The organism is Paenibacillus sp. SAFN-117, from assembly GCF_051966115.1.
Classification (GTDB): Bacteria; Bacillota; Bacilli; order Paenibacillales; family NBRC-103111; genus Paenibacillus_L; species Paenibacillus_L residui.
In genome coordinates this window covers 57,672-115,342 of the sequence record NZ_JBQCLK010000018.1, presented here as the reverse complement: position 1 = coordinate 115,342, position 57,671 = coordinate 57,672, and the positions used below count along the sequence as shown (strand labels likewise).

The window sequence follows — 57,671 nt, the reverse complement described above, 5'->3', positions numbered from 1 at the left end:
TTTGCTTTTCTAGAGCGAAAGACGGTAACTACCTTGAAAATCCGTCTATTTTACCGTCTGCAGGCATCGTTGCAAGCGGAGCGGCACGTCTAACTGTATTTTGTACAGGTAGATTCAAGCGAATGGGCGAAAATGATCAAACTAACTGGATAAACTACAGTTAAAATGGGCAACTTTGGGCGAAACGGCTGTTTTGGCGCAAACTAGCTGTAGGTTTTCCAGTTAGTTTCCATATTTCTTCCGAATATAGAAATCTAACTGTATGAAATCCATCTAGTCTTCAAATTTCACACTATTGAAGCAATTCAACTCTATTCTACCTTGATAATCCATCCATTTTCATCATCTGATGGTGCCGCGGTCAGCGGCATGGGGGTCTAGCTGCAAAATGCAGCTAGTTTGTGCAAAAAGGCGATTTCAGCAAAAAACCTCGATTCTAAATGTAGTTTTTCCATTTATTTCAATAGCCTTCCACCATTCGCTCGAATTTACCTACATAAAATACAGTTAAATGTTTACCAAACGAAGGGATGGCGACCGACCGGCCATGAATATATGTGGGTCCCGCTGGTTCGGCCGCGTTCAGAAGAATTAGACCCCGTCTCAGTCGGGGGCGAAGGAGCTACGAAGGTTGCAGCTTAGCGGCTTTTTCCCGAATAAAACAAACGGCCAACGCCTCACAAGGCACTGACCGTAATCAGACATATCCGGTTTCTCTGCAAGGACTTAAATCAGATCCAGGCGCGAGAAACGATGACCAAGAGTATGAAGAGAACCAGAATAACTCCGGTGCTGGTCCAGAGTCCACCTGCAGGATGTCCCATGTTCAAGTCCCCCTTTCTCTTCCATCTGGTCCTATTTTATGCGATCGCGAGAAGGGAGGTCACGAGGGCATCATGAAATGTGCGAATGCCTCTATTGTCTACGGTTAACCGATCAGCCGAAGCAGAATCATACCGCAGAAAGCGCAAATAATTCCCGCCGTTTCCTGGCGGTTGAATTTCTCCTTCAGAAACAATCTGGCATAGAACAGAATAATCAGGACATTCATCGCTACGACCGCCGATACGAGCCCGGTGACTCCAAGCTTGAACGCGGGAAGCAGGAGCAGCATTCCGGATATGTTGCTGACTCCGACGACGAGTCCCCAGAGAATAGTTTTCGAGAAAGACCAATTTGGTTTAGTGTCGGGCGAATTACCGGGTTCCTTCTGTGCTTCATCAGAGCTCCTTTTGTTCCGTCCCCATAGCCAAGAAATAAAGAACAAAACCATCCCTGTCGCATACATAATGACTAGTGTGGGAATGGTCTCACCGCCCCATAATACGGCCTGCTTGGAGGCGACGTCGGTTAACCCGAAAGAAATAAGAGTAATGATTCCCCACTGAAGCCCCTTCAAATTCGAGAACGAGAGATCACTGGAATAACGGATCAAGATGATGCCGCAAATAATGACAAGAAAAGCGGCCCCTTGCCCCCACGTAAGTGCTTCCCCCCACAAACCGTAAGCGAGAATAACGACGACAACCGGAGGAAGACCGGCCATAATCGCAATTAAAGAGGCTTTGCCGACCGCAAAACCTTTATACATGGCCGCATTGGCCGTAAAGGAAAATACCCCCATGAAGAGTCCAACCCAGACTCCGGGAGTCCATTCCGGCTGAACGATGAAATTAAGTCCGACCCCAATGAGCGTTCCGGACAAATAAACGGCGAATAAAAGCAAATTGCGATCCAACGGCTTCTGGGAAGACCATTGATACAGAATTCCTCTTAGCCCAAAGCATAGACAGGCTAAACCAGCATAAACAAGCCACATTGTACTACTCAGATCCTTTCTGTCATTCTATCAGGCTGTGCCAAGTCACTCTAACCACTATAGGCAGACTCACGAATTCCGTCAAGGAGGGAATCTTTATGCCGGAGAACCGGCGAGAAGAAAACCGGCCCCCCCATTTCAGCATTGATCTGTTAAAAAAGCGCTGGCTCTGCCGGCAAAGGAGCATCATCTCTCATCCTGAAAGCGGGAGAGTTCCGGAATTTAGTATTCATGACAAAAGGACGGGATTCTAGTAAAATGAGGTGGACAGCTTAGTGCAGCCAACCTTAATCGCTAAACTTTGAAAAATTTGATTGTCTATCGGGAGGGTTTAAGAATGAGTGCGGAACAGCAAGCGGGTTATTTCGGTTCATTCGGGGGCAGCTTTATTCCTCCGGATTTGCAGCAGGCCATGGATTACTTGGCGGAGCAGTTCGAGAAATATAAGAATGACCCCGAGTTTATTGAGGAGTACAAGTATTATTTGAAGGAATATGTCGGCCGGGAAAACCCTCTCACGTATGCCAAGCATTTGACCGAGAAGCTCGGCGGGGCCAAAATTTATTTGAAGAGGGAAGATTTAAACCATACCGGTTCTCATAAAATCAACAACGTGCTGGGTCAAATCCTGCTGGCGAAGCGGATGGGGGCCAAACGGGTCATTGCCGAAACAGGAGCGGGACAGCATGGAGTGGCTACCGCCACGGTCTGTGCCATGTTCGGAATGGAATGCGTTATTTATATGGGAGCCGAGGACACCCGCCGTCAGGCGCTGAATGTATTCCGTATGGAGCTGCTGGGGGCCAAGGTAGTACCGGTCAACAAAGGGCAGGGAAGGCTGAAGGACGCGGTTGATGAGGCTCTGGAAGACCTGGTGGCCAATTACAAGAATACGTTCTATTTGCTCGGATCCGCCGTAGGGCCTCATCCGTTTCCAACGATGGTGAAGCATTTCCAATCGATTATCAGCGAGGAATCGAAGAGGCAGATTATGGAGAAAGAAGGCCGCTTGCCGAATGCGGTCATCGCTTGTATGGGAGGAGGAAGCAACGGCATCGGTTCGTTCGCGCATTATATTGATGAGCCGTCCGTCCGGTTAATCGGAGTGGAGCCCGATCAAGCCCCGACCCTGACGCAAGGCGTGCCGGGAATGTTGCATGGATTTAAATGTCTCGTTCTGCTCGATGAGAACGGCGAACCGCGGAAAACTTACTCCATCGCCGCCGGTCTGGATTATCCGGGAATTGGACCGGAGCACAGCTATTTGAAAGAATCCGGCCGCGCCGAATACTATACCGTTACCAACGAGGAAGTGCTTGATGCTTTCCAGGTGCTCTCCCGCACCGAAGGAATTATACCGGCCCTGGAAAGTGCTCACGCGGTTGCTTATGCCCTGAAATTGGCCCCGACCCTGGATAAGGATCAATTATTGATCGTTAACTTGTCCGGCCGTGGAGACAAGGATGTCGAGCAGGTATTCGAAATGCTTAATAAATAAAAAAGAGAAGGAACGGGGGATGATATTCCCTCGTTCCTTATTCGTAAATCATTCGGATCGTCATGCCCCCGTCAATGATCAGGTTCTGGCCGGTAATAAAACCGGACTGCGGCCCGGTCAAATAAAGGCAGGCTTCGGCAATATCGTCCGGGGTGCCGACTCGGCCTACCGGATGCTGCTTTTTGTCCCGCTCACTATGCTGTGGCAGGGTGGTACGCGAGGATAACTGCCAGTCGCATGTTTCGATCCAACCCGGGCTGACGGCATTCACCCGGATCCCATAAGGCCCCAGACTGACGGCCATGGAATGGGTCAGAGCCAGCAGTCCTCCCTTGGATGCGGAGTAGGCTTCCGTATCCGGCTCAGACATGAGCGCCCTCGTTGACGCAATATGCAGAATGCTGCCTCCTCCCTGTGTTCTCATCACCTGTGCGGCTTGCTGTGAACAGAGGAAGGCACCACGCAAATTGACGGCTATGACGCGGTCGAAATCGTCGGCAGACAGCTCCATCATCGGCGCATTGCAGCTGATTCCGGCGTTATTCACCAGTACGTCAATTCGCCCGTATTCTTCCATCGTCAGGCGAAACCAGCGCTTGACCGCTTCTTCATCGGCGATATCGACGCACATGAACATGGCCTGCCCGCCGATCTGCCGGATTTCCCGAATGACTTCGAATCCGGCTTCTTTGTCTATGTCGGCTATGGAAACCAAATATCCGCAGGAAGCAAATTTCCAGGCAACGGCCCTTCCGATTCCTTGTCCTCCTCCTGTTATCATGACCACTCGGTTCATATTGACCCTCCTTCTTGCAGCTTGACGGTACCGTACCGAAAGCATTAAAATGGGACAAACTTTCTAATTGGCATAAAAAGCTACCTTTAAAACCGGGTTATTCGTCTTCGAAGAGGCTCCGTTAGGAGCTTTTTTTATATTTCATCGGTAAAGGCACCCGTCCTAAGGACGGCGATTGCCGTTTATCCTTGGTGGGGTCATTTCATTATACGGAAAGCTAGAGAAATATGGAAATGTTCGTTGCTTTTTCGATAAAGGTTCGAATACTATAGAACTAGTACATAAGATAATAGGAAACGTAAGATGCATCAATCATTCAGCTCGGGCTGAACACAAGCCGAACTTGCATCATGGACGGTAGGAAGATACATTTCGTCGGCTTGCGAAAGGAGGCAGGACATGGGTTCACCGAGAGGAAACCGGCCGAACAGGCCCATTACCTATCTGATCGGATGGAGAAAAGGCAGGATTGAATATGATCCGGCGGGGAAGGGGAGCAAGGACCACGGACATTCGGGTTCGAAACCGGGCTCCAGAGCCGGAATCCCCACATATCCCGCAGAACGTCCTACCTTAACGGGAATAGCCGGTTTGCTGTGGAAAAGGCTGCCTTTCGTTCCGTTGAAGGCCGCTGAAGTGCTGCTGTGGGCACTGCCTGCTGTCAGTTTTGCCATGATTATTTGGCTCGTGCATTCGCTGATTCATATAGGGAAGGGGTGACCGGCATTGTACACTACGTGGGCGATTTTTGCCGGAGTCGTTGGATTGATAGTGACTGGAGCGGCCGTTTTTACAGTGTGGCATGTCTATTTTGCGGCACAGCAGGATGCGGACAGGCAGGGAAAGCCTGCGCCCGGACACTCACTGGAATCGAGAGTAAGCTCCTACTTTTTGCAATGGACCGTGCTTGATTATGTAATGCTCGGGTTGATCGTAACCGGCCTGCTGTTTCTATTTGTCGATTTATTGGCGGTAATGCGCAATCCCGGCCGATTTCCGTATCATCATCATGCTTACCTGATGGTGGGCTTTGTGTTCAGCTTTCTGGGCACGCTGTTCATGGTCGTTCGTCTTGCCTTGACCTTACAGAGTATACGTCCTTCTGCGACGGGGGAAGAGCATCATGATCAGCCAGAGCAGACTGACCCCGCCGAACAAGGGATACAGAACGGATAGCAGCTTGCTGAATCCGATTTGGCTGACCAGATAGCTGACAGCAAGAATAAGGACGATCCCTTGAGTCCGGGAGATTCGGGTCCGCTGCTCTAACTGGAGAGTGAGTCCGTATGCATCCGCAATAAAAGTGGTGAAGATTTCTCCGAAAATAACGAAAACATACAGCAATTGAATGACGGGGCCCAGGTGGCGGATAATTTGTCCCATAGGAATTTCGAACTGAGCTATATCCGGCATCCGTGCGGCCAATGCGATATGAGCGGCCAAGAGCATTACCCCGATGCCGATCCCTCCGATAAGCCCTCCCCAGAACAGGACCGAACGGTCCCGAATGGCTGAGCCAAGCGGTACCAGAACCGCTTGCGCCATAGCCAAATTGAATGCGCTATATAGGAAAGGGGAGAACCATACCCTCCATGCGGAAGAGTCGGTGGACAACTGCAGCCATTGGCCGGCGTTAGGCAAGCTCAGGGTTGACCAGACGACAATGACCGAGAAGATCATCATAACAGGAACAACGATAGAGTTAACGACCAATATCCCCTGAATACCCCGGGTCAGTACCAGGTAAGAGAAGATGATCGTCAGAAGGAGTCCCGCCTGATAGGACATGTTCAGTTGTTCCTTGAACAGGGAACCGGCTCCGGCCAGCATAATCGTCGTCACGCCGAAGAGTACGATCATGGTAAACAGACTGACATAATTTCCGATTCGCTCCCCGAACAATATCCGATTGAGATCCTCATAAGACTGTGCTTCCAATCTATGGGCCATCAGCATAATTTTAATCCCGATCCATGTGAAGAACAGACAGGAGAGGCCGATGGTGAATGCGGCAGCAGAACCGTACCGGGTATAGAACTGCAAAATTTCCTGTCCGGTAGCAAACCCGGCTCCGACAACGGTTCCGATGTAGGTAAAGGCAACCTGCATAATCTTCCCTGTCCTGCGCATAAAAATAAAGCCCCCTTGTCCACACCATTAATATAAGGTATGTCCAAGAGGGAGCGGGCATGACTATTGGATTGCAGACTATCTCTTGTTTCCGCCAGCCTATTGCTTCTGGGCATCATCGAACAATTTGATCGACTGGATTTTCCCTGTTTTGGAATCGATGTCGAGCCTGAGCACGGTAGCTTCATTAGAATAAGCCATGACGTAGTTGGTGGTCGTATCCGGCTCGCCCAGAGCCTTGATGGCATCGGCTGCTTTCTGTCCGAGCTTCAAACCGTTCAGACCCGGGTCGATATCGATCGAATCAATGCTGACAAATTCAACCTTGTCGGAACGATTGATTCCTACGGTAAAATCCGAATAATCCAACACCGTGATGGGATCGGTCGGATCATCCATAACAAATTCGTTGTCAGGTTCTCCAAACTTGTCCAGGACGGTCTGCCTGCTATCCGAGATGGACAGTCCCATCAGCAACGGTCTTTCGCTGCTGTAGGCTTCTATTTCGGGCTTGTTCCGATCAGGCGTCATCGATTGGGCCGTTCCGGAAGGAGGTTCGCCCTCCTGTGGTACGAAGACAGGAGTGCCGTTAACCGGTGCCCCCTCTCGGGATTCGAAAGGGGAAGGGGCGGGCTGGGACTCATTCAGCTTGTCGTTCATTGACGAAGGAGACGGGGCCGGTTGAGCTTCCTTGCCGCCGCTTTGGCAGGCAGTGAGAGCGGCGGCAGCGGCACAGGCCAGTCCAACCAGGGCGACCCTTCTAATAAAGGGGTACATGATTTTTCTAGTCCTTTCAATTGTACTGTAATAAGATACGTTCCATTCTTTTCTATACTTATATAGACAACTTAAACGCGTCGAAAGTTTCACTTTTTTTGTAAAAAAACAAAAAAAGTTGTCTCTTGATCAAGACGGACCGGCTGTGATAAGTTTTTAATCAAACCATATGCAAAGGATGCTGTTTCTTCTTCCGTTATGACTATGCCAGTAATGGGAGTGAAGGTCGGCTTAAATGGGAAGTAGCATTTTGTGTCAAGTTGGGGAGGCTGAGTTTTGTTATGGAACGGTTAAAACAACAAATACGCGAGCATGGAAAAATTTTATCGGATAAGGTTCTTAAGCTGGATGCCTTGCTGAATCACCAAGTGGAGCCTTCTCTTATTATGGAAATGGGGCAAGAATTTGCACGAAGATTTCAGGGGGATAACATTACGAAAGTGATCACAGTGGAATCTTCCGGGATCCCGGTTGCTTTCGCAACGGCTTGTCATCTTGGGGTTCCCATGGTTTTCGCCAAGCGCAAGAAGACGCTGACGACCGATGAGGATTGTTATATGGAACGGGTTCCTTCCTTCACCAAAGGAATTGTAACGGATATAATGGTATCCAAATCGTTCCTGTCTCCGCAAGACCGGCTGCTCTTCATTGATGATATTATTGCAAATGGGGATGCAGCCCGAGGCTTGATTCGGATTATCGAGCGGGCCGGAAGCCAATTGGCAGGAATGGGGATTGTCGTAGAGAAGTCCTTTCAGAAAGGGGCGCAAACGATCAGGGAACAGGGAATCCGCTTGGAATCTCTGGTCAACATAACCGGATTAACGGATGGGATCATTCACTTCGATTCCTGATTTTGCAAGAATCTGCCGAGCGGGATTAGGCAGGTGGATTTTGACAGACGTTCTTTACCTTCCCAACCTTGTTGTTTTTCGTTATAATTAAATCAGACTATAGAGAGAGGAGGCATTTCTATGGGGAAAGAGAACGTGCCGGTGGACTATTTCAAGACGAAGCTGAGGGAAGCCAAAGTTCATTTTGAACGTGCCCTGGACTGCAAGCATACAGAATTCGACGACTTGTATCCCTATATGATAGAGCATCCCCAATTCTTCTGGTACAAACGCTATGTAGCTTGGTCGGAATTGTTGACGATCGTTAAGCTGTGCGGTGAACTCGAGGTTAATTGGAAAGAGCAATTTACTCCTCAACAGATCAATTACATTGAGTCAAGAGTGATGTCCGGAACAGTGTTGGATTGCTGGTATGAGTCGAAAGAGCATGTCGGTTGACAGCCCTCGGATAACGAATCGGATACGACCTAAAAGCGGCTTCGCTTTTAGGTCTTTATATTACTATCCGCAGCATGCGGATCACAGCTCATGAGGCAAAATGTTCATGCTCTCGATATGCTTCCTTGTTTCTGGAGTTCCTAACTGATGCAGCATTTGATAAATTTGCTGCAGGTTGGCATCATACCATTCATTTTCTTTATCATGGGAATATTCGCGGAAAGGGATGACGGCTCTGGCGGCAGTACTGATTTCCGAAGCGGATGTATCTTCGAATAATTCCTGCAGCTTGTCCAATTCATCATCGGTTGCCTGAATAACGAACTCGTAATTCAAGGCTTGCTGATCCTGCAGAATCTCGCCGGGGGCGACCGCTACATAGTATGTTTTTTTCTCCACGGGTGTCGCTCTCCTTCCATAAACCGAATCTTTACAGAGCTTCTCTCGGTCAATTACTTTGTATAAATAGAGCAAAAAAACCAACCTTATATCCTATATTGCCCCGAAGAAACCATGTTATGTATGTCCGTTGGCCATAACTACATGAATTAGCTTACTATGGATATAAAGAAGATCAAGAGGCCTGGCCAAAAGGCCGTGAATAGAAAACAAATCGGGAGCATTTGGTATTATACCAAGGGCAACGAATTAATACGGCATGAAGAGATGAATAACAGGAGCAATAAATTAAGTCGGGAGGCGATAAATATGATTTCGGATGAAGAACTGGATCGTTATCGGTTGGATGGAACGAGGGTAAGGGTGGTCAGAGATGCGGACCCTGCCAACGATGTAAGAGGCTTCGTTATGGCCTGGGACGATAAAACGGTACTAATCCGCAAAATGAACCGGAAAGTCATCAAATTGGACCGAAATTATATATACCAACCGTACAATGAGGAGCGGAAGCTGCCGGAATGACGATCATTAGCGGAGTAAATGAAGCATTCGTCGAGCAGAACGGCAGTCCCTATCTTCTGATCACATCGGAAAAATCGCTGTATACTTTAAATTCCTCCATCTGGGGAGGAGGATTCTCCGAATGCCGGTATCTGATAAATCGGCAGGTGAGCAAAAATTACTGCTGTGACGACCCAGTATTGGAGATGGAGCAATTTCTGCAGGGCGCAGGTCTTGCCCCCGCGGAGACGGCCGGAATGCTGACAGCGGCCCGGGTAGCGGATGCGGGACGTTGCGAGGCGGAGGACTCCGGAATCCGGGTAAGCACCATAGTTACCGCAGGGCTGAGCAATCCGGCAAGAGCAGGTTCCAGACGGGAAAGGCAATCGTTATTCCCCGGCACGATTAACACGATTGTCATAGTGGAAGCCGCAATGACCGATTCGGCCATGGTCAATGCGGTAATAACGGCAACAGAAGCCAAGACAGCTGCTCTACAGGACTTGCGCGTACAAGCGGGTGACGGGGAAGGAACGGCAACCGGAACGACGACGGATGCCATCATCATCGCGGCGACCCAGACGGGGCGTGCGTGCCAATATGCCGGTACGGCCACCTTGCTCGGGCATATGATCGGCCGTACGGTATATGAGGCTGCGTATTCATCGGCCCAGCGTAATTTGAATTATTGGCGGGAGAGAAACGCCGGCCAATAATGAAACGGCAGCTATTGGCCGATTAAGGCTGCTAGATACGGGAATGGACATAGTTCCCGGCAAGAATGCTGATCTCAGCCTTCACCATGCTGCGGGACAAGGTCAGGCTGCCTCTGTTCTCCCGGCAGATGTATTTACAGCGTATGCCTTGGGCATCCTTCACTTCGCTATATATCCGGATGCCCGCTGATCTCAGCCGCTGCTTGAGCTGGACGAGATCAATCTGAATCATCTCGAGCATCCTCTGCATGACGACAATGTTCGGAAGGCAGAGCCTATGCGGTGAAGCCGATGAATTCTGCATCCGGTCCATATCCCGCCTGATCATGGTCAACAGAACAGGCAGTAACACAGCTTCCTTGACCAAATCGGATTCTTCCATCGTAATATGCTGCGGCTTGCGGACTAATGTATTTGTCGTCATAATAGCGAACCTCCGTTCGTATATTTGTTTTTATTGTAATGGAAAAAATCGTAAAACGCAAGTCAATTTTGGGATTTATTTGAATATATATAGTAGGTTAAATTTTTTTTAAAAAAAGGTTTGACAACCTATAAGCAGTCATGGTATATTACTTCTTGTCGCCGCAATAATTACTTAAGACGAAGCAGATAGCCGGCAGACACCATTCGCGGTCGTGGCGGAATTGGCAGACGCGCACGGTTCAGGTCCGTGTGGGCTTACCCCCGTGGAGGTTCGAGTCCTCTCGACCGCACCATTACATAATCTACGAGGGCACCCCTAATTGGGGTGCTTTATTGCATAGATTTCCTATATTCATAGCCCGAAAGGACGAAAGCGAACATGATTCAGTACAAACATAAGGTAGCCGGCTACCTCGTTCCCTCTTTGGAAGGAATGGAGGAGGCTGCGATTGCCGGAATGTTGGAATATCCGCCGAATCCGGACATGGGAGACTTGTCGCTGCCATGCTTCAAGCTGAGCAAGGTGCTGCGCAAGGCTCCTCAAGCGATTGCTGAAGACCTTAAGGCCAAGCTGGAGCAGGCTGATTGGCTGGAGAAGGTTGAAGCGGTATCGGGATATTGCAACTTATATTTGAAGAAAGATAGTTTTGTTCAAGATCAGTTGGCCTCCGTACTCTCCTTGAGACAGCAATTCGGTTCCCAGAACCTGGGCCAGGGCCGGACGATTGTCATCGATTATTCCTCTCCCAATATCGCCAAGCCGTTTCACGTCGGACATCTGCGCACGACAATTATCGGCAATGCGCTCTATAAAATTTTCTCATTCCTCGGGTACAATGTAGTTCGGGTCAACCATCTCGGAGATTGGGGAACCCAGTTCGGCAAGCTGATTGTCGCTTATAAGGAATGGGGCCAGGCGGAAACCATCGAGCAGGAAGGAATCAGCGAGCTTCTGAGGCTTTACGTCAAATTTCACGATGAAGCGGAAACTCATCCTGAACTGGAGGATAGAGCCCGCGGCTGGTTTGTCAAGCTGGAGCAGGGGGATGAAGAAGCGATCCGGCTGTGGAAATGGTTTGTCGAGATCAGCCTGAATGAATTCAACAAGATTTATGATTTGTTGGGGGTCAGCTTCGATTCCTATGCGGGAGAAAGCTTCTACAATGATAAGATGGCCGCGGTCGTTCAGGAGCTGAAAGACAAGCAGCTTCTGGAAGAAGACGACGGAGCGATGCTTGTACGTCTGGACGACTATAATATGCCCCCGGCTTTAATTATCAAGAAAGACGGAGGCACCCTGTACCATACAAGGGATATTACAGCGGCCCTGTACCGGAAGAACACCTACGATTTCGAGAAGGCGATCTATGTCGTCGATGCGGGGCAGAGCCTTCATTTCAAGCAAACGTTTAAGGTTATTGAACTGATGGGTTACGATTGGGCAGAGGATCTGGTGCATGTCGCTTTCGGCAAGGTAAGCCTGGAAGGAGCCAAGCTCTCCACGCGTAAGGGCAACGTTGTCATGCTTGAGGACCTGCTTACACAATCGATCTCCAAAATTCGGGAAATTATCGAAAGCAAAAATCCGGACATGAAAAATAAAGATGAGGTGGCCCGTCAGGTTGGCGTTGGTGCCATTATCTTTAACGATTTGAGCACAAATCGGATTAAAGATATCGTCTTCTCTTGGGAAGAAGCTCTCAATTTCGATGGGGAGACCGGACCGTATGTGCAGTATACCCATGCCCGCTGCTGCAGCGTCCTGCGCAAAGCCAACGATGGCCAATCGACAGAGCTTCCGGACGGAGGCGCATCGTTCGATGCTTCGCTGTTGCTGAACGAGGAAGCCTATGCGGCAGCAAAGCAGATAGCACTGTTCACGGAGACGGTAGAGCAGGCCATGGTCAAGATGGAGCCTTCGATCATCAGCCGTTATCTGGTCGATTTGGCTCAGAGCTTCAACCGCTTCTACCATAACTGCCCTATTCTTGTGGATGATGAAGAGCAGCGCAAAGCAAGATTGGCACTGGTTAAGAGCGTGCAGATTACGCTTCAAAACGGCCTGGCCCTGATCGGCTTGGAATCGCCTGAGAAAATCTGATAATTGTTAGACCGCCCTCTGGGCGGTTTTTTAAATGCCAGATGTTTACAATATTTAGGGGCCGATTTCGTTACTGGCACCAAAGACGAGCAAAAATGCAGGTCATTTTGCGTAATTCCGGTAATTCTCGGGAAAGACGAGCAAAAGTACAGGTCTTTTTCCGCAAAACGCTGAAAATCCGCAAAATGGCTGAATTTACCTGCACAATTGCACGTCTTTTGCTGTTTTTGGCTTAAATCGTTCCGAAGACCTGCACTTTTGCAGGTCCTTGAGCGCCTCGTCCTCATTCATTGACCTTTAAATCTAAAAAGTTAGGAAAGGTACGGTCTGCTGTTGATAGCGAGTTTTGAATAAACTTTATTTAGAAGAGATAATATTAAATCTGGTAACTTTACGGAATTTTAATGAGTAGTGCCGTTATGAGATATAGTTTTAAGAAGTGCGAACCTATAGCTCACATGCAAACCCCGGGAAACTCGCACCGACGTAACGACGCGGGTTTTTGGCATTTTTGCAGATTTTGTTGGCAGTATGAACCTCGCAAAATGGAGATTCGCACTTTTAACTGTTTGAGCCCTTGTGGTATGCTGGATTTGGCAGCACCCTGTCGCACTCTACGCGAGTGCGTGGATTGAAATATAGATTAATCCTCCGTTTCGATTTTGAGTTCTTGGTCGCACTCTACGCGAGTGCGTGGATTGAAATCGCTGTTAGCGATTGCCTCCGTCGCCTTACGAGTAGGTCGCACTCTACGCGAGTGCGTGGATTGAAATACCTTAGCGCCATCGTTAACGAGGACGAGCGAGCCCGGTCGCACTCTACGCGAGTGCGTGGATTGAAATGTGATGGTTACGCCCTGCCGGACCAAATCGAAAAGTCGCACTCTACGCGAGTGCGTGGATTGAAATGAAGCTGGCCGCGATATCCACTCGACAACCGCCGCGTGTCGCACTCTACGCGAGTGCGTGGATTGAAATAAGGCGGCCCTCGCGCTTACTATTGCCCCTCTTGTGTCGCACTCTACGCGAGTGCGTGGATTGAAATTATCATATCCTACACACTCCTCATAAAAAATGTAATAAGTCGCACTCTACGCGAGTGCGTGGATTGAAATCGGATCCGCAGTGGATTCCAGTTCGGGCAGCTGAGTCGCACTCTACGCGAGTGCGTGGATTGAAATCTCTATCAGCAAGTATCATGGCGAGATTACATTTGGTCGCACTCTACGCGAGTGCGTGGATTGAAATATGAAGAACTCAACGATTCCCTATCAGCAGTTCAGTCGCACTCTACGCGAGTGCGTGGATTGAAATTCGGGGAGCCAGTGCCCAGGATATCCAGCAGTACAAGGTCGCACTCTACGCGAGTGCGTGGATTGAAATCGGGGTCAGGTGTATAATCTGATCCAGGATGCAGTAGGTCGCACTCTACGCGAGTGCGTGGATTGAAATACTCATTACGTACAAACCACCGTAAAAACAATAAAGTCGCACTCTACGCGAGTGCGTGGATTGAAATACTCGGCCCGCGACCATGAACGCCAACGGGATGGCGTCGCACTCTACGCGAGTGCGTGGATTGAAATTCTCATTGGAGGTTTTATATCGGTCTCAGGTATGAGTCGCACTCTACGCGAGTGCGTGGATTGAAATTTGTTGCCGTCCTTATGGTTAACGATAGGAAGGTGTCGCACTCTACGCGAGTGCGTGGATTGAAATTTTGCTAGAGTTCGCCCGAACCAGAATCCTAAAGTGTCGCACTCTACGCGAGTGCGTGGATTGAAATTGATACGTACCACAATTTAGGAATGAATGCACTCGTCGCACTCTACGCGAGTGCGTGGATTGAAATAATCGGATTTAGGAAGCAGCAGCCTAAATGGATGTCGCACTCTATGCGAGTACGTGGATTGAAATGGTCTCCTTCTTAGGCTTTTCCGGCTCCCCTGCTGGAGGTCGCACTCTACGCGAGTGCGTGGATTGAAATCACTTGACCGGATTTAATATACTTAACCGCGCTTATCGTCGCACTCAACGTAAGTGCGTGGACCAAATCAATTGCCCGTTATTCGTTGTTACACGTCGCTCAGCATACCGGAGCGTAGAATCGAATCACATATTAGGAGACTGCAAATAGCAGTGCTCCTTTTTGGCTTCTCTTTGATTAAGATGCAGAGAAAAGGGGAATGCTGGTGACTGAAAGGGGCGGGAGATGCTGCCCTCTGGACGGCAAGCTGACGATCCATTGGAGGAAAGAAGGAGTGCCATGGTGAAATCGGATGAACTGGTTAAATACATTACCCAGCAAGTAGTTACTTATATCGACACCCCGCGTGAAATCAGACGGGAAAGGAAGCAGCAAAGGAAACAGGCGAAATCTATGGAGGGGTGGACGGTTCGCTGGTTCGGGCTGATTCCTGTTTCTCTCCGGATGTATTATGATCAGCGCAAACGTAAAAAGTAAAAAGCTCTGCACCGCTTGTCGCGGGCAGAGCTTTTTTTCTCATTCCTGCGGCTGTTGAAACCATTGACCCGTTTGCTGAAGCTGTTCAAACATGAAATAACGGGGGCCATCCTGATCCAGAGCCGCATACAGCGAGCCGTCATTCCAGAGGTGAACTCCGGTTACCGCATAAGGATTGTAGACCTTACCGGCAAACAACCGTGCGGTATAAGTAACTTGATTCATGGAGGACAGCTTGAAGAAGGCATTCTCTGCATTCAGGTCCTCAACAGGTTTTCCCGTTAGCCAATAGGCATGCTCGAAAGGGTCGAATTCGGGCATTTCCAAGGATTGTACTTTCTCCTTTGGCTTGGCGGGTTCCCTTTGAAAGATAGTCTCCGCGGATGGGCGGGAAGACAGCCATTCGGACAGATCAGGCAGCTCTTCTCCCGATTTGGCATCGAAGTAATGGAGCTTGTCATCTATCGTTACTTTCCACAGTGCCTGTAATCCGTTGGAATAGCAGGCTTCTTTGCGAATTGTGAGATCGGCGGCAAAATCAACATAAGAAACCGATGAATCGATAATTCCGGACTGTACCAATCCCTGGTACAGTGTTTGCATACTGTAGAGAGGCTTGCTGCCCGTTCCGTATTCCGTCAACTGGTAACCGCCGTCCTCTGCAGCGTTCACGATCAAGTATCCGACCTGGCGGTCTCCTTGGTTTAATAACACCACCCAGCCGTGCAGGCCGGGGCCGAGAGGGAGAACCTCGCGGCTCGCCCCTTTCCATGTATCGAATCCGGGCTGATCGTAGAGGGAAGCAATCCATTTGTCGATTTGCTGATCCAGCTCCGGCTGAGCGGAGATTCCCGCTTGTGCATATTCATTTTTGATATAGTTGGAGGGCTCTTCGTCCCTTGCCTCACTTGAAGCATCCTCCATCTTGAGCTGGTAATCGTTGTTGGAGACGGGGCTGCCGGCAACCGGCAGGGAGCCTTCCTCCGGCCGGACAGACAGCTTGTCCTCCATGCCTTCGGCCTTCACCTTATCGATGGAAGCAGCGGTGGAGAGAGCTTGCGGGAATACCGCATAACCAACGAAACCAAGCAGGAGCAGCAGCGGCCAAATCCATATTTTATTCATCCTTTACCCGCCCCTTGTTCAAATAGTTTTGTTTTCCTAGCTGTATTCCAGTGTATCGGAACCCGATGAAAAAGTTTGTTTAAATCTGTTGCCGGACCTGTTTTTTTTCAGTTCTTTTCTTGCAAGCTTTTAGCGATTTTCGTCAGATAGTGGGGCCTTTCCGTCCTTGAGATGAAATAATCCGCAGTTCATGACGGAAACTACGATCCGGGGCTTATACTGCCACTCCAATTCCTGCTGGCGGCCCCGATATTCCTGTTCCATCTCCGGCTTCTTCTCCGGTTCCGCAGTTTGCAGAAGCTCCTCATAATAATGTTTGATTCGGTCCAGCTCTTCCTGCAGCCGTTCCGATGCTTCGTCCGCCCAAGAATGATCGTAGCGCTTTATCTTTTTCTCCAGATGGTTTTCCATCGTGCTGACGGCTTTGGCAACGGTATGCCGGGTCGGGAGGAGGTGGATGTTGGTCGGCAGCAGAGGGGTCAGCTTCACGTTCTCCATCTGCTCGTGAAAGTGCTCCATGAATTCACCGCTGCACAGATTGAAGCCGAATGAATGATATTCGTCTCTCTTTAGGTCGCAAGTGAATTCCACCTTGAAATTGACTCCGAACCACGAAGTATACCCGACGGCTTGCGGTCGCCGGTTAGCGGTCCCGCGGTTTTCCTCGAACAGCCGGACGAACTTTCCCTTGCCGCGGACGACGTTGAAGATTTGCTCCAATCTGCGGCTGCCGTAAGTCAATATATCCTGGGGGAGCCTTCTTACGGTCTGGGCGGAGACATGGCCGAAATACCGGCCAAGAATGCTGTCCTGAGGCGGCGTCGAGGGCTGTGGGGAAGAAGCGGATTCGGCATCCGTTTCGTTCTTCAGCCCTTCCGGATCGAAGACGAATTGAAAGGTCATCGTCTCGGGCTCGGCACCGGTCCGCTCGACGAAGCTCCAATAATAGGATCGGCCGGTCAAATCTTTGTCCGCTTCGGGAGACAGCTTGACGGTTACGTAGGAGCGGCCTTTTTCAATGATCTGGCACTCGGTCGCCTCGAGATAGCGCATGACGTATTTCTGAATTTGTTTCGTATTCATCTGCGCCCTCCCGCCTGGTCCGCTGCCGGCCCGCTAATTCCGTTCAATACCGAAAGCATGGGGGCAATTTCTTTCTGAACCTCGTCACGGATGGAAAGAATCGATTGGCCCCATTCATCCATTTTGCTGCGTAATTCCTCGTCATCCCGCGATTCCAGGAAAAGCTTCATCAGATCGCTTTCTATGGAGCTTTTTTTGTCCAATCTCTCCAGAATGACATCCAGCTCGCCAATGACCAGCTCAAACATATTGATCTTCTCGTGAAGCAGCGATAGAATATGCTCCTCGATCGTTCCTTTGGTAGAGAGATTGAAGATGTGAACATCCTTGGACTGGCCGAGACGATGCACTCTTCCTATTCTTTGTTCCACGCGCATCGGGTTCCAGGGAAGGTCGAAGTTAATGATATGGTTGCAGAACTGCAGGTTGATTCCTTCTCCCCCTGCCTCGGTCGCGACAAGCACTTGGGCGCGGTTGCGGAACAGATCCATCATCCAATCCTTCTTGCCCCGGTTCATTCCTCCCCGGTAAGGAACGGACGTTATGCCATGATCCTTGAGAAATTTGAGCAGATATTCCTGTGTCGCCCGATATTCGGTAAAAATAATCGCTTTATCCCCGATGCTCTGCAAAATCTCCAACGCTTTCTCCGCCTTGGTATTCGCCTGAATGCCGCGGATCATCTCCACGAGCTCCCAAATTCGCACCCGGTCGGGGGAGTCTTCGGCCGTTTTCTTGAATAAATTGACCAGAGAAACGAACACCGCATCCCTGCTGCTGCATACTTCCCTCTGCAGCGTCACAAGGGACAGGATGCTGCTCAGATTGCCCCCGGCCGCGTTGTATCTGCCCTTGACAAAATCGGTTACCCCTTCATAAAGCCGCTGTTCTTCCGGGGATAACGTCAGCAGCAGGTTATTGACCTGTCGTTTAGTAAACGAAATGCCTCCGTCGCTCCGCCGGTTGCGGATCATCACCTTGGACAGCTCCTGCTGAAGCTGGTCCTCGTTCTTCGGAATCCGCTTGTCTACGACGAAATTGGTCGCAAAGCTTCCCTGTCCCCCGAGGTGTCCCGGCTTTAAGAGCGTTATCAGGTTGTACAGCTCGCTCATATCATTTTGAATCGGAGTGGCCGTGAGAAGCAGGCAATATTTTTTGCGGAGTTCTTTGACAAATTGGTAGTTGGTGGTCTTCTTGTTCTTCAGCTTATGGGCTTCATCCACGATCAGCATGTCATATTCCTGCTGGAGAACGATGCTGCGGTGGGGATCCCGTTTGGCCGTATCCATCGAGGCGACAATAACGTCGCAGGAGGTCCACATGTAAGCTTTCTTCTGGGCAGCGGCGGGGATACCGAATTTCTGGTTCAATTCCCGGACCCACTGCAGCACGAGAGAGGCCGGAACTAGAATCAGAGCTTTGCGGACGAGTCCCCGGACCATATATTCTTTCAGGATGAGCCCGGCTTCAATGGTTTTACCCAACCCCACTTCGTCAGCCAGGATCGCCCGGCCTCTCATCTCGTACAGCACTTTCTTGGCCGTATCGATTTGGTGGGGCATCGGTTCCAATTGCGTCGTATGAGCCAGACACTGCAGTTCGTCGAAGCTGGAGATCAGAGCCGCCTTCTCGGCCTCTACGGCCAATTGATACAGCGTCCAGCTGTCCCAGGGTCCGTTCCTGTCCATGCGGGATTGCCAGTCTTCCATCCAGCCGCGGTCGAAATATAGCTGCAGCCTGTCGTTGATGCTTCGAACATGTTCCGTCTTATCCGATCTGGTCATAGTCTCCTCCCGCTTGAAAAGCCATTTATTCTTGTGTCTAGTATGAACATAATGCCCCGGTTTCATAACTTTCGGACGGCAAACCATCCATTAGTTGGAGGTGGAAAACAGGGGGGATTTTCGCTATGATGAAAGAATGGGCAACAACTAGCACACGGAAAAGAGGCTGGATACATAATGAATCAATGGAGATGGATCCGTTCGGGGGCGGAAGCCCCGGCGATGAATATGGCGGTGGACGAAGCTATTCTCATAGCGCACAGCGAAGGGCGGACTCCTCCGACGCTGCGGTTTTACGGCTGGAGTCCGGCATCGCTCAGTATCGGGTATTTTCAGAGAGCGAGGAATGAAGTAGATTTCGAGGAGCTTAAGCGGCAGGGAATCGGGTTTGTCCGCAGAGCGACCGGAGGACGGGCGGTGCTTCACGACCGGGAGCTGACCTACAGTATGATTGTCGCCGAGTCGTATCCCGGGCTGCCCAGAAGGGTTACGGAGGCTTACCGTGTGTTGAGTCAGGGCTTGCTTAACGGCTTTATCAACCTGGGGCTCGATGCGGAAATGGTGACTCTCGCTTCCGAAGAAGAGAAGGCGAAATATGAGTCTATGGGCTCAGCCGCTTGCTTCGATTCCCCGTCCTGGTACGAGCTGGTTGTCGAAGGGCGCAAGGTGGCCGGCAGCGCGCAGGTCCGGCAGAAGGAGGTTGTGCTCCAGCACGGATCGATTTTGCTTGATCTGAACGTAAAGCAGTTGTTTTCGCTTTTGAAATTTCGCAGCGAAGCCTTGAAGGAGCGGCTTGAGCAAAGCTTCGAGTCCAAAGCGGTGGCCATCAATCAGCTTCGCAGGGAGCGTGGGATGAACCCCGTCAAGCTGGAAGAAGTGGAGCAGGCATTCGTCCGCGGCATAGCGGAAGGAATGGACATCCGGTTGGAAGAAGCGGAACTGACTCTTTATGAGAAGGAGCTGGCGGAGCGTCTGGTCCGCGAGAAGTACGGCACCGACGAATGGAATTTCCGCCGATGACAGGGGGCTTGTCAAGGCCTATTTTTTGACTTGCGTTCAGGTGCCTGATTTAAAAAAATGAGCTTAATAGAGAAAATAAAAGAAAAGATCATTTGCGGACAGGCTAAATGATTTTTTTGGATGTTTGGTTATTAGTAGTACTATATATAGTGTTGTATAATGGATATCGCACACAATATGTTGTAATATTATACATATAGACAGGGTGCGTAAAGGGCCCGAACTATCGTCTTTTATCAAAATATAAGAAAGTATAAGTTTCACCTTATACTTGTTCTTATATTTCATCGGTAAACGGGCCTGTCCAAAGGACGGCGATATCCGTTTATCCTTGTCATATATGGACATTGGGGGCTATGAGGCGGGATTGGATGCTCATACCCGACGCCTTAAGTCTCTTTTTTCTGCCTTCGGACACTGTGTAAACAGTGCAGGAACGGGACGATAACGACAGGGCTTGATTATTTATAGGAGGTCGTATAAATGGGAGCTGCACAGACGACACGTCTGGAAGGATTAAGCGAAAAAATATTTCTGGACCGTTATGCAATGAAGGATGCGGATACGAGCAACGCCAAGGTAGGGGATGTTGTTCTTGTACTGACGAAGGATGACCCCAAATTTCCGGCTAAGGAAGTGGGGGAAATTATAAGCAGGGAAGGCCGTAACGTGACAGTCAAGCTTCGCAGAGGAGAGGTGGTCGAATCGACGATCGAGAAGCTCACTCTGACGAAGGAAAGCACTCCCGATCAGATGTGGGACCGGCTGGCCGGAGCTATGGCCTCTGTTGAAGCGACTCCGGAGAAGCAGCGGGAATGGGAAGAAAAGTTCAGATATATCCTTGATGACTGGAAGCTTGTTCCGGGAGGACGGATTGCAGCGGGGGCTGACGCGAGCGATGAACTGACTCTGTTCAATTGTTATGTCATTCCGTCACCGCATGACAGCCGCGGCGGAATTATGAATACCTTGTCCGAGATGACCGAAATTATGTCGCGTGGCGGCGGAGTCGGCATTAACCTGTCCTCGCTGCGTCCGCGCCGGGCAGTTGTCAAGGGAGTTAACGGCTCCTCCAGCGGTGCGGTATCATGGGGCGGCTTGTTCAGCTATACGACTGGTCTAATTGAACAGGGCGGAAGCCGGCGCGGGGCACTTATGCTGATGATCAACGACTGGCATCCGGACCTGCTTGACTTCATTACCGTTAAGCAGACGATGGGGCAGATCACAAATGCCAACCTGTCGGTTTGTGTAAGCAACGATTTCATGAAGGCTGTCAAGGAAGATTTGGAATGGCCGCTTGTGTTCCCCGATACGAACGATCCGGACTATAACGATGTATGGGACGGCGATTTGAAGAAGTGGAAGGAAGCCGGCAAGCAGGTCAAGGAATACCGTACCGTTCGTGCGAGAGAAGTATGGCATACGATCATTGAATCCGCCTGGAAATCGGCGGAGCCGGGTGTCGTCTTTATTGAATACTATAATGAAATGTCCAACAGTTGGTATTTCAACCCGATTATCTGTACCAATCCATGCGGGGAGCAGGGGCTTCCGGCTTGGGGAGTGTGCAATCTGTCTGCGATCAATCTGTCGAAATTCTATGATGAGGCCAATGATGACGTGGCATGGGAAGAACTTGGCAAGGTTGTCCGTTACTCCACCCGGTTTCTGGATAATGTCATCGACAAGACTCCTTATCACTTCCCGGAGAACGAACGCAATCAGAAGGGGGAACGCCGCATAGGGCTCGGTTCCATGGGATTGGCGGAGCTGATGATCAAGCTGAAAATCCGTTACGGCAGCCCGGAATCGATGGAATTCCTGGATAAATTGTATGGATTTATGGCCAAGGAAGCCTATCTCGCATCGGCCGAAATTGCCGAAGAGAAAGGTGCTTTCCCGCAGTTCATAGCCGATAAATTCCTGCAAAGCGGGTTTATGAAAAACATGATAGCCGTTTATCCCGAAGTGGAAGAGGCTATTCGAAATAAAGGAATGCGCAACGTCACAGTTATTACGCAAGCACCGACAGGAAGCACGGGAACGATGGTGGGCACATCGACAGGGATCGAGCCGTACTTCGCCTTCGAATACTTCCGCCAAAGCCGGCTCGGTTACGACAAGCAATACGTGCCGATTGCCCAGGAATGGAAGGACAGTCATCCGAATGAAGAGCTCCCGGATTATTTCGTAACCGCGATGGACCTGTCGGCGGAGGACCATATCCGTGTGCAGGCAGCTATCCAGCGCTGGGTGGACAGCTCGATTTCGAAGACGGCCAACTGTCCGGCGGATTTCACCGTCGAGGAGACGAAGGAACTGTACGAGCTTGCATTTGATCTCGGCTGCAAAGGCGTAACGATCTATCGGGACGGAAGCCGCGACGTGCAGGTGCTGTCCACGGACAAGAAGGAGGACAAAGCGAAAGCCGACTCCACAGCAAGCTCCGAAGCCGGGGCATCGGCTGCTGCCCAAACGGCGGCAGGCGGGAATGATGCGGCTGTGCTGCCATCGCTGTCCGTTACTGCGGCCGCCGTGGAACCGAAAGTGTTCGACAAGCAGTACAAGAGCCGTCCGCAGGTGCTGCGCGGAGCCACGTACAAAATCAACACGCCGTTCGGTATGGCCTACATTACGATTAACGATTTGGACGGTATTCCGAGCGAAATTTTCCTGAACGTGGGCAAAGCGGGATCGGATGTCTTCGCCATGTCGGAAGCACTGGGGCGCGTCTGCTCGCTGTTCCTCCGTTACGGGGACCACGGAAACAAGGTCAGCCTGCTGATCAAGCACCTGAAGGGAATCGGCGGTTCCGGAGCCATCGGCTTTGGCGTCAATCGGGTAGAATCGATCGCCGATGCGGTGGCCAAAGCACTGGAGACGCATATCGGTTCCACCGCCGAGCAGGAGATGGCTACAACGTCGGCACAGGTCAATGAGGAAGCACCCGTCACCGCTTCTCTCGAAATCCCGATGCCCGGCGTCAGCTCGAAGGACATCTGCCCATCCTGCGGCTCCGTCGCCTTGCTGAACGTAGAGGGCTGCAAAACCTGCTCTAACTGCGGATACAGCAAGTGCAGTTGATTAAGTAGTTGTAGCGTTGTGAATGGATGTAGTCGGTTAAATGTAATGGAAAAATGATCGAAGTAATGAGAAAGTTTGTTCATAAATAAGAGAAACCACTGTGATATACAGGCTGATTGCATTTTATGCATGTGTGCCGATATCACAGTGGTTATTATTTGCAAAATTAGTTGACAATGCATTATAAATTCAAGTATTATGCATAAAGTTGGAAAATAAACTAATGGAGTCGAGGTTATGATGAATCGTGATCTGTTCCAGCATGGGGCGTATGGGAAAGAAATCGCCGCCATTTACCGCCATCTGCAGATTCTTGTCTCCGCCAGGCTCGCCCCACTGCGGGTCGGATTCGGACAGCATATGTTTCTGCTCATGCTAGCGAAGAAGGAGGGATTAAATCAGAAAACGTTAAGCGAGCTTCTGCTGGTCGACAAGACGACTACGGCCAAAGCAATCCGGAAGCTCGAGAAAGAAGGTTATGTCCGAAGAGAAATCGACCCCGTCGATTTCCGAAACCAAAACATTTATTTGACGGATGACGGAAAGGCCATCGTGCCGAAGATCGAAGAAGCGTTAGCTGAGGTAATGGAAGCGGGATTGTCCGGTATTGATCTTGACGAGTCGGGGTATAAGGAGTTTATGGATTTGTTAAAAGTCATATTAACCAACTTCCATAGGAAAGTTCGTCAGAACGATCAATAACTATTTTCGTGGGAGGGAAGTGCCTATGAAGATTGCCGCTATCGGCTCAACGAGTCCGACGGGGCCATCGAATGACCGCTCTTACGAGACGCCTCGCCTCCGTCCTAATGGATGCGGCGGAATCCGCCTTATATTGTCGAGCGGTCGTATATGTGACGGGCAGTAAGTAAAAGGAGGAATACGATGCATTATCTTTATACCGCATTATTGGTGATTCATATCTTGTCGGCTATCTTGGGTGTCGGACCCGTCTTTCTCCTTAATATGATTTTGCGGAAAGCGAAGACGGCGGAGCAGCTTCGCTATGCTCACCGGATCGTGAGCAGATTGAATCGGAACGCCAACGCTTCCTTCGGCTTGATCCTTCTCTCCGGGTTGTCGATGGGGTGGATAAATCCTTGGTTGTTTCGGTTGGAATGGTATATCGCATCCTTGGTCTTATTTTTCGTATCCGGCGTATATGCCATCACGGCGGTAGAGCCGATTTTGAAGCAAATGAACAGAATTGCGGGGCAAACGGAGGACAGCGACATCCCCCGCGAGCATGCGGCGTTGCTTCAGAAAAAGCAAGTTCGCGATCGGGTCGCAAACCTCATCGCGATAGCCATTATCCTTCTTATGATCGTCAAGCCTACGTTCTGATCCGGATGAAGAAGGGAATCATGAATCGGCCCATCCATGACTGGCAAGCCCTTCGAGATGCCGGCTGATGAATAACGACGGCAGTCAATCCAAGATTGGCTGCCGTTGCCCGTTGAAGTAACGGGCAGGAGAACACAGCAATACAAGCTCGAATATTCCATGTCACATGTGCAAAAATGAGCAAACCAAAAGAAATACCCTATAATTTGAAACAGTGGTATTATTATGATGAAATACGTAATTTCGAGGGTTTGTGCGCAGGAATTGTTATGGACGATGTCGATGCATCCCTTATTTTTTAGCGTTAAAGCTTGCTCTTAATATTTCATGGAAATGGAGGGGCGACGAATGAAGGTTTATATACTTACAGATATGGAAGGCATCAGTCTGGCTTATCATTGGGATCATGTTAAGGAAGGGACGCCTTATTATCGGAACTATCAGAACATACTGACGAACGAAGTTAACGCGGCGGTTGAGGGAGCACTGGCCGCCGGCGCAAGTACAGTTATTGTAAATGACGGGCATGGGGGCGGTTCGGATTACAACTTGCTCTGGGAGAAGCTCCATTCGTCTGCAATCCTCGAAAAACCCGGTTCTTCTACAAATATATTAACTTCGTTGGACGAATCTTTCCATGCGCTGCTTCTTGTTGGTTACCACGCTATGGAAGGAACACCTCTTGCGGTAATGCCGCATACTCAAAGTCATGTGAAATGGAAGTCTTATGAAATTTGCGGACAGGTCTACGGTGAAATTGGCCAAATGGCCCTTATAGCCGGCGATTATGGCGTTCCTGTGGCTTATATTAGCGGTGATCTTGCCGCTGTCCAGGAGGCGAGACAGTTGTTGGGACCGGATCTGCCTAATACGGTTGTCAAATGGGGGCATCCCAACGGCAAGGTTAGAAGTCTTCACCCGGAACAATCGGCAAGACAAATTAGGGCCGACGTGGAACGGGCGCTGCAGTTCAAGGATCGGAAACCGTTCTACTTCCCGGGCCCTTATGAAATTACCGTCAGGCTTAAAGAACCGCAATTCGCGGACGAATATGTTTCCAAAGACATTCGGCGGGTGGATGAAGTCATTATTTCCAAGACTGTGAACTCTGCTCAATATATTTTGGACCTCTAAAAAGAGTTGGCCGAAGAGGATACCCTCATGAACGGGAAGCAGATAAAAGATGCAGCTGCAGACCGTCATGAGGGGTTATTCGGCCGATATTCCTCGCCCCGCTGTCGTTCATCAACCAATCCTGTGCTAAATTCAGCATCCAAATTTGACGTTTCGAAGATAGCTATTGTTCTCGGATTTGAAGCAGCTCGAAGATTACGAGCAGCATTTCCTCCAGTTTAATTCTTTCGTCAACAAAGTGCTGCAGATTAATTCCATTAAATAAGGCCATGGATGCTGTAGCAAGAATCCTCGCGTCCAGGGGACTTCCAATAAGGCCTTCGTCCTTCATCACTTGAAAAAAATGCGTGAGGAATTGTCGCCATTCTTCCATTTGTTCAATAAGCCTTTCCTTGACCAGGGGAAGCTCATTCGAGTTCATGCATCCATGAATCAGTAATAACGAGGAACCTTGCTCATAAGATTCTCTGATTAACCGTAGAGAAAATTCCTTGAAATTGCTCAGCATATTCTGATCCTTCCGTGCCAATGCCGCTTTTAATTCATCAAAATAAAAGTCGATTCCTTCCTTGATGATGGTAAGCAAGAATTCCTCTTTACTAGTGAAATGAGCATAAAAGCCGCCTTTTGAATAACCTGCGTGTTTTACGATTTGCTCGATGCTTGTATTTGAATAGCCTTGGCGGGAGAACAGCTCTACTCCGGACTTAATTAATCTATCGATTGTTTTCTGTGATTGCTCCTGATTTCCCATTACCAAATCTCCTTTTATAATTCTGAAGACCCATTGATTATAACATATTTTGAAATGTATAATGATCCCTAAATACCGACTGGTTGGTATGAAGACGGAGTGAAAAGTTTTTCGTAAGCAATCTCTCGGTGAGAAAATAGTAAAGGAGACATCGATAATGAAGAAAAAGAGTTGGATGATTGCGGCGGCATTTGTTGTACTTTTGACTCTCGTATTCTTACCTGTCCAGCAGTCTTACAGTGCGGAGGGCTCTGAGACAGTCGGAATTACAGGCAGTGCGCTTGATGGCAAGTTTCATCTTAGTCACGTGATCAAAATCTACGTACCGTCTACGGTAAAGGGCAACATCCCGATTACCGAGGAAGCACAGCAAAGATTCGTTGATGAGGCGCTTACGAATTTCTCGGAATGGTTTGGGGGCGCTACCGCTGTGGATGGGGAAGGAGCTTGGGTCGATAAAGATAAGACTTTGATTAAGGAAAACGTCACGATTGTTTACGCTTTCGCCGAAAAGCTCGATAAAAAATCGATTGATCAAGTGGTGGCTTACGCGAAGCAGCTGAAAGAAGATTTGGCACAGTCTTCGGTATCCCTCGAAGTGGATGGCAAAATGTATTTTATAGAGTAAAAAAGTTTCGTCAGCAAGACTGGGTACCATTGGAATTGCAGTCGAAGTAGGACGTGGGAATCGTTTCTTTTCGTAAGGAATAATTTATGAGATGTCATCGACTCGTACCTTTAGGGTGCGGGCTTTTTTTTGTTCAACGAATAAAATGCTGAATGATATTGCCAATAGTATTCATTATTGAAGAAACTTTTTTTCTTTGTTATAATCCTTTTGAATTTCCAACTATTAGAAAATAGAGGAGTGTAATGATGGCTATCATTTCTTTACATGATGTAGTAAAGGAATATAAGCAATATAAGCGATATAAAGGGTTCTGGGGGTCATTTCGCAATTTGGTCACTCAGGAATATTCTATTAATCGAGCAGTAGAAGAGATCTCTTTTTCAATAGCCAAGGGAGAGGCCGTTGGACTGCTTGGGCAAAATGGTGCAGGCAAATCAACAATTATTAAAATGCTGACAGGCATTCTTGTCCCCACTTCGGGCCATGTTCTTGTTCGCGGAAACAATCCGCATAAAAAGAGAAGAGAAAATAATCGGCATATCGGAGTTGTATTTGGACAGAGGAGTCAGTTGTGGTGGGATCTTCCTGTCGCCGATTCGTTTGATTTGCACAGGCATATTTATAAAATACCCCTTAAATCATACAAGGAAAATTATAATAAATACATTGAATTGCTGGGCATGCATTCATTCATCACACAGCCTGTACGTCAATTAAGTTTGGGGCAGCGGATGCGCGCAGAAATTGCGATCTCCCTCTTGCATGAGCCCGACATTTTATTTCTGGATGAGCCTACGATCGGGTTGGATATTATGGCAAAGGACCGGATACGGGAGTTTCTGCGAACCGTAAATCAGGAGAAAAAAGTAACTATCATTCTGACAACCCATGATATGAAAGATATCGATGAGATTTGTCCCCGATTGCTGGTTGTGAACAAAGGGAAGTTGGTTTATGACGGCGAGGTCAAGCAATTGAAGGAGCAGTTAGGCGGGGGGCAGAAGGTGACGATTGAATTTGCCGATCCAATCCATCCTATATCTATTCCCGGTGCCCAATTGATTCAAGATGAAGGAAAGCGCAAGCATTATCAGTTTTCCCGGAATAATGCTTCTGTTTTTGAACAAATCAGCAAAATAGCAACACAGCATCCGGTTATCGACGTGACGATGCGGGAGAACGATATTGAGGACGTCATAAGGTCTTTATACCAACACCTGGAGGGTGAAGGTTCTGAAAGCGATAAAAGTATGCAAGGATTGTCCAATTTCGTGGAGAAGAAGGTGGCCGGCACATGATGGCTTATTTCTCTCAAGCCATGAAATCGTTCTCAAGAAGTATGGCCTATCGGGCTGAAGTATGGCTACAAATTGGCGGCAACATCCTTTTTCTTCTCATTCAAATATCGATATGGAAAGCCCTGCTTGGAGATTCCATTACGAGTGGTGTAGGACTTAAAGAAATGGTGAGCTATTCCATATTGAATACGAGCTTATCTATCATACTGATGACACATGTACATAACCAGGTTGATGAGAGTTTGAAGACGGGCGGAATAATGATGCATCTTGTAAAACCGCTTCGCTATCCTTTCTTTTTGTTTGCCGATGAAGCGGGGAAAAACATGTATAAGATTGTTTTTCAGTTGATACCGACTTTGCTTATTGCCGCGTTGCTCTTCGGGCTGCAGCCGATCTCCGCAACTCATGATCTCATTCCCTTTGTGGCCACTGTTATGATCGCCTTGTTGATTTCTTTTGGGATTGGCTATCTTATTGCTCTCGTCGCCTTTTGGTTTATGACAACCTTTGCTCTAAGGTGGACGGTGGGAGGACTTATTAAAATTTTTTCAGGTTCATTTATCCCGCTATGGTTCTTCCCTCCGGTCTGGCAGGATATTGCCAATATGCTGCCTTTCAAGTTTCTGGGATTTGTTCCTGCTGCAGTTTATTTAGGGAAAATGACATCAAACGAAATCTATCAAAATATCATTGTCGGCTTGATTTGGATCGCTATTCTGTACGGTTTGGTATCGTTATTATGGTGGACGGCACTACGGCGTCTGGCAATACAAGGCGGTTAACAGATTATGTAGAAAAGAAGGGATCCTATGGGCTTGTCACTATTTTTGCGTTTCGTTCTATATAAATTTAAATCACAGATGGAATATCGTGGGGCATTCCTAATCGGGATCTGGGGGCAGGGGTTAGGATATGTTGCAGACTTTGTTGTGCTATGGCTGTTGGTGCAAAAATTTCAAACGATTAACGGATGGAATTGGTCCGAGATTGCACTGCTCGTTAGTCTTAATGTATTTACTTACGCGCTTGGCGCATCATTTTTTTACCATATGACGGGTTTCGATTCATTGGTTATAAGCGGGGGATTCGACCGCTATTTGACTTCACCTCTTCATCCGCTTACCCACCTTAGCGCAAATCAATTCAATATAGGGTATATTGCGCATTTCATCGTTGCCGGTTCGTTTTTAATTTGGTCGTTAGTGCAATTGGAGACCGATTGGTCCATTGCCACCATATTTTTTCTTGGTGTCGTATTAGTCAGCGGCGGGTTGATGCATGCTGCCGCATTCATTTTCTTGGGGAGCTGGGCATTTATCTTTACAAGATCTCAGTTTTTATTTACTTTGTATGGCGCGTTGCGTGACTTTATATCTTATCCCATATCCATTTATGGTTTCTTCGTGCAAACGCTGCTAACCTTCGGTATTCCGTTTGCGTTTATTAATTATTACCCATCCATCGTCATCCTTTCCAAGGATGGGGGAATATTCCCGACTTGGTTAGGTTTAATTGCCCCTCTAGTTGCCGTAGCTTGTTTCTTGCTTTCACTCTTGATGTGGTTTTATGGAATTAAAAGATATCAGAGTGCGGGAGGATAATTAATTTGGGCATCTAAACGTTAGTTAAGAAAAACATATGAGCAATTAACAAATACTGTTTTATCTTGGTAAAGGTTACGCTTGAACCTTTTATGTGGGAAAAACTCTTCTAGGACAATGAGAATTCAGAGTTCGGCAAGAGTTGTATGTAATGCAATGATAAGCCGAAAGTTCACACCAGAACGAAAAGTATAGATGGTACTGGTAATTTTAAGGAGGATAAGTCGTTAGTCTTCCGAGTATGGGTTCATGCCTCTAGCGGAGGAAAACGAAGTCGTCCAGAATCTAACATCAGTTATTTGTTGACGATACTAAAGGAATCACAAAAAAGAAAAATGAATCATAACATTGTTTATTTCAACTACTGGCAGGGGATCGCATGTAATGCCCTCACGTGTCTTCGAAGTTTCGTTGGAATAAGTGCTAGATAGCCTTAACTAGGTCTTTGCAATTTATCTACAATATCTGTTGATAGACAAGGGATTTTCAAGTAAGATGGACATAAGGTGATAGGCCATTTGTCCCATTTTTCTATAAGCCCGTACCGCTTAGCTCAGGTGGGATTAAGTGCCCTAGCCTTGCATTTAATTATGTGATAAAAATCGGCAGCTAGAATGACTTCTTAATAAAGTCAAATTCACTGTCGGTTTTTTTAATTTGGAAATCAGGATTATTATTTTATGGACTTCTGTATTATATAGTATTCGATATGAAGGACATGAAAATTGGACGTATTATAGAGGTGCTTATTACGAAAATAATGAGGTGTAGAAAAATATGAATTTAACGGTTTCTTATAATCATGATTTACTGCCGTTACCTCCCGAAAACGAGATCTTCAGGGAATCTCTCGTGAGACAAATTAGAGATATGTTTAACCAAGATAGGACAAAGATATTATTAGAGGGTCCAGGAGCTAGCGGAAAGACTATTTTATTGTCCCAATTTGTTCGGTTACATCCAGAGAGATGTATATCATTTTTTATAAAAGATAATTTCTGGAGTACAAATTCATCATTCTTTTTATTCGAGCTCTGTCTTCAGATGCAACAAATTCCGGCAATATCATCCAAATTTTCAAGTGCAATACCTCAAGACTCATTACACGAAGATCACTTGATAAAACAATTATTTTACCGGATGTCTAGAGAATTAATTGCTTATATTAAAAGAACTGGCGATGGTCCCTTTTATTTTGTTATTGATGGATTAGATAAAGTTAACTACATAAATGGAGAGGAGAATATTTTAAGCCATCTTCCTATGGATGACCCGGCTGGTATATTTATTTTATTAAGTTCTACTGGGAAGCTAGAGGAATATATTAAAGCTGATTCCGTTCCCATTCAAAATTTCTCGCTAGAAGAGACTGAAAAGTATTTTAGAGAAATTCTCAATCATGACCAAATAAAGAAGATATATGATATCTCTCAAGGAATGCCTGGATATTTAGCAGATACTTTGAAGTCCTTAAAGAAAGCCGAGTCATCACAATTCGATACTTTAATATCAAATCTACCGAGTACCTATAATAAGTTGATTGAATCTGCTTGGAATGATCTAGATAAAAAGAACATTGAGTTAATGAATATACTATCGGTAATTGTTAGTACTCCAGAACCAATTACTGTGCAAAAACTTTCTGAGATTTTAGAGCTGAAAAAAGAAACTGTTGATGCATATATTTCAGACTTGTTATTCGTTGAATTACGTAAATCAAGTCAAATAGTTGAAATTAATAATGTATATAAGTCGTTTATTTCAAATAAATTGGATGAATTAAATGTTTCGACCACCCAATTACTAATCTCTTATTATGAAAGCAAACAAGTTGAAGATTCTGCTTTATTTCTACCATCACTATATATTAAGAATAATAATTATGAATCCTTAGTTAAGTTAATCAATGTTGAAAACATAACAAAAATATTAGGAACGCAAAGAAATGTATCACTAGTACGTAGAATAATAAGATCACTCTCTGAAATGGCATATTCACGTGGAGATAGCCAAAGGTTATTTTGGGGAGCACTGACAGAATCATTTTTTACGCAATTAATCTCTAATCCCCCTGTAGTTGAGAACCAAATAATTGCTTTACTTGCTCTAGATAATTATGAAAACGCAATTCAGTTAGCGTATAGTTGTATGCTTCCAGAAGATCGCCTAATGTTATTTGCCAAGATAGGTAGTGAAATGATTAAGAAAGATCAACCTATTCCTAATGAAATTTTAAAAACACTCGATGAGTCGGTTGAACTTATAGATAATACTGTCGAGTTAACAGAGGCACTAACTGATAAATTATTAGATATATGTACAGATTTAATCACATTTCAAACAAAGTCAGCTTTAAAACTGATAGAAAAAATAGCAGAATCTAGAGGGAATTCTAACTATAAAAATCAGCTAACGGATATTTTGTTAACAAATGTTTTAATTAAAGCAGGTCCTGATGACTCAACTGCAGAGAAAATTAAATCTCAAATTAGTAATGACTCTTTAAATGATTTTGCAAAGGCAGCTTCTTCAGTACTAGAAAGAGTTACAATAGATGACCTATACGAACAAGTAGAGCAGATATCAGATATATCCGCAAAAATTTATTTGCTTCAATCATGGTGCAATATGAATGACGGAAATCACAAAATATGTGAAGTGATTATGAAAGCTTTAGATCTAATTAAGTTTAGTGAGGATTATGCACCGACTCAAATGCATTTAAGAAAGCTCGCTCAATGTTTATTAAAAGGACTTTATTTACATGATGAAGTAGAATTAAAGAACTTGATAGATGAGTTTGATAAAATTAAAGAAACTATCATAAAACATCCAATAGACGAGTATGCAAGACTAGACTTGATATTAGCCAGGGTAATTAAAAGGTGGTCGCTCGAGGAAGCAACCGAAAGATATTATAACGTCTATTTTGGGATTGATAAGATTCAAGATATAGATATACGTTGTTTTGTTATCGTACGATTGCTTTTAGCCCATAAAGAACTTGCACCAAACGACTCAAAATTAGAAAACGAGTTTGTAACCGAATTAAGTAACTTTTTTGATACTTTATTAAATACTTCTGCTGATCATTTAGAAATCACGAAGAAATTAATCGCTGCTCTGACAAAGTATAACCACGAACTTGCGGTCTCATTTTCGGCAAAGCTAAATAGAGCAAGAAGAAGAGACTTTGCATATGGAGAAGTACTAAGAGAATATACTTCACAAGCTTCTAATTGTCATTCAGTAAACTTTATAAATCAAACACTAGATCTGATTGAAAATAGAAGTTATCGCGACTGGGTTTATGTTCAAATTATTAAGCGGTTTACTAAATCAAGCTTAAACACGCCATACCAAGAAAAGTTAAAATATTTGGATAGGATATTATCGATTCAACATTCCACCGGAAGAACATATGCAATCACTTATTTTGTTAGCTGGATTTATAATGATAATCCTGATAAAGCTAAACAATTATTTAATAATCTTATACAATCTTACGAGAAAATTGATTGCTTGTGGGAGCAAGTTTCTTGTGGATTTGATGTATCCAGTGTGCTTGCAATAGCAAATCGTGAACTATCTTTGCAAATATATAAATTGGCAGAAACAAAAAAGAGTAGTTCGGTGTTTACTGATGAAAGAATAACAACTTTATATTTAGAGATTTGTAAAATCATAATTAGAATTGTGCCTGATATATTAAACAGTAAGGATTTCAAAGAGAGAATATCATATTGTGTTAGAGCTATTTCACTAATCCCTTCTAGTATAGAAAGAAATATACTATTGAGCAGCTTGGCTTTAAAATGTTTGCTGCATAACAAGAAAGATTTATTTAATGAACTTTCAACAAAAGTATTATTTGAAATAGAGCATTGTCAAGATGAATTGACGCTACAGCAGCTTCTTATCGATAGTGCACCGCTATTATTTGAAGTTGAACGTAATGTATTATTTAATAAGTTGGAAATACTTCCAGAGTACTTGAGGGACGGTGCACTTGATGAGGTATTAAAATATCTCTTTACAAAGAGAATTCCAATAGATCCGGTCGATATTTCAAATTATCCAACAAATATAAGTTTTGCCGAGGCCTTAAAAGTAATCGAATTAATAAATCATTTAAGGATGGATGCAGTTATTTATTGTTACATTTATAAACTTGTTGAGTCTGTAACTTATAAACAAGAAAATAAACTAAAAACTTCCCTAAATGAGAGACAAGTTCTAACTATTGCTGAAAAATTATCGAAAATTGTAAATGAAAAGTTACCCGATACTAAAAATATTACACATGATGGTTATAAGATTGCGTGCAGAATATCAATTAACAAACTTAAAGAGGCCTTAAGAGGTTCGAGTTCATTTCGGGCAAACACACGATGGGACCCCTTGAACTTATCTTGGGAAGAAATAAAAAGGGAGATTCTTACAGTACCAAATTGTGCAGATAAAGTGTTGTTACAAGCAACTGCAGCAACTGAATCTTACGCAACTGACAAATCTTTTTCTGAAACAATCATTGCAGTTGCTGAAAAAGATCTTAAGAACATAACGAACTCCGTTGATAGGGCAGGTCGTTTTCACATTGTTGCAAAGTCCTATAATGAATTGTCGAATTCTAAAGCAGCTAAGTTCCTACTTGAAGAAGTGGTTAAGCAATCCAATGCTTTCTCGAGTCAAGAATCAAGAGATCAACTTTTAGGCAGTGCTGTTGAACTAGCCCATAGTATTGATCCAATTTTTGCGAGTTCTCTAGCAGAAAATATAGATTCTCCAATGTTTGTTTCAAAGTCTCGAGAAAAAATATTAGCACTCAATCTTCGTAGTGATCCATCAAGATTGGACATTTCTAAAAAAGACGACTATCTCCCTGTGATTTCATCTGCCTGTGGAACCATCTTAAACACTTTATATTCAGGTAGGGGGGTCGTTCAACATGAAGCAGTTATTTCAAAATGGATGTACTATTGTTTAGGATACGATTTTGAGACAACGTATAATATCGCATTATGGTATATTGAAAATTCTGTAATTTCACGCAGTAAATCCTTTTCTACTCCAAGACTAGAATCATTATATTCAGAGACATTACAATTATTAGATATGATATCAAAAATGGGACAAGTTATTAATAATTTGACGGCTACCTCGGAAACATCAACGTTTCTAGAGAATGTGGCCCCCAAAATGCATACATTTAGTTTAGGAGAAAGAGATGCTGCAATAGATTTCTTAAGATGTTGGTTATCGGACTATGCAACTGAATATGTTAAAATTTATGATGCTTATTTTGGTCCAACTGATCTAGAATTACTTAAATATATCCCACAAAATGTCGATGTAAAAATACTATGTTCTTCTAAACAAAAAGATTTAGATATAACAAGTATTCATGAGAAGTACAAGCTCGAGTGGAAGAATATATGTGACCAGAATCCTCCAGAAACCATGGTCTATATTTATTCAACGCCTTCAGGTCGGACACCACAACATGATAGATTTATCGTTACTGATAAGGCTGGACTTGTCCTTGGTACTTCATTAAACGGATTGGGGAGTCGGGATACCATAATTAATATGATTGACCATGATGAAAAAGTAAAAATTGAAAAACAAATTATTGATGAGTTGATTACAAATCCACCACGATTTGTAGATGATGAAAGGTTAATAAGTAGGATATTTTCTTTTGAGGTATGAGTAGGAATTTTCAAATAAAGACGTTTTTATAGTAGTTAAGGGATGTATTGACTTAATAATAATCCGCCCGTCACCCGGAACTCCGGGTAACGGGCACTTGTTGATTGAATACATAGTTAGACATCTTGTGATGCAACCCTTATATCATTTTCTTATTTACCCCGACTAAAATATCCAAATCTATTGTGATCTGCGCGGAGTCTTGATTTTTGAACATATCCATGTGCATTTTGTCTGACGACCAGGCGAGAGGGGTCATTTGCGTTAAATGATCCATTTCCTCCCGGTTTAATTTTTTCACATAGCTGATATGGGTGACATCCAGTAAATCGAAGTGTTTTTTAAAAAGCTTCGCGGATTCATCATTTTTATAATGCTCTTTTTCATTGTTTTCAAAGAAGGCTTTTCGCAGCTCCAATAAATAATCGGGCCGAGGCACGACTTTAATGATCAACCCGTCAGGAACCAAAACCCTCTTGAATTCCTTATAATTCGAGGGAGACAAAATATTCAATATGACATGGAACGAATCATCTCTGAACGGCAGCTTGGCTAAATCGCTAACAAGCCAAATGTGGTTTTCGTATCTTTTGGAAGCCAGGTTAATAGCCTCCTTCGATATATCCAGGCCGAATCCGGTCATGGCTGGGTGTATCCGCTCATTCAAAATTTTCTGCAGATGAGAGCCTTCTCCGCAGCCTAAATCTACAACCATTAAAGGAGATGCGGAGGCAGCCGCATGCCCTTGTATACATCTTACGATGGCTTCATGCAAAGGAGTATATAATTCACTTTCGGCAATCATTTTGTGTCTTGCTTCAAATAATTCTTTTTTGTAATGACTGTTAGCGGGACGGGTCAGTAAATTCAGATAGCCGGTTTTGGCAAAATCAAATGTATGCTTATTAAGGCACCTCATGCTTTTTAGTTCCGTTACCTTCATCGAACCGCTGCAGTGGGGGCATTTGAAGATCGTTTCAAATGTCTTCGCTATTTTTGCGCTGTTGTTTAACTTGTTCATTCTGTCTCTCCCTTTCTTACCAAAATAAAAAAATCACAGGCTATTTGCCCGTGATTCAGAGTAAATGGGAAGAAGACCTTACAGGTAAGGTTTATTATATGAAAATAGTCGTAGCCCAATAAACCTTCCCCTTAATACAAAGAGAAGGTAATCATCTGCATACAAGGATAAACGGCTATCGCCGTCCATAGGACGGGCGCGTTTACCGATGAAATATAAGAACAGGTATAGATAAAAACTTATACTTTCTTATATTTAAATAAAAGAAAGGCAGATTAACCCGCCTTTCTTCATTAATTTATTGCGTAATGAAGATTATTAAAAATGGGCAGACTGATCCCGTTTACTCTGTTTTAAGACAAACAGAGTCTTTGAACATATTCAATTACTTGTTCAAAGAAGGGAGTCGCAGTCTGATATAGTACACCATTATTTAATAATCCTCCTCAAGATTTAAAGAGATACCTGAACTATAGCATGACTTTAAGGAATATTCAAGACGCATATTCAAACAATTGCCCGTCACCCCGGAACTCCGATAACGGGCAATTGTTAATTAAATACCTACTTCTCAGGATCAATAAATCTGGCGCAGCATGAAATAGAGCAGAGCGGCGGCTTCCTGCCGAAGCAGAACGTCTTTGGAACGGAACTGGACGGAGCCGTTGGCCGAAACAATTACTTCCGGCCCGAACATCCGGTTGGCCACCAGGCCTTGAACCGCTTCACGGGCCCATTCATCCGTTTCATCAGCGAGGATGGCTTCCCCAGGCTGAGTCCCGAACGTCTTCATCAGGTTCCACAGCATGACGGCAGCTTCCTGACGGGTAACCGGCTTATCCGGCTCGAAGATGCCGGGAGCCGTTCCCCGGACGATTCCCGATTCCAGTGCGGTTTGCAGCAGGGCGGCTTCCGGATGCTGCGCGGCATCGGCAAACATCACCGGGACTTTCGATGGCTCCAGCCCGAGTGCAGTTACGATTTGCGAGGCAAACTGGGCTCTTGTCATCGGGATCTCCGGCCCGAACGAACCGTCCGGCTCAGGGCGAATGATTTCCAATTCAGCCAGCTCCCGGATATAAGAGGCATAAGGATGATGATCGGGAACATCGATAAATCCGTCCGGTTCGGCCATTTTCTCCGCCCAGGAAACCGGATTATTGTAGAACAGGTAAAGGATGCTTCCATCTTCCCGTTCTTTGAAGGCAAGAGGCTGCCCGTCTTCATCTTCAAACAGGAGGGCATCCCGCTGGCGCAATATTTTCGACGTTTTGCCGGACTGAACCTCTAATTGGCCTTCCGGCGTTACGGAAACGCGGCTGACCAGAAACTTCTGCCGCAAATCCCGGTAAGTTCCCTCAAAACGCAGAAGTTCCTCCCGCGTGGACGTTATATACTCCTTCGGCTCCGATTCCGGAAAATACCGGTCCATGAAGGCATTGAACCATTCTTTTCTCAATTCGGCCGTCAAAGTGTCATCTTTATTATAGGCAATAAAGGCACCGGTGTTATGCTCGGGAAGCAGCCACATCCACGATGAAAATCCCGGGATATTTCCTCCTTTACCAATGACGGAATGCCCATTATGGTGATTGTGGTAAGCCGTTTCGAAGCCATAGCCCATATGCGGCACCTCGGGATGAATGGCATTATGGATTTGCTGCATCTGTAGTACGCTTTCTTCCTCCAGGACGCGGGCATTATCCAGGGCTCCTCCATTCAATTGCATCAGCATAAATCTGGTAATGTCCGAAGCTGTGGCAAACAGGCTGCCCTGCGGCATATCGGTTGGTTTGAGAGTATATAGCGGTACAGGCTGTCCCAAGGAGCTGTACCCGGTTGCCAGCTTGTCGCGAATGGAGTCTTTAAGCAAGAAGCTGCTGCTGTTCATGTTCAGCGGCTGAAAAATATGTTGATCCACATATTCATTGAATGGCATCCCCGATAAGTTCTGTACAATGTATCCTTGCAGCATGGAAGCGAAATTGTCATAAGTAAATGTAGTTCCGGGTTGGCGGACGACGGTAGGCATGTGCTCTTTAATATAATCTTCCATTGGAGTGAAGAGTCCCAGATCCATATGTATGTCGGTGCGCTTAAGATCGGGAAAATCGAAGCCGGTCGTATGCGTCAGCAGATGCTTCAGGGTCAATGGAGTTCCTGAAGGATTGTTTAGCTGAATATCCCCCATATAGGTTTGGATATCCGATGTAAGATCGAGCTTGCCTTGCTCCAGCAGCTGCATGACCGCCGTCGCGGTAAATACTTTGGATACGGAGCCGACTCTAAGGACGGTAGTATCCGGATCCATCGGAATTTTGCGCTCCCTGTCTGCATAACCGTAGCCTTTGGACAGAATGATCTCTCCGTCTTTGATGACGATCAGTACGGCTCCCGGAATATCCATCGCCTGCACGTCGTCCCGGGCAAAGAATTGGTCCGCAAACGATTCAATATCGTCGGCGTTCAGCAAAGCGGTTGTCCCAGCCTCGGCGGAAGGACGGGCTGCTGCCATAGGTCTGCTCTCTTGCTCCATCTCTTTTTCTTGCGCGGAACCGGGTAAGCCCGTCCCGTAAGCGGCAGGAAGAACAGAAGCGGAAACTGCTAAAGCTGCGGATAAAGCGAGGCATTTTTTTCTCCCCCATGTTATTTTCAATCGAATGACCTCCTTATATGATGACGAATCTGAAGATAGTACGCCCAAGGAAAGGATTTCGTTCATTGAACTCTTGTCAAACGATTATTTCTCTCTCTTTTAACAAAAAGTAAAGGTAAAGCATTGGAAGCTCGGTTCGGGAGATTGTAATTTTTCGGTAATAATTTAAATAAAGATCGGGGATTTTTCTACAGTTGACAAAGGAACCGGTTTGGACTAGGATACGGAAGTGTTGTTTTGCATGAGATACGGGAAGGAGCTTTTTTTGACATGGAAAGATGGTTCAAGTTAAAGGAAAACGGCACCAATGTCCATACAGAATTGACGGCGGGCGTGACTACGTTCCTGACTATGGTTTATATCGTAGTAGTTAACCCGGCTATTCTTTCGGGGGCGGGTGTGCCTTTTCAACAGGTGTTTACGGCAACGGTTATTGCCGCCATCATCGGAACACTGACGATGGCCCTGGCAGCCAACTATCCGATAGCGGTGGCGCCGGGAATGGGAATGAACGTTTATTTCACCTCGGTCGTTGCCTCTCATGGGGTGAGCTACCAGGTGGTCTTCGGTACGGTCTTTCTGGCAGGTGTTCTTTTCCTGCTGCTCACTTTCACCAAACTGCGTGAGACACTGATTGCATCGATTCCGTCGCCGCTAAAGTTCGGCATAACTGCGGGAATCGGACTGTTCATCGCCTTCATCGGTTTAAAATCGTCGGGGATCGTGGTTGCCAACGAATCCACCATGGTAGCCTTTGGCGACCTGCATCAGCCGGTAACCGTTTTGACTCTCGTCGGGCTATTTCTTACCTTAATTTTAATGGCGCGCAAGGTCCATGGAGCTCTGTTTATCGGCATGGCCGTAACGGCGATTATCGGATATATCATGGGAATGATGGAGTTTAAGGGCGTTGTGGCCCTCCCTACGGCACCGGTGTTATTTGATCTGGACATTCCGGGTGTATTCTCCCACGGGCTGTACACGGTTGTCTTCGCCTTCTTGCTCGTCACCATCTTCGATACGACGGGAACGATGATCGGTGTCGCTGAGCAGGCAGGATTAATGAAAGGAAATACGTTCCCCCGGGCGAAGCAGGCCCTGGTGGCGGACGCTTTGGCTACAACAGCGGGCTCCTTGATGGGAACCACTCCATCCAGCGCCTACGTGGAATCGACGGCGGGGGTGGCGGCCGGGGGGCGTACCGGGTTGACTTCGGTCGTAGTCGCCGGACTGTTCTTCCTGTCGATCTTTTTCTCGCCGATCATCGAAGGAATTTCCTCCCTTCCGGCCATTACGGCGCCCGTGCTTATTATTGTAGGCTGCTTTATGATGGAGGGGCTGGCGCGTATCCAATGGAAACAATTCGATGAAGCTTTCCCGGCGTTCGCGATCATGATCAGCATGCCTCTCACTTCGAGCATTGCGACGGGAATAGCGATCGGCTTCATTACTTATCCGCTGATGAAGCTGTTCAGCGGCAAGGGGCGGGAGGTCCATCCGCTATTGTATGCATTAGGTGTCATTTTTGCACTGCAAATGGTCTTTTTCCCAGCACACTAACCGGCGGCATTTATGGACATAAATTCGTTCCCCCGCACCCTTTCGGTTAAGACCGTTCCATTGATATAATTAAACCATGCGGGGGAGCGTGGCCGTTTTTAACAAACAATTAGGAGCGCTTGTGGAAGCGCTTCTTTTTTGCCATCCTGCGGAATAGGTTAGAACAACAATTCTAGGAGGAGATAGAGTGATCCATTCAGGGAAATCGGTTATCCAGCTCGGCGTGATCGGATTAGGCGGGCGGGGAAGAAGTTTATTGAAAGAATTGTTGGCCATGGATGATGTCTCCGTAACGGCAGTTTGTGACGTTTATGACGACAGGCTGCAGATGGGATTGACCATCGCGAAACAAGCGGAAAGTCCCGCGGAGGGCTATAGCGATTATAAAGCCATGCTGGAGCGCGATGACTTGCAGGGGGTTATCATTGCAACTACATGGAATACTCATGCGGAAATTGCCATTGCCGCGATGAAGGCCGGCAAGTATGCCGGTATCGAAGTTGGAGGAGCAGCTTCCCTGGAGGAATGCTGGGAGCTTGTACGCACTTCCGAAGAAACCGGCTTGCCCTGTATGCTGCTGGAGAACTGCTGCTACGGCCGTGATGAGCTTGCCGTGCTGAATATGGTCAAGCAGGGCCTCTTCGGCGAATTGATCCATTGCCAATGCGGGTATCAGCATGATTTGCGGGATGAAGTCGCCATGGGAGAAGAGAACCGCCATAACCGGTTCCACAATTATTTGCACCGCAACGGTGAGCTGTATCCGATTCACGGCTTGGGCCCGATATCCAAATGTTTGGATATCAACCGGGGGAATCGTTTGCTTTCCCTGACATCTATGTCCTCCAAGGCACGCGGCATCCGCCATTGGGTCAACGAGAATCTGGGCGAGGAGCATCCTCTGGCCAAGCTGGAGTTTGCCCAGGGCGATATCGTGACGACGATGATCAAGTGCGCACGGGGAGAGACGATACAGCTCATCCATGATACTACCCTGCCGCGTCCCTATTCACGGGCCGGGAGAGTGCAGGGAACGAAAGGCTTATGGATGGAGGATAATAATTCCATACATATAGAGGGCCGCAGTCCGGCTCATCGATGGGAATCGTTCGATTCGTATCGGGAGCAGTATGAGCATCCAATCTGGAAGCATTATTTGAAGGATGGAGTCCGGGAAGGGCATGGCGGCATCGATTATTTGGTCCTACGGGCTTTCGCGGAAAGCATCAAGTATGGAACGGATACACCGATCGATGTATACGATACGGCGGTCTGGATGGCGATTACCGTTCTTTCGGAGCAATCTATCCAACTGGGAAGCGCCCCGATGAACATTCCCGATTTTACCAAGGGAAAATGGATTAAGCGGTCCCCCGGACCGGACAGCCGTTATACTCTGGAGAAGGTCGATAATACTTTATTCGGGTAACGTTCACGTCTTGGTTATCGAGTAGCAGATATGGAATAACTTCATCAACATGTCCGCCCCGGTTTCGCCGCAAACTAATAGCGTTCAGTCAATGAACATGCGAACCATAATCCCATATCAGGCGGTGAAAAAGATGCAGTGGATGATGTCCTGGTTCAGAGGCCGAAATCGGCGGAATGCCGTTAAATGGCGCAGACCGTGGATGATGTCGGCATTGGCGCTTGCAGTGGGGGCGACAGCCGTCGGTTTAGCCAGAGGCCGAGGGGCCAATGTTGTTCAGCGAGTCCTTCAGCCATTCAGAAACAGAAGAATCGCCGGACAATGACAGCCTTCAAACCTCAGCTAACGGCTGAGGTTTGAAGCTTTATTCGTGATTAATCGTTTTTTACATTTAATAACTGGAGAAGCCATGGTTTCATGTCTACTAATCGCAGAGAATGTGGCAGCAAATCGGTTCCCGTTACGATAAGCGGGACCAGGGAATCGTCTTTATGCAGTGAGCCATGTCCTCCTCCGCCTACATGAGTGGGAGAGCCATCTCCGATGAATTCATATCCGGGTTTCGCAGTAATGACCAGATATCGGCCCTCGTGGGAATTTAACGAGCTGTACAGCCTTTGGAGTGCATCAGGATAGGAGCCGTATTGGATTTTATTGTCCCCTTCGCTTACCGTAATATCCAGCAGATCATGATCACCTTGGAGAGACCACTTCTGATTGTAGGTATCCACGTAAGTTCCGTTAACGTTGTAATGCAAGGTTTTCTCGCTGCCTCCCGCCCGAACCCTGACCCCGTCATTTTCTTTCCACGCGATTACATCCATTCTGTCATCCTGACGCAATTGTTCGGCTACGTCTTCGAAGCTCAGATCGGGCGTTAACAAATAGACGTAGGCCATCCGTTCATTCACACAGAGGACCATCTGATCTTGACCGGCAGCAGGTGGATTCTGATCGGCAATCCGGTACGCTCCGAGCCTCTCCTTGAGAGGAATGACGGATTTATTGCGGTCGGCGCCGATCACCGCTTGTCCGCTGTCTCCCATCACTATCCATATCGCTTGCTTAAGCGATTCTTCCCAAGATCCGTATGCATTCAAAATTTCCTGAAGCTGTTGATCCATCTCTCTAATCCCTTTCAGCGTTTCCGGTCCTTTCCGATGGACGATCAAGTCGTTATCCGGGAAGTAAACTACATTTAAATCCGTCAGCCGGTTTTCCTTAATCATCATTTTCAGCTCTTCAGCCGAAAATTTGTTATTGATGCCGTAGCTTTGCCATACAAACGTATTCCACTGATTAGCCGGATTATGCTGTGACAATACGCCAAGAGAAAGTAGCTTGGGACCTTGGGTTTCTAATTCAGAGGGTAAAGGAGATAGGGATGCGACCGATTCCGGCAGGACAAGCTTATGCTTTGTATTTCCTCTATAAATCAATGCATTTATGGATGCCGATTCTTTCCCGTGGTCTGCCAACTGTTCATGAATCGTCCGGATGTCCGGGTTTAAATGTCTATTGTTCAAATGAAGGAGACTGTCTGTAAGAACCTGATTGGGCCCTTGCTTGATAACTTCCCGCAGACCGGTGCCGTAATTAATGACCCGCTGCTCGCCGGCATTGAACCAAACGAGACCGGGAATACGATGCTGATCGGGATGGGTTCCGGTTAATAAAGTGCTGTCGACCGTTACCGACATGGTAGGAAAAGAGCTCACCACATCGGGATAGTAACGTCCATGGGTGATTAGAAATTCGAAAGCAGGAGCCTGCCCGTTCCGGATCGCCTCCTGTAGGGGCTTATCCATGATGGAATCCGCCATAAGCAAAATAACGGGCTTCGATGATGGAGTCCGCTCCGATTGAGTGTGCAGCTGGTGCATGTTCGGCGGCCTTGTCTGACAACCGGCCAACAACGCTGCATTGATTAATAAAATCAGAATGATTTTTTTCATGAACATATATATCCTTTCGCTTGGCGTTAGTACAAAGGATCCCTATCGGCATGAAAAGCTAGAAGCTTTTTCTTATCACATTAGAAAGTTCATGTTCATTAAAGCATTAAAATGGAACAACTTTCTAATTGGCATAAAAAGCTACCTTTAAAACCGGGTTATTCGTCTTCGAAAAGGCTCCGTTAGGAGCTTTTTCTTAATATGGCCTGCCAGTCTGAAATTCATTAGTGATACACAAAAAACGCCCTTACGGCATTAAGGCTTCCCCGCGATTACGCAGCAATCATTAGAAAAACTAATGCTCAGAATAGCATATCGGTATTTCACATTTTGCTTTCCCCGCTTTATAGTGAATAGCGTAAGGAATAAGCATGTTCAAATAATGACAAGCAGCAGAGGTGGGAGAAAGTATGGGGGAACCGTTAACTCGACAAAATAAAAAAAGACAAACCGCCGGTTTTGCGCTCGGCATCGGACTAACGCTGATTATTGCACTCGTCGCCAAATATTTGGCCGGGTTTCCTTTCCTCAGTATCATGGGGCAGCTTGTCATCGCCATCTTGATCGGGATTTTTTGGAGGGCGACGATAGGGGTGCCGGACAGGCTCATAGCCGGTACCAACTTTTCTAGCAAAAAACTGCTTCGCCTCGGGATCATTTTGCTGGGGATGCGGCTTAATTTAATTGATATCGTGCATGCCGGCCCCAAAGTATTCCTGATGGCGATCATTGTCATCTGCTTTGCGCTAACGGTCGTATACGGGCTTGCCCGTTTGTTCAAAGTGGAGAAACGGCTAGGCATACTGACGGCTTGCGGTACCGCCATCTGCGGTGCGGCGGCCGTGGTGGCCATTGCTCCGCAAATTAAAGCAAAGGACGAGGAAACGGCCATAGGAGCAGCCATGGTCGCGATTCTGGGGACGCTTTTTACATTAATTTATACATTTATGTATCCGGTTATCGGGTTATCGGATCTGGGGTACGGTATTTTCTCAGGGGGAACCTTGCATGAAATAGCTCACGTCATTGCCGCATCCGATCCGGTAGGCAGCGAAGCCGTAGATATGGCTGTAATTGTCAAACTGACGAGGGTCGCTTTGTTAGTCCCGGTAGCCATTCTAATCGGGATATGGGCCAGCCGGTCGGAACATAGTAAAGGCAGTAGTGGAACCTCCTGGAAGTCCATTCCGATTCCGTGGTTTATAGTGGGCTTCCTGATCGTCAGCGGAATTAATTCTCTCAACATCGTATCGTCGGATGTAGCCGGCGTAATAGTGACGGTGGCCTACATGTTGATCGCCATGGCGATGGCCGGTCTAGGGTTAAATGTGGATCTGGTTACGTTCCGGCGTCTCGGTATGAAGTCGTTCGCTGCCGGTCTTATCGGTTCGGTCCTGCTGTCGGCATTGGGTTTTGGTCTCGTTCATCTTCTGAATTTGGCCTAACAGCAAGTGGATCCGGTTGAAATTGGTGAAGAAATCCCAATAAACCGCCCACGACTCCCAGCACGCGGTTTTGGCGTCGCATGACGGTAGTCGAGCACATGCCGCCCCTTCACATTCGCTTCGTCCAGCATGAGTCGACCAGACTGCAGTTTCGCAGTCTGGTGTTTTTTTGTGCACGAAAATAACTTCCCGTTTCTGTAAACCCCAAAGTAGCATTTATTGTGCACTAGTCGTTAAATGCGATTCCGTCTTGTGCAGAATTTCGTGTGCAGGTTTCCATTTTCTCTCCCTTTTGACTAGTATCCCTTTGACTCAGGAAGCTCGTATACGCCATGAATTTGGAAAATAGGATTCCATACTGGATAGGCAAGGAATAAGGTTAGAAGGAATGGAATGGGTTTAGATTCTATTTGGCCCCAGTCGTCAAAGGATGGGTCTATTTTTAGTTGTAGTTGCTCTGCAAAAGTGAATGAGGGCTGGATAAATTCTTATGGTGGAGAGAGAGAGAAAATTTTGAAGCGATAGGTTCCTGATTGAAGGGGATAGCAGTCGAAGGCCTGTTGAAGCAATGTTGGTTTCTGATTGAAGGGGATAGTGGTCGAAGGGTCTACTGAAGCACTGTTGGTTTCTGATTGAAGGGGATAGTGGTCGAAGGTCCATTGAAGCACTGTTGGTTTCTGATTGAAGGGGATAGTGGTCGAAGGCCCATTGAAGCACTGTTGGTTTCTGATTGAAGGGGATAGCAGTCGAAGGCCCGATGAAGCAATGTGGGTTTTCTGATTAGAGGGGAACTGAATTACACCAAACGAACAACGGGGGGCTGTCGATTTAATGTAGAATAGGTAACAGGATGATTGTACAAGTGAAAAGCGAATTGGTGCAGCATCAATGAAACTGGCAATGGATAACAGCGAAAATGTAACGGACCTGAGAGACTCTATTTCGTCAAATTAGGCGGTTTTTTTAGAATAAACATTCCTGTATACGCTAAGATACGGTCTTTGAAAAAAACAGGAGCGCCTCGCCTACTTTCGCGTGCGTTTCTTGGGAATAAGGTCGTCTCAGTCCGTTAAAGTTACCGAAAGGCCCTTACGAAGCGATTAAGGTCTCTTGGGTCCGTTATAACCAAACCGTGCAGGTTTCCCACATGATCTTAGTTGCACACCATTAATCGGCAGTCTCATCGGAATCGTTATTTGCGGCAAAAAGGGCGTTTTTCCCGTGTTACGGATTGAGAAGGCGTTATTTAGTAATCAACGTATCCCATCGCGTTCAATAACGGCTGGCGTGTTCGTTGGCAAGGCTAAAAGGAGAAAATCGGCCCAATAACGACAGAGATGTCTGTTACACCACCTTCGATGTCCGTTATACCTACCTTCTCAACATCTCCTACCTATTATGAAGAAGCAGGTCAACTAACTGAATTAATTTCACGGATGGAATAATTAACCGATCTGCTGCTGGAATCCACCATAATCTCTGCCCACCTTCCTTAAATATCCTTTATGGAACCTTTACATTATTATTGACACTTAAAAAAACAGTCTGCTATTATTAATACCATTGGAGAATATAAAGGGTTGTTTTTGCATAGTAGCCTCTAACAAAGGACTTGAATGAAGAAATAACAGGGAAAACGGCGAATATTTAGTTTTATTATTCCCTCGAAGAAAATAATTAAGGGGGCAGGTGACGGTCCTCGTGCAAAAACACGATCAGGACTATATCAAAAAGAAAAACAAGGCCACCGTCTTCCAACTGATCAAGTCCAGCTCTCCTATATCCCGAGCCAGTATAGCCAAGAAAACCGGGATGAGTCCAACTACGGTGGGGCGAATTGTCGCCGAGCTCTATGAGCAGGGTTTCGTTAAGGAAACGGAGGAGCAGGTAACGACCGGTTTAGGAAGAAAGGCGACTATGCTGGAATTGGACCGTACTTCGGTACTGACCGCCGGAGTAGAGCTGGATAAGTCGAAATTCAGGATCGGAATGGTCGATTTCGACGGGCGCATTATCAGTTTGCGCGAGGTGAACCGGGAAGTCTCCGAAACGGCGGAACAGACGCTGAACCGGATCGGCCTCGAATTGCAGTCGATGATTGAGCAAGAGGGGATGGACCCCGGCAAAATTATCGGTCTTGGCATCGGGATGCCCGGAATTGTAGACGAGCAAAGCGGGGAAGTTATATTATCGGCCCAGCTTGGCTGGAGAAACGTTCGCGTGGCTGAAACGTTAAAAACGATTACCGGTTACGAGGTGGCTGTCGATAACGAGCTTAAGGTGAAAGCGCTGGCAGAATATTGTTACGGTGCGGCCAAAGGCTCGAAGCGAACGGCCCTGATCGGCTTCGGTACCGGAGTCGGCTCCGCGCTAATCATTAACGGGGAAATCTATCGCGGTGAAACCAATAGTGCAGGAGAGATTGGCCATACGATTGTCGATCCTAACGGAGTCATGTGCGAGTGCGGCAAAATAGGCTGCCTTCAAACCTACATAGCGGAGAGCTCACTAATAACCGAGTCGAATAAGATTAAACCGATCTCCACGCTGAATGAATTGTTTGAAGAACGCCGTAAAGGGCAGTTTTGGGCGGCCAACATACTGGACCGTGCCATTACATTTATCGGAATTACAATTGCCAATGTCATCTGCCTGTACAATCCCGACACGGTCATTGTCAGCGGGGATCTGGTGGAAAAATACGACGAGGTCCGTTCTTTCTTCGAAAATGATCAACTGCAGCAGTATGTTTGGGAGCCACTTCGGGATACGTATCAGGTCGTATATTCCGCACTTGGCAGCGAGGGAGTCGTTATAGGGTCGAGCCTGCTGGCTCAGGAGAAGTTTTTAAGCATTGAGTGCTAGGGCTCCGGTGGCTGGGAACGAGGTGTTCCAACATTCACCGCGCCTCTAGAATATTAATCTGGAGGGAAGACGATGAACTACGAAGTATTGGTCGAGGAATACCGCGGAGGTATTCTGGAAAATGTCCATATGGGCGTCCTGTGCGGGATCAATGAAGAAGGAAAGGTCGTCTATTCGGTAGGCAACGAGAATCATATCACCTTCATGCGCTCGGCCGCGAAGCCTTTCCAGGCCATCCCGGTCATTCAACACGGGGTTGTGGAGAAATTTGGCTTGACGCCTAAGGAAGCGGCGCTTTTTGCCGCCTCCCAGCGGGGGGAGAAGTATCATATTGAAGCGCTGGAATCCATTCTGCGAAAAACAGGCGTCGCCGAAGAGCAAATTCTGTGCTGCCCGACCTACCCGCTGAATGAGGAACCGAAAGCCGCGTACCACAGGGAGCACGGGGAGAAGCGCAAGCTCTATCACAATTGCTCGGGCAAGCATAGCGGCTTCCTCGCCCTGGCCAAGCTGCTCGGACATGATATGGACCGCTATTGGGAGCCGGATCACCCGGTGCAGCAGCTAAGCCTGGCCGCGATGGCCGAAATGGCCGACTACCCCAAGGAAGATATTCAAATCGGGGTGGATGGATGCGGCTTCCCGGTTTACGCGCTGCCGCTTCAGCATATCGCGAGAGCATATCTGAAGCTCGCCTGTCCGGATTTGATCGAAAATCCGGGGACAAGGGAAGCGGCCGTGAAAATCGCCGGATACATGAATGCTCATCCGGAAATGGTCGCGAGCCATGACTTTATTTGCTCCGTCCTTCTGGCGGATCCTAACATCGTGGCCAAAGGGGGAGCCAAAGGAGTCTACGGCTTCGGCCTCAAGAAGGAGCGCATGAGCTTCGCTCTGAAAGTACTGGATGGGTCCGAGCTTGTATGGCCGAACATCGTTGCTTCGATTCTGGAGCAAATCGGTTATGACAACCGGGAGACGATCGAGCGTTTATACGCCCTGTCGCCCAAACAGATCAAGAACGACAATCAAGTCATTGTCGGTGAGAGAAAGGCCGTCTTTACTCTGGAGGGAAAATAACGGCCGGGCTCAGGCTAAGTTGGGTGTCCAACAGCATGTGATTGCCGCATTTTCTTAATAGAGAAAGACCGCGTCAGCGACTTCATCCAGCCATTAACCGATGGCGAGAAGTATATATTTTAAAAAGGGAGAGGAACACAGAAATGAGGAAATATTTCCTAAGCTTAATGGCTGTTGTTATGGCTGTATTTATATTTGCCGGCTGTTCCAGCAAGCCTCAGGAAACCCACCAGGGAGGCGGCGAAAACCAACCGTTAGCCAAGAAAGAAGGCAATAGCGTAACGATAGCGGTTAACGCCAACTTCATTACACTGGATCCGCATAATGCCGCAGATACTCTTTCGATTAGCGGATACCGTACCATGTACCAAGGTCTGCTAGGCTTTGACCAGGATATGAAGGTCGTGCCGGTATTGGCCGAAAGCTATGAAGTAAGCGAAGACGGTAAAGAGTATGTGTTCAAGCTGAAAGAGAATATCAAGTTCCATGATGGCACACCATTCAACGCCGAAGCGGTCAAAATCAATCTGGACCGCCTGAAAGACAGCAATTTGCGGATGTCCAAAAGCTTTGCCGTAGTGGATCATACCGAAGTTGTTGATGAGAAAACGGTCAAGCTTACATTGACCAAGCCTTATTCCGCCATGTTGAACAAACTGGCGATGCTGATGATTATCAGCCCCGATGCTCTAGAGAAGTATGGTAAAGATATCGGACAGAATCCAGTCGGAACCGGTCCTTTCAAATTCAAGGAATGGATGCAGGGGAATCATCTGACCATCGAGAAAAATCCGGATTACTGGGAAGAAGGTCTGCCGAAGGTGGACAGCATTACGTTCAAGCCAGTGCCGGAGAACGGTTCCCGCGTGGCCATGCTGAAAACAGGAGAAGCCGATTTCGTCTATCCGCTGCCTACGGAACAAGTTGAGCACATTGACGGCAAGGACGGCATTGTCGTAGAGAAGAATCCTTCGACGATCGCCCGCTACATTTCCATCAACACGACGAAGAAGCCTTTCGACGATGTTCGTGTTCGTCAAGCAATGAACTATGCAATCAACAAAGATGCTTTCATTAAAGTAGTCAAGCAAGGATTTGCCGAGAAGCTGGATTCGGCTATGGCCCAGAAAACCCAACACTATGCCCAGCAAGGTGTATATGATTTCAATCTGGAAAAAGCTAAGGAGCTTCTGAAAGAAGCGGGCTACGCTGACGGTTTCAAAGCCGAAATCTGGGGCAACACCGATTCCGAAACGATTAAAGGAATGCAGTTTATTCAACAGCAATTGGCCGCTATCGGCATCGAGCTCGATGTGAAGCCGATGGAGGAAGGCACGCTGTCTCAAGAAATCAATTCCGCGAATTCTCCGGAAGAAGCCAAGGTTCAAATGTGGTATGTAAGCTGGTCTCCGTCTTCGGCGGATGCGGATGCTGCTATCCGTCCTTTGTTCGCGAGTGAAATGTTCCCTCCGAACGGAGCTAACACCGCCTATTACAAAAACGACCAAGTGGACGAGATGATCGCTACGGCGAACCAGCTGTCCGATCCGGAAGAGCAGAAGAAGTACTATTCCGATATTCAAGCTCAAATCTTCAAGGATGTACCGTGGATCTTCCTCGTCGTGGACGATACGGTCTCCGGTAAGAAAAACTATATCGAAGGCATCCACGTATACCCTGACGGTTCCATCAATGTCCGGGATGCCGAAATCAAGAAGTAATGACCTACATGATGCTGTGTTGAGCCGTCACCCGAGCTTAACACAGCATCGTTACTAAATGACAGGAACTTAACGTTCGGTGCGGAGCATCTGGGAATCCCAGCGCTCGATATGCTTTGGCCACGGCTGAGGCAAGGACTTAGGACCGGACATAATGCTGGGAGGTTTGGAAGGTTTTGGCCAAATTTGTGTTGAAACGGTTGCTTGGCGTGATTCCGATCCTATTGATCGTTTCTGTGCTGGTATTTTTCTTTATTCACTTGATTCCCGGTGATCCTGCACGAATGGTTGCCGGCAAGGAAGCCACTCTGGACGAAATCAATATGATCCGTGCCGAGCTTGGCCTGGATAAGCCGCTTTGGGAGCAATACGTTATTTATATGACCAAGCTGTTTCAGGGGGATCTAGGCACCTCGCTGAAAACGGGACAACCCGTGACCGAAATCATTCTGTCGCGGCTGATGCCCACCGTCTGGCTTACTTTGTTCAGTATGGCCTGGGCTTTGATCATTGGACTGATCATTGGAATTATATCGGCGGTCAATCGTAACAAATGGCCGGATTATTTAAGCATGCTGACGGCGGTATCGGGCATTTCGATTCCTCCTTTTTGGCTGGGGCTGCTGTTGATTCAGATCTTCTCCGTTCAATTGGGATGGTTCCCGACCGGAGGAACGGAATCCTGGTCCAGCTATGTTCTCCCTTCTATTACTTTGGGAGCGGGGATTATGTCTATGCTTGCGAGATTCACCAGAGCGTCCATGCTGGAATCGCTTAAACAGGATTACATCCGGACAGGGCGTGCCAAAGGGTTGAAGGAAAGCACGATTATCAAGGATCATGCCATCAAAAATTCAATGATTCCCGTGGTGACCATAGCGGGATTGCAGTTCGGTTTCTTATTGGGCGGATCGGTCATTGTCGAGACCGTATTCAGTATCCCTGGCCTCGGCCGGCTGCTGATCGATTCGATCTCCTTCCGCGATTACACGGTTATTCAGGCGGAGCTTCTTCTGTTCGCAGTCCAGTTCATCCTTGTCAACTTGCTCGTGGATGTGCTCTATGGCGTTCTTAATCCCAAAATTCGTCTGTCGGATCAGAGTTGAGGAGGGTCACCGTGAATTCAAATGAAGTAACCATGCAGCCGGCCGGTGAAGCCGCTCCCGTTGCGAAAAGCGGACCAATCCGTGATTTCTGGAACAAAATGAAAAGGCAGCGTCTTGCTTTCGCGGCCGGCGTTTTTATTATTTTGCTTATTGTCATAGCTATTATTGGACCACATATCGCTCCGTATGATCCGGCCGAGCCTGACTACGAGAACATTTTGTCCGGCCCGTCATGGGAGCATTGGGCCGGGACGGATGAATACGGCCGGGATATTTTCAGCCGGATTCTGGCCGGAACCCGATTGTCCCTTTCCGTAGGGATCAGCGCGGTGCTCATCGGCGCGGTCATCGGCACGGTGCTTGGACTGATCAGCGGCTATTACGGCGGCTGGCTGGACAGGCTCATTATGCGGGGGAGCGATGTCATGTTCTCGTTCCCGGATTTGCTGCTGGCTATCGGGATTGTCGCGATTATCGGCCCGGGCTTGATTAACGTTGTTATTGCCGTTGCCATCTTCGGGGTCCCCTCGTTCGCCAGAATCATTCGCAGCGCAACGCTGGAGACGAAGTCGACGTTGTTCGTTGAGGCGGCCAAATCGATTGGGGCGAAGGACCGGCGAATTATCGCGAGGCATATTTTCCCGGAGACGGTTCCAAGTCTCATTGTTTATTTCACCATGAGAATCGGAACCACGATACTGGCCGCATCCGGTCTGAGCTTCCTAGGACTCGGGGCCAAGCCGTCCGATCCGGATTGGGGCGCTATGCTGAGCATGGGCCGCGATTATTTGGGAATTGCTCCTCATGTAGTTTATTTTCCGGGAGCCGCCATCTTTTTGACCGTATTGGCCTTTAATATATTAGGAGACGGCTTGAGAGACGCCTTGGATCCTAAGATTAAGAATTAGATAGGAGTAACGCGCATGGCTCAAAAATTGCTAGATGTGAAAGGTCTCCGGACACAGTTTACGAGAGAACAAGGGAAAGTCAATGCCGTTGACGGGGTAGATCTCCATGTGAACAAGGGTGAAGTTCTCGGTCTTGTGGGCGAATCCGGCTGCGGCAAAAGCGTCACCTCCTTGTCGATAATGAGGCTGCTCAAGAACACTCCCGGCAAGATCGTCGGGGGGACCGTTCATTTCGGTGATCGGGATCTGGTCAATTTGCCAGAGAATGAGATGCGCAAAATCCGCGGCAAGGACATAGCGATGATTTTCCAGGAGCCTATGACCTCGCTGAATCCGGTATTGAAAATCGGCAGGCAATTGGAAGAAGCGATCATGCTTCACCTTAAATATGATAAAAAACAAGCTCGCCAGCACGCCATTCATATGCTGGATCTGGTAGGAATTCCGAGGGCTGCTGAAATTATACACGAATATCCGCATCAATTGTCCGGCGGTATGCGCCAGCGTGTTATGATAGCTATGGCGATGTCCTGCCATCCGCAGCTTCTGATCGCAGACGAGCCGACGACAGCGCTCGATGTGACCATCCAGGCGCAGATTCTCGAGCTTATGAAAAAGCTGAAGGCCGACAACAACATGTCCATCCTGCTGATCACCCATGATCTGGGGGTCGTTGCCGAAATGTGCGATCGCGTTGTCGTCATGTACGCCGGAAGAGTGGTGGAGGAAGGCGATGTGCTGGATATTTTCGATCATCCTCAGCATCCCTATACCAAAGGACTGATCCGCTCCGTACCGAAGCTGCGTCAGCCGGTTAAACGGCTCGAGTCGATTCCCGGCAATGTGCCGGACCTGACGAATATGCCCAGGGGCTGTAAATTTGCTCCCCGCTGTGCGGAAGCGATGGCGATTTGTCACGAGAAAGAGCCGGAGCTGTTAGTGAACGAAGGGCGAAGCTGCAGATGCTGGCTTTATGATGACGCGGCGAAGGGGGAGAAATAAAGTGTCGAAGCCTTTGGTGGAAGTGAAGCATTTACACAAAGTTTTTCCGGTTAAGAGAGGCTTGTTCGGGAAAAAAGCTTATTTGCGCGCCGTTAATGACGTCTCTTTTACCATACAAAAAGGAGAAACGTTCAGCATCGTCGGCGAAAGCGGCTGCGGGAAATCGACCACCGGACGCTTGATAACTAATCTGCTGACCCCAAGTGAAGGCGAAATTTGGTTCAACGGGCAGGAAATCAGCAAGCTGAACGCGAATCAGATGAGACCGCTGCGCAAGCAAATGCAGATGGTTTTTCAGGATCCGTATGCATCGCTTAATCCGCGAATGAAAATCAAGGATATCGTCGGGGAACCGCTGCTAATCCATGAATCGATGTCCGCGGCGGAACGTGAGAAGGAAGTCCACAAGCTGCTGGAGGTGGTCGGACTCAACTCCTTCCACGGGGAACGCTACCCGCACGAATTCAGCGGAGGGCAGCGTCAGCGGGTGGGAATCGCCCGGGCGCTCGCGGTTAAGCCGAGCCTGATTGTAGCGGATGAGCCGGTGTCCGCCTTGGACGTCTCGATTCAATCGCAGGTGCTTAACCTGCTGCAAGATTTGCAGGAAGAATTCGCGCTGACTTATTTGTTCATCTCTCACGACCTGAGTGTAGTCGAGCATATTAGCGACCGGATCGGCGTCATGTATCTCGGTTCCATGGTGGAGGTGGCGGATAAGGAGACTTTATACGATAAGCCTCTACATCCTTATACTCAGGCGTTGTTTTCGTCAGTGCCGGTACCCGATCCCCGCCTGAAGCGGGAAAGGATCGTGCTGAAGGGCGATCTGCCCAGTCCGGTCGATCCGCCATCCGGCTGCCGGTTCCATACGCGCTGTCCTTCCTGTATGGAAATGTGCAAAACGAAAGTGCCTGAATTCAAGGAAGTGGCACCCAATCATTATGTGGCCTGCCACTTATATGAAAAGGGGAACGAATGATGAAAATAACGGTCGGAAACGAGCAGTCCGCGGAAGTAATCGTTCATCTGTGCCGGGAATCGGACGGGGATCCGGTCCCTGGAGTGAAGCTCAGACCGCATGCCAGAAAGCGCGGAGCGGTCACTTGGCTGTACAGCCGGGATCAGCAGCCTCATGATTTGATCATCGGTCTGGGTCCGGATGAAGGAATCTCCGCCGAGCGGATTCGGGAAGCGGCGGGCAATGCGGTGAGAGCGATCAGCAAGGAAGGCTTCAAGACGGTCGCTGTCCGGCTGGATCGTCTGGCGGAGCGGTTCTCCGCCTTCTCGGCGCCTGCTGGGCAGGCAGGCGGTTCGGCAGAGTTGAACTCCGCTGAGACTGGGTCGGCCAACGGGACGGAAGGTTCCATCCCCGCTGTGTCGACCAGCGCGGCATGGAGCATGACTGTGGAAGATTTAGTCGCTGCTTGGGCTGAAGGATGGCGGCTGGGCTCTTACACGTTTGATCTGTATAAATCCAACAAGTCGTCCCGCTCGGTGGAGCATCTGCATCTCATCCTTCCTGCAGGAGCCTGCACCGCTCAGGATCTGGAGCCGGCTCTGAAGCAGGCCTCCATCCGTGCGGAAGGAACGATGCTGGCCCGCGACCTATGCAACGAGCCGCCGAATGTACTCCACCCGGAATCGCTCGTGGAGCGGGTTATGGAGCATTTTGCGGAGCTTCCGGTAGGAGTGCGCATTTACCGCGACGAAGAGCTGGAGCGGCTGCAGATGAACGGCCTGTTGACCGTAGGGCTGGGAAGCCGCTATAAGCCGGCGCTGATTGAGCTGTCCTACGCGACCGATCCGCAGCTGCCCTTGATCGCGCTCGTCGGCAAAGGCATCACGTTCGACATGGGCGGCATGAATATCAAGTCCGGACGGGACCTCAGTGACGCCCGCTTCGATATGGGCGGCGCCTGCGCGGTCCTGGGGGCGATGGACATGATCAGCCGCTCCGGGATTCAGGCGAACGTGACCGCCTTGATTGCGACCGCCGATAATATGCCGGATGCCCGCGCATTCGTTCCGTCGACCGTGATCACCTATCCTAACGGAATCACGGTGCAGGTCGGGAACACGGATGCGGAAGGTCGGCTTGTACTGGCGGACGCTTTGCTCCATGCCGACCGGCTCGGCGCCAGGGAGATCGTGGACATCGCCACGCTCACCGGCAATGTCGGCCAAGCGCTCGGCTTGAAAATGGCGGGAGCCTGGGGCGACCGGCCGTTCATCGAGACTCTTGCCGCCATTGGCGAGAAGAACGGCGACCGCATCTGGCCGATGCCGCTGATCGACGAATACGAAGAACAGCTTCACAGCGATTATGCAGATATGAACAATATCAGCCATTCCCCGTACGGAGGGGCTATCGTAGCCGCCTTATTCCTGCGTCGCTTCGTGGATAAAGCCTCCCGTTGGGTGCACATCGATATGGCGAACACCGTACAGGTCGCGTCGGCCAATGGCTATTATACTGCAGGGGCTACCGGATATGGCGCCCGCCTGCTGGCCGATTTCGTTGCCTCCCGGGTGGAGGCAGCCAGGCAGCCGAAGGCTTGATTTATCGCAGTATCTGCTTTTAACCATCATTATGAAAATGATTCTTACTAGGAGGAGTCTAGAATGCTTCTGGAAATCATTAGTACCAGCCTGGAAGATGCCGTCACTGCCGAGCGCAGTGGAGCTAACCGTCTTGAGCTGTGTTCAGCCATGACCGAAACGGGACTGACCCCGAGCCTCGGGCTGATTGAAGCGGTCGTCGGCGCGGTGCAAATTCCGGTCAACGTCATTGTCCGCCCCCACAGCCGCTCCTTTCATTATGATAAGCACGACCTGGCCGTAATGGCCGCAGATATCCGCCACATCAAGAAAGCAGGTGCGGCAGGAATCGTCATCGGGGCGCTTACCGAGGAGAGGAAAGTGGATACGGAAGCAATCTCTTATCTGTTGGAAGAAGCGGAAGGTCTGGATGTCACTTTCCACCGTGCTTTCGACGATATAGAGGTAGAAGAACAACTGGAGGCTCTGGAGACGATCGCGCAGTTTCCGCAAATCCGGCGCATTCTGACCGCCGGCGGACAGGCTCCGGCGCCGCAATCGGCGGAGCAGTTGAAGAAGCTGGTGGACCGGTCGAAGAATACTTCGGTAAATATCATGGCGGGTTACGGGATGACTCCGGAATCGTTGAAGACTCTGGTACCTGCGACGGGTGTGACGGAGGTTCATTTCGGCTCCGCGGCCCGCGTTAACCGAAGCTTTGCTCACCCGATAGATCCCGGGGTTATAGAAACCATAATAAGAGATCTTAAGCAACTGAGCGAATAGATCAGAAGATAATGAGGAATAGGAAATGGAGCAAAATACGCAGTATGTTGTCGGGGTCGATCTCGGCGGCACCAAAATAGCGACGGCGCTGTTGGATCAAAGCGG

At 47.9% G+C, this 57,671-nt stretch carries 47 protein-coding genes, 1 tRNA gene and 1 CRISPR repeat array (1 of these 49 only partly in view); of the genes, 34 read left to right on the top strand and 14 right to left on the bottom strand.

Annotated elements, in window-relative coordinates; all coding sequences use genetic code 11:
• Positions 1-731: 731 nt before the first annotated feature.
• Positions 732-824, bottom strand: a complete 93-nt coding sequence (locus tag ACTHRH_RS13625; protein WP_144935213.1) for a YjcZ family sporulation protein — start codon at positions 822-824, stop codon at positions 732-734.
• 104 nt (positions 825-928) lie between these two features.
• The gene (locus ACTHRH_RS13620; RefSeq protein WP_150960167.1) at positions 929-1,819 is read right to left on the bottom strand and encodes a DMT family transporter; all 891 of its coding nucleotides are present in this window, start codon (positions 1,817-1,819) and stop codon (positions 929-931) included.
• Positions 1,820-2,156: 337 nt separating this feature from the next.
• Between ACTHRH_RS13620 and trpB the strand changes: the two genes are divergently transcribed.
• A complete protein-coding gene (trpB, locus tag ACTHRH_RS13615; RefSeq protein ID WP_440415996.1) occupies positions 2,157-3,317 on the top strand; it encodes a tryptophan synthase subunit beta in 1,161 nt (386 codons plus the stop codon).
• A 37-nt stretch (positions 3,318-3,354) separates the two neighbouring features.
• Here the strand turns inward: trpB and ACTHRH_RS13610 are convergent, their stop codons facing one another.
• Positions 3,355-4,113 carry an SDR family NAD(P)-dependent oxidoreductase gene (locus ACTHRH_RS13610; protein WP_440415994.1) on the bottom strand — a complete coding sequence of 253 codons (759 nt, stop codon included), beginning with the start codon at positions 4,111-4,113 and terminating at the stop codon, positions 3,355-3,357.
• 399 nt (positions 4,114-4,512) lie between these two features.
• Here ACTHRH_RS13610 and ACTHRH_RS13605 point away from each other — a divergent pair, with 399 nt between their 5' ends.
• A complete protein-coding gene (locus ACTHRH_RS13605) occupies positions 4,513-4,833 on the top strand; it encodes a hypothetical protein (RefSeq protein ID WP_440415992.1) in 321 nt (106 codons plus the stop codon).
• A 6-nt stretch (positions 4,834-4,839) separates the two neighbouring features.
• Positions 4,840-5,289, top strand: a complete 450-nt coding sequence (locus tag ACTHRH_RS13600; RefSeq protein ID WP_144935226.1) for a hypothetical protein — start codon at positions 4,840-4,842, stop codon at positions 5,287-5,289.
• Here ACTHRH_RS13600 and ACTHRH_RS13595 read toward each other — a convergent pair.
• Positions 5,197-6,243, bottom strand: a complete 1,047-nt coding sequence (locus ACTHRH_RS13595; protein WP_440415990.1) for a YkvI family membrane protein — start codon at positions 6,241-6,243, stop codon at positions 5,197-5,199. The two genes, ACTHRH_RS13600 and ACTHRH_RS13595, sit on opposite strands and share 93 nt — an antisense overlap.
• Before the next feature lie 99 nt (positions 6,244-6,342).
• Positions 6,343-7,020, bottom strand: a complete 678-nt coding sequence (locus ACTHRH_RS13590) for a hypothetical protein (protein ID WP_150960172.1) — start codon at positions 7,018-7,020, stop codon at positions 6,343-6,345.
• A gap of 281 nt (positions 7,021-7,301) precedes the next feature.
• On the opposite strand from ACTHRH_RS13590, the gene ACTHRH_RS13585 reads away from it, so the two are divergent.
• Positions 7,302-7,874, top strand: a complete 573-nt coding sequence (locus ACTHRH_RS13585; protein WP_440415988.1) for a xanthine phosphoribosyltransferase — start codon at positions 7,302-7,304, stop codon at positions 7,872-7,874.
• 120 nt (positions 7,875-7,994) lie between these two features.
• Positions 7,995-8,312, top strand: coding sequence for a hypothetical protein (locus ACTHRH_RS13580; RefSeq protein ID WP_144935236.1), 318 nt, complete (start codon positions 7,995-7,997; stop codon positions 8,310-8,312).
• Positions 8,313-8,393: 81 nt separating this feature from the next.
• Here ACTHRH_RS13580 and ACTHRH_RS13575 read toward each other — a convergent pair whose 3' ends face one another.
• Positions 8,394-8,711, bottom strand: a complete 318-nt coding sequence (locus tag ACTHRH_RS13575) for a hypothetical protein (RefSeq protein ID WP_144935239.1) — start codon at positions 8,709-8,711, stop codon at positions 8,394-8,396.
• Positions 8,712-9,020: 309 nt separating this feature from the next.
• Here ACTHRH_RS13575 and ACTHRH_RS13570 point away from each other — a divergent pair, with 309 nt between their 5' ends.
• Positions 9,021-9,233: a hypothetical protein gene (locus ACTHRH_RS13570; protein WP_144935241.1), complete on the top strand. Its 213-nt coding sequence runs from the start codon at positions 9,021-9,023 to the stop codon at positions 9,231-9,233.
• Positions 9,230-9,928 (top strand): adenosylcobinamide amidohydrolase, encoded by a 699-nt coding sequence (locus tag ACTHRH_RS13565; protein WP_144935244.1) that lies wholly within the window; start codon positions 9,230-9,232, stop codon positions 9,926-9,928. Before ACTHRH_RS13570 ends, ACTHRH_RS13565 begins: the two co-directional genes overlap by 4 nt.
• A 31-nt stretch (positions 9,929-9,959) precedes the next feature.
• On the opposite strand, the gene ACTHRH_RS13560 is transcribed toward ACTHRH_RS13565, so the two are convergent.
• Positions 9,960-10,352, bottom strand: coding sequence for a hypothetical protein (locus ACTHRH_RS13560; protein ID WP_144935246.1), 393 nt, complete (start codon positions 10,350-10,352; stop codon positions 9,960-9,962).
• 208 nt (positions 10,353-10,560) lie between these two features.
• Between ACTHRH_RS13560 and ACTHRH_RS13555 the strand changes: the two genes are divergently transcribed.
• The 3 genes from ACTHRH_RS13555 to ACTHRH_RS13545 all read left to right on the top strand — a co-directional run bounded on the left by ACTHRH_RS13555 (position 10,561) and on the right by ACTHRH_RS13545 (position 14,918).
• A tRNA-Leu gene (locus ACTHRH_RS13555) sits at positions 10,561-10,647 on the top strand.
• Positions 10,648-10,736: 89 nt separating this feature from the next.
• On the top strand, positions 10,737-12,455 hold the full coding sequence (gene argS, locus ACTHRH_RS13550) for an arginine--tRNA ligase (RefSeq protein ID WP_397347176.1): 1,719 nt from the start codon (positions 10,737-10,739) through the stop codon (positions 12,453-12,455).
• A 606-nt stretch (positions 12,456-13,061) separates the two neighbouring features.
• Positions 13,062-14,441: a CRISPR direct-repeat array (repeat unit 32 nt; unit sequence GTCGCACTCTACGCGAGTGCGTGGATTGAAAT).
• Between the two features lie 225 nt (positions 14,442-14,666).
• The gene (locus tag ACTHRH_RS13545; protein WP_225312751.1) at positions 14,667-14,918 is read left to right on the top strand and encodes a YqzE family protein; all 252 of its coding nucleotides are present in this window, start codon (positions 14,667-14,669) and stop codon (positions 14,916-14,918) included.
• A gap of 39 nt (positions 14,919-14,957) precedes the next feature.
• Here ACTHRH_RS13545 and ACTHRH_RS13540 read toward each other — a convergent pair whose 3' ends face one another.
• The 3 genes from ACTHRH_RS13540 to ACTHRH_RS13530 all read right to left on the bottom strand — a co-directional run bounded on the left by ACTHRH_RS13540 (position 14,958) and on the right by ACTHRH_RS13530 (position 18,910).
• Positions 14,958-16,043 carry a hypothetical protein gene (locus ACTHRH_RS13540; protein WP_144935251.1) on the bottom strand — a complete coding sequence of 362 codons (1,086 nt, stop codon included), beginning with the start codon at positions 16,041-16,043 and terminating at the stop codon, positions 14,958-14,960.
• Positions 16,044-16,172: 129 nt separating this feature from the next.
• Positions 16,173-17,126: a YqhG family protein gene (locus ACTHRH_RS13535; RefSeq protein ID WP_144935254.1), complete on the bottom strand. Its 954-nt coding sequence runs from the start codon at positions 17,124-17,126 to the stop codon at positions 16,173-16,175.
• Positions 17,123-18,910 carry a DEAD/DEAH box helicase gene (locus ACTHRH_RS13530; RefSeq protein WP_144935257.1) on the bottom strand — a complete coding sequence of 596 codons (1,788 nt, stop codon included), beginning with the start codon at positions 18,908-18,910 and terminating at the stop codon, positions 17,123-17,125. Before ACTHRH_RS13530 ends, ACTHRH_RS13535 begins: the two co-directional genes overlap by 4 nt.
• Positions 18,911-19,087: 177 nt before the next feature.
• Here ACTHRH_RS13530 and ACTHRH_RS13525 point away from each other — a divergent pair, with 177 nt between their 5' ends.
• From ACTHRH_RS13525 to ACTHRH_RS13505, 5 genes are all read left to right on the top strand, one after another.
• Complete coding sequence (locus ACTHRH_RS13525; RefSeq protein ID WP_379288391.1) at positions 19,088-19,930, top strand: lipoate--protein ligase family protein; 843 nt, start codon at positions 19,088-19,090, stop codon at positions 19,928-19,930.
• Positions 19,931-20,413: 483 nt separating this feature from the next.
• Positions 20,414-23,017, top strand: a complete 2,604-nt coding sequence (locus tag ACTHRH_RS13520) for an adenosylcobalamin-dependent ribonucleoside-diphosphate reductase (RefSeq protein ID WP_144935262.1) — start codon at positions 20,414-20,416, stop codon at positions 23,015-23,017.
• A gap of 237 nt (positions 23,018-23,254) precedes the next feature.
• Positions 23,255-23,719 carry a MarR family winged helix-turn-helix transcriptional regulator gene (locus ACTHRH_RS13515; protein ID WP_440415982.1) on the top strand — a complete coding sequence of 155 codons (465 nt, stop codon included), beginning with the start codon at positions 23,255-23,257 and terminating at the stop codon, positions 23,717-23,719.
• 183 nt (positions 23,720-23,902) lie between these two features.
• Positions 23,903-24,361 carry a DUF2269 family protein gene (locus ACTHRH_RS13510; RefSeq protein WP_150960181.1) on the top strand — a complete coding sequence of 153 codons (459 nt, stop codon included), beginning with the start codon at positions 23,903-23,905 and terminating at the stop codon, positions 24,359-24,361.
• Between the two features lie 348 nt (positions 24,362-24,709).
• On the top strand, positions 24,710-25,495 hold the full coding sequence (locus tag ACTHRH_RS13505; RefSeq protein WP_191964383.1) for a M55 family metallopeptidase: 786 nt from the start codon (positions 24,710-24,712) through the stop codon (positions 25,493-25,495).
• A 163-nt stretch (positions 25,496-25,658) separates the two neighbouring features.
• On the opposite strand, the gene ACTHRH_RS13500 is transcribed toward ACTHRH_RS13505, so the two are convergent.
• Complete coding sequence (locus ACTHRH_RS13500) at positions 25,659-26,249, bottom strand: TetR/AcrR family transcriptional regulator (RefSeq protein ID WP_440415979.1); 591 nt, start codon at positions 26,247-26,249, stop codon at positions 25,659-25,661.
• 157 nt (positions 26,250-26,406) lie between these two features.
• Here ACTHRH_RS13500 and ACTHRH_RS13495 point away from each other — a divergent pair, with 157 nt between their 5' ends.
• From ACTHRH_RS13495 to ACTHRH_RS13475, 5 genes are all read left to right on the top strand, one after another.
• Positions 26,407-26,877: a DUF3574 domain-containing protein gene (locus ACTHRH_RS13495; protein WP_440415977.1), complete on the top strand. Its 471-nt coding sequence runs from the start codon at positions 26,407-26,409 to the stop codon at positions 26,875-26,877.
• 245 nt (positions 26,878-27,122) lie between these two features.
• Positions 27,123-28,178, top strand: coding sequence for an ABC transporter ATP-binding protein (locus tag ACTHRH_RS13490; RefSeq protein ID WP_440415975.1), 1,056 nt, complete (start codon positions 27,123-27,125; stop codon positions 28,176-28,178).
• A complete protein-coding gene (locus ACTHRH_RS13485; protein WP_440415973.1) occupies positions 28,175-28,963 on the top strand; it encodes an ABC transporter permease in 789 nt (262 codons plus the stop codon). The genes ACTHRH_RS13490 and ACTHRH_RS13485 overlap by 4 nt, the downstream gene beginning before the upstream one ends.
• A gap of 27 nt (positions 28,964-28,990) precedes the next feature.
• Complete coding sequence (locus tag ACTHRH_RS13480; protein ID WP_440415971.1) at positions 28,991-29,782, top strand: ABC transporter permease; 792 nt, start codon at positions 28,991-28,993, stop codon at positions 29,780-29,782.
• Between the two features lie 777 nt (positions 29,783-30,559).
• A complete protein-coding gene (locus ACTHRH_RS13475; RefSeq protein WP_440415969.1) occupies positions 30,560-35,494 on the top strand; it encodes a hypothetical protein in 4,935 nt (1,644 codons plus the stop codon).
• 139 nt (positions 35,495-35,633) lie between these two features.
• Here ACTHRH_RS13475 and ACTHRH_RS13470 read toward each other — a convergent pair whose 3' ends face one another.
• Together ACTHRH_RS13470 and ACTHRH_RS13465 are read right to left on the bottom strand one after the other, a co-directional pair.
• The gene (locus ACTHRH_RS13470) at positions 35,634-36,515 is read right to left on the bottom strand and encodes a methyltransferase domain-containing protein (RefSeq protein ID WP_150960188.1); all 882 of its coding nucleotides are present in this window, start codon (positions 36,513-36,515) and stop codon (positions 35,634-35,636) included.
• A 577-nt stretch (positions 36,516-37,092) separates the two neighbouring features.
• Entirely contained in the window at positions 37,093-39,171 is a 2,079-nt protein-coding gene (locus ACTHRH_RS13465; protein ID WP_260982049.1) for a serine hydrolase, read from the bottom strand.
• A gap of 270 nt (positions 39,172-39,441) precedes the next feature.
• Here ACTHRH_RS13465 and ACTHRH_RS13460 point away from each other — a divergent pair, with 270 nt between their 5' ends.
• From ACTHRH_RS13460 to ACTHRH_RS13450, 3 genes are all read left to right on the top strand, one after another.
• A complete protein-coding gene (locus tag ACTHRH_RS13460; protein WP_144935289.1) occupies positions 39,442-40,731 on the top strand; it encodes an NCS2 family permease in 1,290 nt (429 codons plus the stop codon).
• A gap of 187 nt (positions 40,732-40,918) precedes the next feature.
• Positions 40,919-42,160, top strand: coding sequence for a Gfo/Idh/MocA family protein (locus ACTHRH_RS13455; protein WP_440415966.1), 1,242 nt, complete (start codon positions 40,919-40,921; stop codon positions 42,158-42,160).
• 133 nt (positions 42,161-42,293) lie between these two features.
• Positions 42,294-42,485, top strand: a complete 192-nt coding sequence (locus ACTHRH_RS13450; RefSeq protein ID WP_144935292.1) for a hypothetical protein — start codon at positions 42,294-42,296, stop codon at positions 42,483-42,485.
• A gap of 49 nt (positions 42,486-42,534) precedes the next feature.
• Here the strand turns inward: ACTHRH_RS13450 and ACTHRH_RS13445 are convergent, their stop codons facing one another.
• Positions 42,535-44,115: an alkaline phosphatase family protein gene (locus ACTHRH_RS13445; protein WP_260982050.1), complete on the bottom strand. Its 1,581-nt coding sequence runs from the start codon at positions 44,113-44,115 to the stop codon at positions 42,535-42,537.
• A gap of 410 nt (positions 44,116-44,525) precedes the next feature.
• Between ACTHRH_RS13445 and ACTHRH_RS13440 the strand changes: the two genes are divergently transcribed.
• The 11 genes from ACTHRH_RS13440 to ACTHRH_RS13390 all read left to right on the top strand — a co-directional run.
• Positions 44,526-45,560 (top strand): YeiH family protein, encoded by a 1,035-nt coding sequence (locus tag ACTHRH_RS13440; protein WP_440415963.1) that lies wholly within the window; start codon positions 44,526-44,528, stop codon positions 45,558-45,560.
• Between the two features lie 1,701 nt (positions 45,561-47,261).
• Positions 47,262-48,425, top strand: a complete 1,164-nt coding sequence (locus ACTHRH_RS13435) for an ROK family transcriptional regulator (RefSeq protein WP_379288369.1) — start codon at positions 47,262-47,264, stop codon at positions 48,423-48,425.
• Between the two features lie 72 nt (positions 48,426-48,497).
• Complete coding sequence (locus ACTHRH_RS13430) at positions 48,498-49,505, top strand: asparaginase (protein ID WP_144935306.1); 1,008 nt, start codon at positions 48,498-48,500, stop codon at positions 49,503-49,505.
• 143 nt (positions 49,506-49,648) lie between these two features.
• Positions 49,649-51,226, top strand: a complete 1,578-nt coding sequence (locus ACTHRH_RS13425; protein ID WP_144935309.1) for a glutathione ABC transporter substrate-binding protein — start codon at positions 49,649-49,651, stop codon at positions 51,224-51,226.
• 176 nt (positions 51,227-51,402) lie between these two features.
• On the top strand, positions 51,403-52,332 hold the full coding sequence (gene nikB, locus ACTHRH_RS13420; protein WP_144935312.1) for a nickel ABC transporter permease: 930 nt from the start codon (positions 51,403-51,405) through the stop codon (positions 52,330-52,332).
• A gap of 32 nt (positions 52,333-52,364) precedes the next feature.
• Entirely contained in the window at positions 52,365-53,240 is an 876-nt protein-coding gene (locus tag ACTHRH_RS13415) for an ABC transporter permease subunit (protein WP_144935366.1), read from the top strand.
• A gap of 15 nt (positions 53,241-53,255) precedes the next feature.
• Positions 53,256-54,242, top strand: coding sequence for an ABC transporter ATP-binding protein (locus tag ACTHRH_RS13410; protein WP_150960195.1), 987 nt, complete (start codon positions 53,256-53,258; stop codon positions 54,240-54,242).
• A 1-nt stretch (position 54,243) separates the two neighbouring features.
• Positions 54,244-55,221, top strand: a complete 978-nt coding sequence (locus ACTHRH_RS13405) for an ABC transporter ATP-binding protein (protein ID WP_313960578.1) — start codon at positions 54,244-54,246, stop codon at positions 55,219-55,221.
• The gene (locus ACTHRH_RS13400) at positions 55,218-56,801 is read left to right on the top strand and encodes a leucyl aminopeptidase family protein (RefSeq protein WP_379288363.1); all 1,584 of its coding nucleotides are present in this window, start codon (positions 55,218-55,220) and stop codon (positions 56,799-56,801) included. The genes ACTHRH_RS13405 and ACTHRH_RS13400 overlap by 4 nt, the downstream gene beginning before the upstream one ends.
• A gap of 63 nt (positions 56,802-56,864) precedes the next feature.
• Complete coding sequence (locus ACTHRH_RS13395; RefSeq protein WP_144935323.1) at positions 56,865-57,566, top strand: copper homeostasis protein CutC; 702 nt, start codon at positions 56,865-56,867, stop codon at positions 57,564-57,566.
• Between the two features lie 25 nt (positions 57,567-57,591).
• On the top strand, positions 57,592-57,671 hold the start of the coding sequence (locus tag ACTHRH_RS13390) for an ROK family protein (protein WP_440415958.1). 886 nt of this gene lie beyond the right edge of the window; the window shows 80 of its 966 coding nt (coding positions 1-80); it begins with the start codon at positions 57,592-57,594; the stop codon falls past the right edge of the window.

What these genes read in the sequence shown, in the direction of transcription:
- ACTHRH_RS13625 (WP_144935213.1), bottom strand. Translation starts at nt 824, where the DNA reads ATGGGACATCCTGCAGGTGGACTCTGGACCAGCACCGGAGTTATTCTG.
- ACTHRH_RS13620 (WP_150960167.1), bottom strand. Translation starts at nt 1,819, where the DNA reads ATGTGGCTTGTTTATGCTGGTTTAGCCTGTCTATGCTTTGGGCTAAGA.
- trpB (WP_440415996.1), top strand. Translation starts at nt 2,157, where the DNA reads ATGAGTGCGGAACAGCAAGCGGGTTATTTCGGTTCATTCGGGGGCAGC.
- ACTHRH_RS13610 (WP_440415994.1), bottom strand. Translation starts at nt 4,113, where the DNA reads ATGAACCGAGTGGTCATGATAACAGGAGGAGGACAAGGAATCGGAAGG.
- ACTHRH_RS13605 (WP_440415992.1), top strand. Translation starts at nt 4,513, where the DNA reads ATGGGTTCACCGAGAGGAAACCGGCCGAACAGGCCCATTACCTATCTG.
- ACTHRH_RS13595 (WP_440415990.1), bottom strand. Translation starts at nt 6,243, where the DNA reads ATGCGCAGGACAGGGAAGATTATGCAGGTTGCCTTTACCTACATCGGA.
- ACTHRH_RS13590 (WP_150960172.1), bottom strand. Translation starts at nt 7,020, where the DNA reads ATGTACCCCTTTATTAGAAGGGTCGCCCTGGTTGGACTGGCCTGTGCC.
- ACTHRH_RS13585 (WP_440415988.1), top strand. Translation starts at nt 7,302, where the DNA reads ATGGAACGGTTAAAACAACAAATACGCGAGCATGGAAAAATTTTATCG.
- ACTHRH_RS13580 (WP_144935236.1), top strand. Translation starts at nt 7,995, where the DNA reads ATGGGGAAAGAGAACGTGCCGGTGGACTATTTCAAGACGAAGCTGAGG.
- ACTHRH_RS13570 (WP_144935241.1), top strand. Translation starts at nt 9,021, where the DNA reads ATGATTTCGGATGAAGAACTGGATCGTTATCGGTTGGATGGAACGAGG.
- ACTHRH_RS13565 (WP_144935244.1), top strand. Translation starts at nt 9,230, where the DNA reads ATGACGATCATTAGCGGAGTAAATGAAGCATTCGTCGAGCAGAACGGC.
- ACTHRH_RS13560 (WP_144935246.1), bottom strand. Translation starts at nt 10,352, where the DNA reads ATGACGACAAATACATTAGTCCGCAAGCCGCAGCATATTACGATGGAA.
- ACTHRH_RS13545 (WP_225312751.1), top strand. Translation starts at nt 14,667, where the DNA reads ATGCTGCCCTCTGGACGGCAAGCTGACGATCCATTGGAGGAAAGAAGG.
- ACTHRH_RS13540 (WP_144935251.1), bottom strand. Translation starts at nt 16,043, where the DNA reads ATGAATAAAATATGGATTTGGCCGCTGCTGCTCCTGCTTGGTTTCGTT.
- ACTHRH_RS13535 (WP_144935254.1), bottom strand. Translation starts at nt 17,126, where the DNA reads ATGAATACGAAACAAATTCAGAAATACGTCATGCGCTATCTCGAGGCG.
- ACTHRH_RS13530 (WP_144935257.1), bottom strand. Translation starts at nt 18,910, where the DNA reads ATGACCAGATCGGATAAGACGGAACATGTTCGAAGCATCAACGACAGG.
- ACTHRH_RS13525 (WP_379288391.1), top strand. Translation starts at nt 19,088, where the DNA reads ATGAATCAATGGAGATGGATCCGTTCGGGGGCGGAAGCCCCGGCGATG.
- ACTHRH_RS13520 (WP_144935262.1), top strand. Translation starts at nt 20,414, where the DNA reads ATGGGAGCTGCACAGACGACACGTCTGGAAGGATTAAGCGAAAAAATA.
- ACTHRH_RS13515 (WP_440415982.1), top strand. Translation starts at nt 23,255, where the DNA reads ATGATGAATCGTGATCTGTTCCAGCATGGGGCGTATGGGAAAGAAATC.
- ACTHRH_RS13510 (WP_150960181.1), top strand. Translation starts at nt 23,903, where the DNA reads ATGCATTATCTTTATACCGCATTATTGGTGATTCATATCTTGTCGGCT.
- ACTHRH_RS13505 (WP_191964383.1), top strand. Translation starts at nt 24,710, where the DNA reads ATGAAGGTTTATATACTTACAGATATGGAAGGCATCAGTCTGGCTTAT.
- ACTHRH_RS13500 (WP_440415979.1), bottom strand. Translation starts at nt 26,249, where the DNA reads ATGGGAAATCAGGAGCAATCACAGAAAACAATCGATAGATTAATTAAG.
- ACTHRH_RS13495 (WP_440415977.1), top strand. Translation starts at nt 26,407, where the DNA reads ATGAAGAAAAAGAGTTGGATGATTGCGGCGGCATTTGTTGTACTTTTG.
- ACTHRH_RS13490 (WP_440415975.1), top strand. Translation starts at nt 27,123, where the DNA reads ATGATGGCTATCATTTCTTTACATGATGTAGTAAAGGAATATAAGCAA.
- ACTHRH_RS13485 (WP_440415973.1), top strand. Translation starts at nt 28,175, where the DNA reads ATGATGGCTTATTTCTCTCAAGCCATGAAATCGTTCTCAAGAAGTATG.
- ACTHRH_RS13480 (WP_440415971.1), top strand. Translation starts at nt 28,991, where the DNA reads ATGGGCTTGTCACTATTTTTGCGTTTCGTTCTATATAAATTTAAATCA.
- ACTHRH_RS13475 (WP_440415969.1), top strand. Translation starts at nt 30,560, where the DNA reads ATGAATTTAACGGTTTCTTATAATCATGATTTACTGCCGTTACCTCCC.
- ACTHRH_RS13470 (WP_150960188.1), bottom strand. Translation starts at nt 36,515, where the DNA reads ATGAACAAGTTAAACAACAGCGCAAAAATAGCGAAGACATTTGAAACG.
- ACTHRH_RS13460 (WP_144935289.1), top strand. Translation starts at nt 39,442, where the DNA reads ATGGAAAGATGGTTCAAGTTAAAGGAAAACGGCACCAATGTCCATACA.
- ACTHRH_RS13450 (WP_144935292.1), top strand. Translation starts at nt 42,294, where the DNA reads ATGCAGTGGATGATGTCCTGGTTCAGAGGCCGAAATCGGCGGAATGCC.
- ACTHRH_RS13445 (WP_260982050.1), bottom strand. Translation starts at nt 44,115, where the DNA reads ATGAAAAAAATCATTCTGATTTTATTAATCAATGCAGCGTTGTTGGCC.
- ACTHRH_RS13440 (WP_440415963.1), top strand. Translation starts at nt 44,526, where the DNA reads ATGGGGGAACCGTTAACTCGACAAAATAAAAAAAGACAAACCGCCGGT.
- ACTHRH_RS13430 (WP_144935306.1), top strand. Translation starts at nt 48,498, where the DNA reads ATGAACTACGAAGTATTGGTCGAGGAATACCGCGGAGGTATTCTGGAA.
- ACTHRH_RS13425 (WP_144935309.1), top strand. Translation starts at nt 49,649, where the DNA reads ATGAGGAAATATTTCCTAAGCTTAATGGCTGTTGTTATGGCTGTATTT.
- ACTHRH_RS13415 (WP_144935366.1), top strand. Translation starts at nt 52,365, where the DNA reads ATGCAGCCGGCCGGTGAAGCCGCTCCCGTTGCGAAAAGCGGACCAATC.
- ACTHRH_RS13410 (WP_150960195.1), top strand. Translation starts at nt 53,256, where the DNA reads ATGGCTCAAAAATTGCTAGATGTGAAAGGTCTCCGGACACAGTTTACG.
- ACTHRH_RS13400 (WP_379288363.1), top strand. Translation starts at nt 55,218, where the DNA reads ATGATGAAAATAACGGTCGGAAACGAGCAGTCCGCGGAAGTAATCGTT.
- ACTHRH_RS13395 (WP_144935323.1), top strand. Translation starts at nt 56,865, where the DNA reads ATGCTTCTGGAAATCATTAGTACCAGCCTGGAAGATGCCGTCACTGCC.